The organism is Streptomyces spinoverrucosus (assembly GCF_006539505.1).
In the GTDB taxonomy this organism is placed as follows: Bacteria; Actinomycetota; Actinomycetes; order Streptomycetales; family Streptomycetaceae; genus Streptomyces; species Streptomyces spinoverrucosus.
In genome coordinates, this window is sequence record NZ_BJND01000012.1 from 114,108 (window position 1) to 171,134 (window position 57,027).

Annotated in this window: 49 protein-coding genes, 1 tRNA gene and 1 pseudogene (2 of these 51 running past the window's edge); 30 read left to right on the plus strand and 21 right to left on the minus strand. The window is 70.8% G+C overall.

Features of this window, described 5'->3' with window-relative positions:
* Nucleotides 1-728 carry the 3' portion of a pyridoxal phosphate-dependent decarboxylase family protein gene (locus SSP24_RS08800; RefSeq protein WP_141308605.1) on the plus strand. Its footprint begins 631 nt before the window's first position, so only the last 728 of its 1,359 coding nucleotides appear in the window; its start codon lies off the left edge, out of view; the stop codon is at nucleotides 726-728.
* A complete protein-coding gene (locus tag SSP24_RS08805; RefSeq protein WP_141308606.1) occupies nucleotides 725-2,308 on the plus strand; it encodes a lysine N(6)-hydroxylase/L-ornithine N(5)-oxygenase family protein in 1,584 nt (527 codons plus the stop codon). The genes SSP24_RS08800 and SSP24_RS08805 overlap by 4 nt, the downstream gene beginning before the upstream one ends.
* Before the next feature lie 13 nt (nucleotides 2,309-2,321).
* Here the strand turns inward: SSP24_RS08805 and SSP24_RS08810 are convergent, their stop codons facing one another.
* Nucleotides 2,322-4,130, minus strand: a complete 1,809-nt coding sequence (locus SSP24_RS08810) for a bifunctional metallophosphatase/5'-nucleotidase (protein WP_141308608.1) — start codon at nucleotides 4,128-4,130, stop codon at nucleotides 2,322-2,324.
* Nucleotides 4,131-4,274: 144 nt separating this feature from the next.
* On the opposite strand from SSP24_RS08810, the gene SSP24_RS08815 reads away from it, so the two are divergent.
* Both SSP24_RS08815 and pyk read left to right on the plus strand, forming a co-directional pair.
* Nucleotides 4,275-5,003, plus strand: a complete 729-nt coding sequence (locus SSP24_RS08815) for an SIMPL domain-containing protein (RefSeq protein ID WP_141308610.1) — start codon at nucleotides 4,275-4,277, stop codon at nucleotides 5,001-5,003.
* 194 nt (nucleotides 5,004-5,197) lie between these two features.
* A complete protein-coding gene (gene pyk, locus SSP24_RS08820) occupies nucleotides 5,198-6,625 on the plus strand; it encodes a pyruvate kinase (RefSeq protein WP_141308612.1) in 1,428 nt (475 codons plus the stop codon).
* Nucleotides 6,626-6,642: 17 nt separating this feature from the next.
* Here the strand turns inward: pyk and SSP24_RS43950 are convergent.
* Together SSP24_RS43950 and SSP24_RS08830 are read right to left on the minus strand one after the other, a co-directional pair.
* Nucleotides 6,643-7,348, minus strand: a pseudogene (locus SSP24_RS43950) (transcriptional regulator).
* Nucleotides 7,349-7,454: 106 nt separating this feature from the next.
* Nucleotides 7,455-7,529, minus strand: a tRNA-Leu gene (locus tag SSP24_RS08830).
* Between the two features lie 100 nt (nucleotides 7,530-7,629).
* Here SSP24_RS08830 and SSP24_RS08835 point away from each other — a divergent pair.
* Nucleotides 7,630-8,298 (plus strand): ANTAR domain-containing response regulator, encoded by a 669-nt coding sequence (locus SSP24_RS08835; RefSeq protein WP_141308614.1) that lies wholly within the window; start codon nucleotides 7,630-7,632, stop codon nucleotides 8,296-8,298.
* Nucleotides 8,299-8,381: 83 nt separating this feature from the next.
* Here SSP24_RS08835 and SSP24_RS08840 read toward each other — a convergent pair whose 3' ends face one another.
* From SSP24_RS08840 to SSP24_RS08880, 8 genes are all read right to left on the minus strand, one after another.
* Entirely contained in the window at nucleotides 8,382-9,098 is a 717-nt protein-coding gene (locus tag SSP24_RS08840) for an ABC transporter ATP-binding protein (RefSeq protein ID WP_141308616.1), read from the minus strand.
* Nucleotides 9,095-9,967 (minus strand): ABC transporter ATP-binding protein, encoded by an 873-nt coding sequence (locus SSP24_RS08845; protein WP_141308618.1) that lies wholly within the window; start codon nucleotides 9,965-9,967, stop codon nucleotides 9,095-9,097. The genes SSP24_RS08840 and SSP24_RS08845 overlap by 4 nt, the downstream gene beginning before the upstream one ends.
* Nucleotides 9,968-9,970: 3 nt before the next feature.
* Nucleotides 9,971-11,797 carry a branched-chain amino acid ABC transporter permease gene (locus SSP24_RS08850; RefSeq protein ID WP_141308620.1) on the minus strand — a complete coding sequence of 609 codons (1,827 nt, stop codon included), beginning with the start codon at nucleotides 11,795-11,797 and terminating at the stop codon, nucleotides 9,971-9,973.
* 7 nt (nucleotides 11,798-11,804) lie between these two features.
* The gene (locus tag SSP24_RS08855; RefSeq protein ID WP_141308622.1) at nucleotides 11,805-12,737 is read right to left on the minus strand and encodes a branched-chain amino acid ABC transporter permease; all 933 of its coding nucleotides are present in this window, start codon (nucleotides 12,735-12,737) and stop codon (nucleotides 11,805-11,807) included.
* 112 nt (nucleotides 12,738-12,849) lie between these two features.
* On the minus strand, nucleotides 12,850-14,079 hold the full coding sequence (locus SSP24_RS08860) for a branched-chain amino acid ABC transporter substrate-binding protein (protein WP_141308624.1): 1,230 nt from the start codon (nucleotides 14,077-14,079) through the stop codon (nucleotides 12,850-12,852).
* A gap of 893 nt (nucleotides 14,080-14,972) precedes the next feature.
* On the minus strand, nucleotides 14,973-15,380 hold the full coding sequence (locus SSP24_RS08870; RefSeq protein WP_141308626.1) for a hypothetical protein: 408 nt from the start codon (nucleotides 15,378-15,380) through the stop codon (nucleotides 14,973-14,975).
* A 57-nt stretch (nucleotides 15,381-15,437) separates the two neighbouring features.
* On the minus strand, nucleotides 15,438-15,926 hold the full coding sequence (locus SSP24_RS08875; RefSeq protein ID WP_141308955.1) for a hotdog fold thioesterase: 489 nt from the start codon (nucleotides 15,924-15,926) through the stop codon (nucleotides 15,438-15,440).
* Nucleotides 15,927-15,996: 70 nt separating this feature from the next.
* Complete coding sequence (locus tag SSP24_RS08880) at nucleotides 15,997-18,276, minus strand: FdhF/YdeP family oxidoreductase (RefSeq protein ID WP_141308628.1); 2,280 nt, start codon at nucleotides 18,274-18,276, stop codon at nucleotides 15,997-15,999.
* 706 nt (nucleotides 18,277-18,982) lie between these two features.
* Here SSP24_RS08880 and polA point away from each other — a divergent pair.
* On the plus strand, nucleotides 18,983-21,709 hold the full coding sequence (gene polA, locus SSP24_RS08885) for a DNA polymerase I (RefSeq protein ID WP_141308630.1): 2,727 nt from the start codon (nucleotides 18,983-18,985) through the stop codon (nucleotides 21,707-21,709).
* Nucleotides 21,710-22,740: 1,031 nt separating this feature from the next.
* Here the strand turns inward: polA and SSP24_RS08890 are convergent.
* The gene (locus SSP24_RS08890; RefSeq protein WP_141308632.1) at nucleotides 22,741-23,598 is read right to left on the minus strand and encodes a DUF4184 family protein; all 858 of its coding nucleotides are present in this window, start codon (nucleotides 23,596-23,598) and stop codon (nucleotides 22,741-22,743) included.
* A 298-nt stretch (nucleotides 23,599-23,896) separates the two neighbouring features.
* On the opposite strand from SSP24_RS08890, the gene SSP24_RS08895 reads away from it, so the two are divergent.
* The 3 genes from SSP24_RS08895 (at nucleotide 23,897) to pgfA (ending at nucleotide 26,942) form a co-directional block, all read left to right on the plus strand.
* Nucleotides 23,897-25,633 (plus strand): lytic transglycosylase domain-containing protein, encoded by a 1,737-nt coding sequence (locus tag SSP24_RS08895; RefSeq protein ID WP_141308634.1) that lies wholly within the window; start codon nucleotides 23,897-23,899, stop codon nucleotides 25,631-25,633.
* Between the two features lie 160 nt (nucleotides 25,634-25,793).
* The gene (locus SSP24_RS08900; protein WP_141308636.1) at nucleotides 25,794-25,928 is read left to right on the plus strand and encodes an SPW_0924 family protein; all 135 of its coding nucleotides are present in this window, start codon (nucleotides 25,794-25,796) and stop codon (nucleotides 25,926-25,928) included.
* A 21-nt stretch (nucleotides 25,929-25,949) separates the two neighbouring features.
* The gene (gene pgfA, locus SSP24_RS08905) at nucleotides 25,950-26,942 is read left to right on the plus strand and encodes a cell envelope lipid trafficking protein PgfA (protein WP_141308638.1); all 993 of its coding nucleotides are present in this window, start codon (nucleotides 25,950-25,952) and stop codon (nucleotides 26,940-26,942) included.
* Here the strand turns inward: pgfA and hrpB are convergent.
* Nucleotides 26,932-29,421 carry an ATP-dependent helicase HrpB gene (gene hrpB, locus SSP24_RS08910; RefSeq protein WP_141308640.1) on the minus strand — a complete coding sequence of 830 codons (2,490 nt, stop codon included), beginning with the start codon at nucleotides 29,419-29,421 and terminating at the stop codon, nucleotides 26,932-26,934. The genes pgfA and hrpB overlap by 11 nt on opposite strands.
* 4 nt (nucleotides 29,422-29,425) lie before the next feature.
* Nucleotides 29,426-30,286 carry a class I SAM-dependent methyltransferase gene (locus tag SSP24_RS08915; protein ID WP_174864630.1) on the minus strand — a complete coding sequence of 287 codons (861 nt, stop codon included), beginning with the start codon at nucleotides 30,284-30,286 and terminating at the stop codon, nucleotides 29,426-29,428.
* A 318-nt stretch (nucleotides 30,287-30,604) separates the two neighbouring features.
* On the opposite strand from SSP24_RS08915, the gene rpsA reads away from it, so the two are divergent.
* The 4 genes from rpsA (at nucleotide 30,605) to SSP24_RS08940 (ending at nucleotide 34,556) form a co-directional block, all read left to right on the plus strand.
* The gene (rpsA, locus tag SSP24_RS08925; RefSeq protein ID WP_141308642.1) at nucleotides 30,605-32,095 is read left to right on the plus strand and encodes a 30S ribosomal protein S1; all 1,491 of its coding nucleotides are present in this window, start codon (nucleotides 30,605-30,607) and stop codon (nucleotides 32,093-32,095) included.
* A gap of 265 nt (nucleotides 32,096-32,360) precedes the next feature.
* Nucleotides 32,361-33,299, plus strand: coding sequence for a PAC2 family protein (locus SSP24_RS08930; RefSeq protein ID WP_141308644.1), 939 nt, complete (start codon nucleotides 32,361-32,363; stop codon nucleotides 33,297-33,299).
* Nucleotides 33,300-33,406: 107 nt separating this feature from the next.
* Nucleotides 33,407-34,039 (plus strand): dephospho-CoA kinase, encoded by a 633-nt coding sequence (gene coaE / locus SSP24_RS08935; RefSeq protein WP_141308646.1) that lies wholly within the window; start codon nucleotides 33,407-33,409, stop codon nucleotides 34,037-34,039.
* Between the two features lie 136 nt (nucleotides 34,040-34,175).
* Nucleotides 34,176-34,556 carry a tetratricopeptide repeat protein gene (locus tag SSP24_RS08940; RefSeq protein WP_141308648.1) on the plus strand — a complete coding sequence of 127 codons (381 nt, stop codon included), beginning with the start codon at nucleotides 34,176-34,178 and terminating at the stop codon, nucleotides 34,554-34,556.
* A gap of 228 nt (nucleotides 34,557-34,784) precedes the next feature.
* On the opposite strand, the gene SSP24_RS08945 is transcribed toward SSP24_RS08940, so the two are convergent.
* Nucleotides 34,785-35,114, minus strand: coding sequence for a DUF6343 family protein (locus SSP24_RS08945; protein ID WP_373306654.1), 330 nt, complete (start codon nucleotides 35,112-35,114; stop codon nucleotides 34,785-34,787).
* Nucleotides 35,115-35,297: 183 nt separating this feature from the next.
* Here SSP24_RS08945 and SSP24_RS08950 point away from each other — a divergent pair, with 183 nt between their 5' ends.
* The gene (locus tag SSP24_RS08950; RefSeq protein WP_167529544.1) at nucleotides 35,298-36,005 is read left to right on the plus strand and encodes a class I SAM-dependent methyltransferase; all 708 of its coding nucleotides are present in this window, start codon (nucleotides 35,298-35,300) and stop codon (nucleotides 36,003-36,005) included.
* Nucleotides 36,006-36,138: 133 nt separating this feature from the next.
* Nucleotides 36,139-36,618, plus strand: coding sequence for a DoxX family protein (locus SSP24_RS08955; protein WP_141308654.1), 480 nt, complete (start codon nucleotides 36,139-36,141; stop codon nucleotides 36,616-36,618).
* Nucleotides 36,619-37,453: 835 nt separating this feature from the next.
* On the opposite strand, the gene SSP24_RS08960 is transcribed toward SSP24_RS08955, so the two are convergent.
* Nucleotides 37,454-38,317 (minus strand): RNA-binding S4 domain-containing protein, encoded by an 864-nt coding sequence (locus SSP24_RS08960; RefSeq protein ID WP_229864856.1) that lies wholly within the window; start codon nucleotides 38,315-38,317, stop codon nucleotides 37,454-37,456.
* 105 nt (nucleotides 38,318-38,422) lie between these two features.
* On the opposite strand from SSP24_RS08960, the gene SSP24_RS08965 reads away from it, so the two are divergent.
* Both SSP24_RS08965 and pip read left to right on the plus strand, forming a co-directional pair.
* Nucleotides 38,423-39,286 (plus strand): uracil-DNA glycosylase, encoded by an 864-nt coding sequence (locus SSP24_RS08965; RefSeq protein WP_229864857.1) that lies wholly within the window; start codon nucleotides 38,423-38,425, stop codon nucleotides 39,284-39,286.
* A 37-nt stretch (nucleotides 39,287-39,323) separates the two neighbouring features.
* On the plus strand, nucleotides 39,324-40,298 hold the full coding sequence (gene pip / locus SSP24_RS08975) for a prolyl aminopeptidase (protein ID WP_141308656.1): 975 nt from the start codon (nucleotides 39,324-39,326) through the stop codon (nucleotides 40,296-40,298).
* On the opposite strand, the gene SSP24_RS08980 is transcribed toward pip, so the two are convergent.
* The gene (locus tag SSP24_RS08980; RefSeq protein ID WP_141308658.1) at nucleotides 40,295-40,948 is read right to left on the minus strand and encodes a GntR family transcriptional regulator; all 654 of its coding nucleotides are present in this window, start codon (nucleotides 40,946-40,948) and stop codon (nucleotides 40,295-40,297) included. The genes pip and SSP24_RS08980 overlap by 4 nt on opposite strands.
* A 159-nt stretch (nucleotides 40,949-41,107) precedes the next feature.
* Here SSP24_RS08980 and SSP24_RS08985 point away from each other — a divergent pair, with 159 nt between their 5' ends.
* Together SSP24_RS08985 and SSP24_RS08990 are read left to right on the plus strand one after the other, a co-directional pair.
* Complete coding sequence (locus tag SSP24_RS08985; RefSeq protein WP_141308660.1) at nucleotides 41,108-42,559, plus strand: NCS1 family nucleobase:cation symporter-1; 1,452 nt, start codon at nucleotides 41,108-41,110, stop codon at nucleotides 42,557-42,559.
* 5 nt (nucleotides 42,560-42,564) lie between these two features.
* On the plus strand, nucleotides 42,565-43,296 hold the full coding sequence (locus SSP24_RS08990) for an aspartate/glutamate racemase family protein (protein ID WP_141308662.1): 732 nt from the start codon (nucleotides 42,565-42,567) through the stop codon (nucleotides 43,294-43,296).
* Here the strand turns inward: SSP24_RS08990 and SSP24_RS08995 are convergent.
* From SSP24_RS08995 to SSP24_RS09005, 3 genes are all read right to left on the minus strand, one after another.
* A complete protein-coding gene (locus tag SSP24_RS08995) occupies nucleotides 43,233-43,766 on the minus strand; it encodes a GNAT family N-acetyltransferase (protein WP_141308664.1) in 534 nt (177 codons plus the stop codon). The two genes, SSP24_RS08990 and SSP24_RS08995, sit on opposite strands and share 64 nt — an antisense overlap.
* Nucleotides 43,763-44,176, minus strand: a complete 414-nt coding sequence (locus SSP24_RS09000; RefSeq protein WP_141308666.1) for a RidA family protein — start codon at nucleotides 44,174-44,176, stop codon at nucleotides 43,763-43,765. Before SSP24_RS09000 ends, SSP24_RS08995 begins: the two co-directional genes overlap by 4 nt.
* A 147-nt stretch (nucleotides 44,177-44,323) precedes the next feature.
* Complete coding sequence (locus tag SSP24_RS09005; RefSeq protein ID WP_141308668.1) at nucleotides 44,324-44,959, minus strand: hypothetical protein; 636 nt, start codon at nucleotides 44,957-44,959, stop codon at nucleotides 44,324-44,326.
* A 38-nt stretch (nucleotides 44,960-44,997) separates the two neighbouring features.
* On the opposite strand from SSP24_RS09005, the gene SSP24_RS09010 reads away from it, so the two are divergent.
* The 9 genes from SSP24_RS09010 (at nucleotide 44,998) to SSP24_RS09040 (ending at nucleotide 54,107) form a co-directional block, all read left to right on the plus strand.
* Entirely contained in the window at nucleotides 44,998-46,572 is a 1,575-nt protein-coding gene (locus SSP24_RS09010; RefSeq protein WP_229864858.1) for a toll/interleukin-1 receptor domain-containing protein, read from the plus strand.
* Complete coding sequence (locus SSP24_RS43960; protein ID WP_229864859.1) at nucleotides 46,463-46,921, plus strand: hypothetical protein; 459 nt, start codon at nucleotides 46,463-46,465, stop codon at nucleotides 46,919-46,921. Before SSP24_RS09010 ends, SSP24_RS43960 begins: the two co-directional genes overlap by 110 nt.
* A gap of 114 nt (nucleotides 46,922-47,035) precedes the next feature.
* Entirely contained in the window at nucleotides 47,036-47,815 is a 780-nt protein-coding gene (locus tag SSP24_RS09015; protein WP_141308670.1) for a nucleotidyltransferase domain-containing protein, read from the plus strand.
* 233 nt (nucleotides 47,816-48,048) lie between these two features.
* Complete coding sequence (locus tag SSP24_RS09020) at nucleotides 48,049-48,513, plus strand: hypothetical protein (RefSeq protein ID WP_141308672.1); 465 nt, start codon at nucleotides 48,049-48,051, stop codon at nucleotides 48,511-48,513.
* A gap of 58 nt (nucleotides 48,514-48,571) precedes the next feature.
* A complete protein-coding gene (locus tag SSP24_RS43965; protein WP_229864860.1) occupies nucleotides 48,572-49,561 on the plus strand; it encodes a hypothetical protein in 990 nt (329 codons plus the stop codon).
* Nucleotides 49,562-49,578: 17 nt separating this feature from the next.
* Nucleotides 49,579-50,142 carry a hypothetical protein gene (locus tag SSP24_RS43970; protein ID WP_229864861.1) on the plus strand — a complete coding sequence of 188 codons (564 nt, stop codon included), beginning with the start codon at nucleotides 49,579-49,581 and terminating at the stop codon, nucleotides 50,140-50,142.
* A gap of 39 nt (nucleotides 50,143-50,181) precedes the next feature.
* Nucleotides 50,182-50,862 (plus strand): ABC transporter ATP-binding protein, encoded by a 681-nt coding sequence (locus tag SSP24_RS09030; RefSeq protein WP_141308674.1) that lies wholly within the window; start codon nucleotides 50,182-50,184, stop codon nucleotides 50,860-50,862.
* A complete protein-coding gene (locus SSP24_RS09035; protein ID WP_141308676.1) occupies nucleotides 50,859-52,055 on the plus strand; it encodes an FtsX-like permease family protein in 1,197 nt (398 codons plus the stop codon). Before SSP24_RS09030 ends, SSP24_RS09035 begins: the two co-directional genes overlap by 4 nt.
* Nucleotides 52,056-52,244: 189 nt before the next feature.
* Nucleotides 52,245-54,107 carry an FUSC family protein gene (locus SSP24_RS09040; RefSeq protein WP_141308678.1) on the plus strand — a complete coding sequence of 621 codons (1,863 nt, stop codon included), beginning with the start codon at nucleotides 52,245-52,247 and terminating at the stop codon, nucleotides 54,105-54,107.
* 40 nt (nucleotides 54,108-54,147) lie between these two features.
* On the opposite strand, the gene SSP24_RS09045 is transcribed toward SSP24_RS09040, so the two are convergent.
* Nucleotides 54,148-55,089, minus strand: a complete 942-nt coding sequence (locus SSP24_RS09045) for an endonuclease/exonuclease/phosphatase family protein (protein ID WP_141308680.1) — start codon at nucleotides 55,087-55,089, stop codon at nucleotides 54,148-54,150.
* 136 nt (nucleotides 55,090-55,225) lie between these two features.
* On the opposite strand from SSP24_RS09045, the gene SSP24_RS09050 reads away from it, so the two are divergent.
* Nucleotides 55,226-56,590 (plus strand): amidohydrolase, encoded by a 1,365-nt coding sequence (locus SSP24_RS09050; protein ID WP_141308682.1) that lies wholly within the window; start codon nucleotides 55,226-55,228, stop codon nucleotides 56,588-56,590.
* A gap of 142 nt (nucleotides 56,591-56,732) precedes the next feature.
* On the plus strand, nucleotides 56,733-57,027 hold the start of the coding sequence (locus SSP24_RS09055) for a DUF899 domain-containing protein (protein WP_141308684.1). It continues 395 nt past the right edge of the window; only the first 295 of its 690 coding nucleotides appear in the window; it begins with the start codon at nucleotides 56,733-56,735; its stop codon lies beyond the right edge, outside the window.

The window sequence follows — 57,027 nt, forward strand, 5'->3', positions numbered from 1 at the left end:
ACCTGCCCGGCCCCCTGCTCGTCGCCGCCACCGCGGGCACCACCGACGCCGGGCTGATCGACCCGTTGCCCGAGATCGCCGCCCTGTGCCGCGCGCACGGGGCCCGGCTGCACATCGACGCCGCCTACGGCGGCGGGCTGCTGTTCAGCGAACGGCACCGCCACCGGCTCACCGGGCTCGACGCCGCCGACACCGTCACCCTCGACCTGCACAAACTCGGCTGGCAGCCGATCGCCGCCGGACTGCTCACCGTCCGGAACGCCCGCGACCTCGCCGCCCTGCACCAGCGCGCCGACTACCTCAACGCCGACGACGACACCGACGCCGGCTTCCCCGACCTGCTGGGCCGCTCACTGCGAACGACCCGCCGCCCGGACATCCTCAAGATCGCCGTCACGCTGAGAACCCTCGGCCGGAGCGGCCTCGGCGCGCTCGTCGACCAGGTGTGCGAGCGCGCCGATGAACTGGCCCGGCTGATCGCCGCGCACCCGGGCTTCGAGCTGTACGACCGGCCCACCATCAGCACGGTCCTGTTCCGCCCCGCCGACGCCACGGACGAGGCCGTGGCCGCCGTACGCCGAAGACTCCTCGGCGACGGCCGCGCGATCCTCGGCCGCGCCCGGCTGAACGGCCGGCTCTGGCTCAAGGCCACCCTCCTCAACCCCCACACCAGGCCAGACCACCTGGCCGCCCTCCTGAAACTGGTGGAAGGACACACCCCCCGATGACCCCCCCGACGAACCCACCGACCACGCCCCCGGCCACCCTCGACGCGAGCCCGCCAGTCACGCCACCGGCCACCCCCGACGCGAACGCGCCGGCCACGCCACCGGTCACTCCCCACGCGAACGCGCCGACCACGCCACCGGCCACCCCCCACGCGAACCCGGCTGCCGCCCCGCACCCGGCCCCCCAAGAACCCCAGGCCACCCGCGACCTGGTCGGCATCGGCATCGGCCCGTTCAACCTCTCCCTCGCCGCACTCGCCCACCCGCTCGCCGAACTCGACGCCGTCTTCTACGAACAGCGCCCCACCTTCGACTGGCACCCCGGCCTGCTCATCGACGGCACCACCGTCCAGGTGCCCTTCCTCGCCGACCTGGTGACCCTCGCCGACCCCGCCAGCCCCTGGTCCTTCCTCAACTACCTCAAAACCCGCGAGCGGCTCTTCCCCTTCTACTTCGCCGAGCGCTTCCACATCCAGCGCACCGAGTACGACGCCTACTGCCGCTGGGTGGCCGAGAACCTCCCCGGACTGCGCTTTTGCCACCGCGTCGACGCCGTCCGCTGGAACGCCGAACACGATGTCTTCGAGGTCGACTTCACCCAGCTCGACACCGGTGCGGAGGCCGAGTCCCTCGGCCGTACGTACACGAAGAACCTCGTCCTCGGCATCGGCACCGAGCCCTACGTCCCCGACCCGCTCAGGCCCCTAGTCGACGCACCCGGCGTGCCCGTGATCCACGCCGCCGACTACCTCGACCACCGCGCCACCCTGCTCGCCGCCGAGCACATCACCGTCGTCGGCTCAGGGCAGTCCGGCGCCGAAGTCTTCCTCGACCTGCTGCGGCACCGCCCGGCCGGCCGGGAGCGGCTGCACTGGATCGGCCGCAGCGACGCCTTCGCACCCATGGAGTACTCCAAGCTCGGCCTGGAGCACTTCACCCCCGACTACACGCGCTACTTCCACGCCCTGTCCGAACCGGTCCGCGAACAGCTCGTCACCGCCCAGTGGCAACTCCACAAAGGCATCGACGCCGGCACCATGGCCGCCATCCACGACGAGCTCTACCGTCGCAACCTGGGCGGCGGCTGGCCCGACGCCGTCCTCACCCCCGGCGTCACCGTCCGCACCGCCGGCCGGATCGCCACCACAAAGATCGAGCTCCATCTGGAACACCTCCAGCAGGGCACCCGCTCCCGGCTCACCACCGACGCCGTCGTCCTCGCCACCGGCTACCGCGAACGCCCCCTCACCCGCCTCCTCGCAGGCCTCGAACCCTATCTGCGCCGCGACAGCCGCGACCGCCCGCGCGTCGACGAGGAACACCGCCTGGTCCTCGACCCCTCGGTCACCGGAGCGGTCTTCGTGCAGAACACCGCACTCCACACCCACGGCGTCGGCACCCCCGACCTCGGCCTCGCCGCCTGGCGCAGCGCCACCATCCTCAACGCCCTGACCGGCAAGGAACCGTACCCGCTGCCGCACCGCACCGCGTTCACCACCTTCGGCCTGGAACAGCAGCGGAGCCAGGTCCCTCCCGCTCGGCACCCGGGGGAGCTCACCCCCTTGCGGGACGGGACCTGACACCGGCGAAGGGCTAGAACACCGGCGTGCCGTCCCGCGTGAGCTTCCAGTCCACCGACGCGAAGTCCTTCGGGTCCAGCACACCCTTCGCGGTCACCCACTCCGCGATCCGGGTGCGGATCTCCGTCGACTCCGACCACAGCTCCCGCGCCGACGCCACATGCGGGAACGCGCCACCGCCGTTGGCGCGGTAGTTGTTCACCGCCAGCACGAACTGCTGGGCGTCGTCCAACGCCGCACCGTCGAAGGCCAGGTTCCTGATCCGCGAACCGGCCGGCTGCGCGATGTCGATCTCGTACGTCAGCCCCGACACGTAGTCGTAGTTGTAGTCCGGACGGCCGCCCGCGTTGGTCAGCGTGTTCACATCGACCGGCGCGCCGGCCGCCGTCTGCACGAAGTACTCCGCCGAATACTCCAGGTACGCCCGCAGCTGCGCGCCCGTCATCAGCTTGGCGACCAGCGTGTTGTCGTACACATACAGGCTCGACAGGTCCCGGATCGTCACATCGCCGGCCGGGATCTCACTCGTCCGCGAGAACGGCGACGCCTGTGCGATCACCGGCAGCGACGCGAACTCGGTACCCGCCAGGGCCGCCCTGACCACGTCCTCCTGCACCTTCGTGATCAGGTCGATGATCGGGGCGTCCTGGTAGCGGGCCTCGACCGTCGTCAGGGTCTGCGTCGCCGTGCCGACGACCTGGTTGACGTACTCCACCACCTTCGCGTGCTCGTCCGACAGCAGCCTGGTGATCCGCGGGTCGTCCTCGACCGTGTTCGAGTTCCGCAGCGACGCCTTGACCGACTCGACCTGCCACCTGCCCTTGGCGAAGACCAGCTCGAAGTCGAACAACGTCAGCCGTTCGGCGTAGCACAGCGGTTCGGACAGCACGACCGTCCTGCCGGTCTGCTCGTTCGTGACCAGCAGCTCCTCGATCTCCACGTGCGCGTGACCGACCAGGATCGCGTCGATGCCGGGCACCTGCCGGGCCACGTTGGCGGCGGCGTTCTCCACATACGGCAGCTGGTCACCGTACGACGACGTGCCCGAGGAGCCGCTGTGCGCGGAGACCACCACCACGTCCGCGCCCATCGACCGCAGCTTCGGCACCCACTTCGCCGCCTGCTCCTCCAGACCCGGGAAGACCAGCTTGCCCTGCACATACGCCTTGTCCCAGATCGCGATCCCCGGGTTCGTCAGCCCGAGCACGGCGACCTTCACCGGCGGGGCGCCCGGCACCCGGAACGTCTTCATGAAGTACGGCGGGAAGGCGGGCCGCAGCGTCTTGGCGTCGACGGCGTTGGCGCCGAGCAGCGGGAACCGGCACTGCTCCTCGAACCGGCGCAGCGTCTCGATGCCGTAGTTGAACTCGTGGTTGCCGAGCGCCACCGCGTCGTATCCGATGGCGTTCATCGCCTGCGCCATCGGATGCACCGGGCCGCCCTTGGCGGTGATCGGGTCGACCTTCGCGTAGTAGTACGTCAGCGGGGTGCCCTGGATGGTGTCGCCCGCGTCCAGCAGCAGCGTGTTGCGGCGGCCCTTCTCCTCGCGCACCTGATTCACCAGCGTCGAGATCCGGGCCAGGCCCTGGGCGTTGCCCTTGGCGTCGGAGTACTCCGCGTCCTTGAAGTAGTCCCAGTTGAAGATGTGGCCGTGCAGGTCGGTGGTGCCCATGACGGTGAACGAGTACCGCTTGGGACGCTTCTTGTGCGCCTGTGCCTGCGCCTGCGCTGCCTCCGCCGGTGCCGCCGCCGCGCCGGCGATCGCCACCCCCGCCCCGGTCACGGCGGACTTCTTCAGGAACTTCCGGCGGTTCAACGGCATGTGGAGCTCTCCCAGTCAAGATCGAACAAGTGACGACGCGCGTAGATTCTGACCCGGACATGACCGTCCCCAACAGGCCCAATACGTTGCGATCTGATGACCGGCCAGGCCCGCACCCCGCCGAGCGGTGACAGAGTGGGACGTATGACCTCACCCACCGCACCCACCGGGGACCCCCAGCCGCCCGCCGTCCCCTACGGCACCCCCGACGCCCCTCGCATCGCCGTCCGGGGCGAGGCCCACCTGGAAGTCGACCCCGAGATCGCCCGCATCGGCATCACCGTCACCGCCCGCGGCCGCGACCGGCGTTCCGCCCTCGACGACCTCACCCGCCGCAACGCCACCGCCCTCGACCTGGTCAAGTCCTACGGCGACGCCGTCGAACGGCTGGAGACCGGCGCCTTCTCCATCACCCCGGAACTCACCAAACACGGCCGCGGCGAACGCATCCGCACCTACCACGGCATCGTCCACATCACCGCCGAACTCACCGACTTCACCGCCCTCGGCGAACTCACCTCCCGCCTCGCCGACCTCGACCTCACCCGCGTCGACGGCCCCTGGTGGGCACTGCGCCCCGACTCACCCGCCCACCGCACGGCCCGCCAGCAGGCCGTCCGCGAAGCAGTGCAACGCGCCCGCGAATACGCCGAGGCGCTCGGTACGACCCTCTCGGCCCTGGTGGAACTCGCCGACATCGGCGCCGAAAGCCCCCAGCCGTACCCGCAGGCACCCGGTGGGCGGATGCGCTCCGTGGCCTACTCGGCCGCCGCCGAGGACACCGCCGCGGCACCCCTCGATCTCGAACCCCAGCGGCAACACGTCCACGCCCAGGTCAACGCCCGTTTCACGATGGTGCCGCCGCGGCTTTGACGGGTGTGGGGGTGGCGGTAATTCGAAAATCGACCCGCGTAAATGCACGACCGTGAATGTGCGCGGGTGCGCGAATGCTCATCAGAGCACCCCTCCGCACAATTCAACAGTTGTCAACACCCCTTCACCCAAAGGTTGTTGAGTAGTCACGCCCGACCAAATATCTACCCGCCGGTAAGGCCTAGGCTCGCATTATGCGCCGAGCAAAGATCGTCTGTACTCTGGGCCCCGCCACCGACTCGTACGACCAGATCAAGGCCCTGGTCGACGCCGGAATGGACGTCGCCCGCTTCAACCTCAGCCACGGCGGATACGCCGAGCACGAGGAGCGCTACCAGCGCGTACGCAAGGCCTCCGACGAGACGGGCCGCAGCGTCGGGCTCCTCGCCGACCTTCAGGGCCCGAAGATCCGCCTCGGCCGCTTCACCGAAGGACCTGTACTCCTTGAACGCGGCGACACCTTCACCATCACCGTCGAAGAGGGCGCCAAAGGCGACCGGCAGTCGTGCGGGACGACGTACAAAGGCCTCGCCGGCGACGTCACCCCCGGAGAGCGCATCCTCGTCGACGACGGCAAGGTGTGCCTGGAGGTCACCGAGGTCGACGGACCCCGTGTCCACACCACGGTCGTCGAAGGCGGCATGGTCTCCGACAACAAGGGGCTGAACCTCCCCGGCGTCGCGGTCTCCGTCCCCGCGCTCTCCGAGAAGGACGAGGCCGACCTGCGCTGGGCCCTGCGCACCGGCTTCGACGTCATCGCCCTCTCCTTCGTCCGCGGCGGCCGGGACATCGAGGACGTCCACCGCATCATGGACGAGGAGGGACGCCGCCTCCCGGTGATCGCCAAGGTGGAGAAGCCGCAGGCCGTGGACGCCATCGAGGACATCGTGGCGGCCTTCGACGGCATCATGGTGGCGCGCGGCGACCTGGGCGTGGAAATGCCGCTCGAACAGGTTCCGATCGTCCAGAAGCGAGCGATCAAGCTGGCCAAGCGGAACGCCAAGCCAGTGATCGTCGCGACGCAGATGCTCGACTCCATGATCGAGAACTCCCGGCCCACGCGCGCCGAGGCCAGCGACGTCGCCAACGCCGTCATCGACGGCACGGACGCGGTGATGCTGTCCGGCGAGACGAGCGTCGGCAAGTACGCCGTCGAGACCGTCCGGACGATGGCGAAGATCGTCGAGGCGGCGGAGGAGGACCTCCTCGCCAAGGGCCTGTCACCCCTGACCGAACGCAACAAGCCCCGCACGCAGGGCGGCGCGGTGGCCCGCGCGGCGGCGGAGATGGGCGACTTCCTCGGCGCCAAGTTCCTGGTGGCCTTCACCCAGTCCGGCGACACGGCCCGCCGCCTCTCCCGCTACCGCTCCCCGATCCCCCTCCTCGCCTTCACCCCCGAACCCGCGACACGCTCCCAGCTGAGCCTGACGTGGGGTATCGAAACCTTCCTGGGCCCCCACGTGAACTCGACGGACGCCATGGTGGCCCAGGTCGACGAACTCCTGACCCAGTACGGCCGCTGCGCCCCCGGCGACACGGTGGTCATCACAGCGGGCTCCCCTCCCGGCATGCCGGGGACGACGAACCTGGTGCGGGTGCATCACATCGGGGAGAAGGCGTAGGCGGGGGTTTATGGTTGTCAGTGCTTGGGGCCTACGTGGGTGTCCATGAGGGCTACGGAGGCTTTGCGGGCGACGGAGATGTTGTACGGGGTTCCTGTATAGCTGGCGGATGTCGACGGACACGTTGGTGAAGAAGTAGCGCGGGTACTCATAGCGCTTGCGCTCACCCCCGACCATGCGGCTCGTCCAGTTGGTGACGCGGCAGCCGTCTGAGTGGATGAGGCCGCGGATGAGTTCCCAGGGGTGCGCTTCGACGATCTCCTGTTGCCAGGCAGCGAGGACGATGGGACGCCCGTGCTTCTCGCCAGGGCCGTGTTGGGGAAAGAGAGTGGGCCAGTACCGGTGGTAGCTGGTCACCGCCACGCAGCCCTTCTTGCGAACGGTGTACACGCCAACACCGGGTCGTACCTTCGGAATGACCTCGCGGCACTCCTCGACAAGTCCGGGCCACGCGTTCGCGCACACGATACGGAGGTAGTAACCGCCTCTCGGGTGGGCGCTGATGCAGCCATCGCCGAGATAGAGGCCGAGAAGGTAGGCATACGCGCGTTCATCGGCGGGTGGTCCCGGATCCGGTGGCGCCATGCGAGGCAGTGGCTCTAAGCGGTCCTGCCAAGAGCGGATCGCCGCGCGTGAGATGCCCGTCTCACGACTTACCGAGTTGAGACTGCGACCCTGTGCCACGAGCGCGAGTGCCCGCTTGCGTGTTCCCATGTCGTACATGCCGCCACTCTGTGCGACCGCACGTAACCGCGTGCAGCAAAGAGCGGATGTTCACGGGAACGTGGACATCCGCTCCCGCAGGGTGACCTTGGAATCTGAGGAAAAGTGCCCCGGGTCGGACTCGAACCGACACTGTACGGGTTTTGAATCCGTTGCCTGCTGCCAATTGGGCTACCGGGGCCGATGAATCAAAGGTTGGCGGCTACCCGCCGCGTACCTACCTTACCGCAGCTAGGTAGGCTCTTGTCAGCAGTACCCCTGCCCCTGAACGAGGAGCCCGAGTGACCGCCCCCGAGTCGCCCCAGCCCGTTGACGTGCCCGACGACGACAAGTCGCACGTGCCTCCGCTGACGACCCGTGTCGTCATCGCCGAGGACGAGGCCCTGATCCGGCTCGACCTCAAAGAGATGCTCGAGGAAGAGGGCTACACGGTCGTCGGCGAGGCCGGTGACGGTGAGCAGGCCGTGGAGCTGGCCCGGGAGCACCGGCCCGATCTGGTGATCCTCGATGTGAAGATGCCGAAGCTCGACGGCATCTCCGCCGCCGAGAAGATCACCGAGGAGTCCATTGCCCCGGTGCTGATGCTCACCGCTTTCTCGCAGCGCGACCTCGTCGAGCGTGCCCGGGACGCCGGTGCGATGGCGTACCTGGTGAAGCCGTTCAGCAAGAGTGACGTCGTACCGGCGATCGAGATGGCGGTGTCCCGGTACACGCAGCTGAAGGAGCTGGAGAAGGAGGTCGCCGACCTCTCGCAGCGGCTGGAGACGCGCAAGCTCGTCGACCGGGCGAAGTCGATCCTGCAGACGGAGTACGGGCTGACGGAGCCGGCCGCGTTCCGGTGGATCCAGAAGACGTCCATGGACCGGCGTCTGTCCATGCAGCAGGTCGCCGAGGCGGTCATCCAGGACGCCGCCGAGAAGAAGGCGGCCAAGGCCTCCGACAAGGGTTGAGCCCCCAGTAGCGCTACGTACGAGGCCCGCGTCCCCTGGTTGAGCAGGGGGCGCGGGCCTCGTCGTACGTACCGAAGGGTCTGCTAGTCCTCGCCCAGGTACGCCTTCCGTACCGACTCGTCGTGGAGCAGGTCCTGGCCCGTGCCGGACAGGACGATGTTGCCGACCTCCATGACGTGGCCGTGGTCGGCCAGGGACAGGGCCGCCTGGGCGTTCTGCTCGACGAGCAGAATCGTTGTGCCCTGGGACTTCAGCTCGGCGATCGTCGCCATGATCTTCTGCATCATGATCGGCGAGAGGCCCATCGACGGCTCGTCCAGCATGAGCAGCTTGGGCTGGGACATCAGGGCGCGGCCCATCGCCAGCATCTGCTGCTCACCGCCCGAGAGGGTGCCCGCGGCCTGCTTGCGTCGTTCCCCGAGGATGGGGAAGAGGTCGTAGGCGCGCTGGATGTCCTTCTCGATGCCGGGCTTGTCGTTCCTGAGGAAGGCGCCGAGGCGCAGGTTGTCCTCGATCGTCATGCGCGGGAAGATGTGCCGCCCCTCGGGGGAGTGGGCGAGTCCGAGGGAGACGATCTGGTGGGCGGGGGTCTTCTTCAGCGACTTGCCGTTGAACTTGATCTGGCCGCCCACCGGCTTCAGCAGGCCGGAGAGGGTGCGCAGGGTGGTGGTCTTGCCGGCGCCGTTGGTGCCGATGAGGGTGACGACCTCGCCGGCGTCGACCTTGAACGAGATGCCCTTGACGGCCTCGATCTTGCCGTACGCGACCCGGAGGTCCTCGACTTCGAGCAGTGCGGTCATCGGTCGTTCTCCTTGCCGGACGTGGTGTCGGCGTGTGCCTCGGCGGCCTCGACCTCCGCGACCTCGGCGGTGCCGGGTGCGCCTTCGAACGGCTCGCCGAGGTAGGCGGCGATGACGCGTTCGTCGCCCTGGACGGTGGCGCTGTCGCCCTCGACGAGCTTCTCGCCCTGGACGAGGACGGCGACGCGGTCGCAGAGGTTGAAGATGAACCGCATGTCGTGCTCGATGACGAGGACGGCGATGCCCTTGTCGCGGATGGCGAAGACCAGTTCCTCGGTGGCTCGCGTCTCCTGCGGGTTCATGCCCGCGGTGGGCTCGTCGAGGAGCAGCAGGCCCGGTTCGCTGGCCAGGGCGCGCGCGATTTCGAGCTTGCGCTGTTCGCCGTAGGGCAGGTTGCGGGCGAGGTGTTCGGCCTTGGGTGCGAGGCCGACGAACTCAAGGAGTTCCATGGCGCGTTCGCGGGAGGCGGCCTCCGCCTTGTGGAAGCCGGGGCCGCGCAGCAGTGCGGACCAGAGGCCTTCCTTTGTGCGGGTGTGGCGGCCGACCAGCACGTTTTCCAGGACCGTCATGTTGGCGAACAGGCGGATGTTCTGGAAGGTGCGGGCGATGCCCGCCGCCGTGACCTTGAAGGACTTCGGCGGCAGGACGGTGCCCTTGTAACGGACTTCGCCCTCGGTGGGGATGTAGAGGCCGGTCAGGCAGTTGAAGAAGGTGGTCTTGCCGGCGCCGTTGGGGCCGATGAGGCCGACGATTTCGCCGCTGTTGACCTGGAGGTCGACATTGCGTACGGCGGTGAGGCCGCCGAAGCGCATGGTGACGCCGCGGGCGTCGAGGACGGCCTCACCGGTGGTGATGGTGTCGGTTGTCATGGGTCAGGCCCCTGCCTTGCTGAGGACTGTGGGTGCTTCCGTCTCTTCGTGGAATTCGAGCTGGCGGCGCCGGTTGGGGATGAGGCCCTCGGGGCGGAAGCGCATCAGCAGGACCAGTGCGAGACCGAAGGCGAAGAGCTGGTAGTCGCCGAGGAACTGGAGCTTGGCGGGGATGAGGTAGAGCAGTGCGGCGCCGACGAGGGGTCCGCTGATGGTGCCCATGCCGCCGAGGACGACCGCGGCCAGCAGGAACGCCGAGTTGGGCGGGACCACGTGGGCGAACTGGTACTGCTCGGGCGTCACCGTGTACGTCACGTGCGCCTGGACCGTACCGGCGAGGCCGGCGAGTGCGGCGCCGAGGGCGAAGGCGATGAGCTTGACGCGGAAGCCGTTGATGCCCATGGCGAGGGCGGCGGTCTCGTCCTCGCGGATGGCGATCCAGGCGCGGCCGATGCGGGAGTCGCTGCTGCGCCGGAAGACGACCACGACGATCAGCGTGATGAGGAGCATCAGCAGGAAGTAGTTGGCGAACCGCGCGATGGTGAAGCCGGCGATGGTGTGTTCCTCGCCGAAGTCGAAGCCCAGGATGTTGAGGTTGGGGATCGACGAGATGCCGTTGGAGCCGTTGGTGATGTCCGGGCCGGAGGTGCCGTCCATGTTGAGAACGGTGATCCGGAAGATCTCACCGAAGCCGAGCGTCACGATGGCGAGGTAGTCGCCGCGCAGTCGCAGGGTGGGGGCGCCGATGATGACGCCGAAGACCATGGCGACGGCGGCGCCGAGCAGCGCCGAGGCCCAGAACGGCAGTTGGATGTCGAACGGTGAGGAGGGGGAGCCGGAGACCATGGCCGCGGTGTAGGCGCCGACGCCGAGGAAGGCGACGTATCCGAGGTCGAGGAGGCCGGCGAGGCCGACGACGATGTTCAGGCCGAGGGCGACGGTGGCGAAGATCAGGATGTAGACGCCGATCGTCGCGTACTGGTCGTCGGACTGGGTGAAGGGGAAGGCGGCGGCCGCGACGAACGCGCCGATCATCGTCACGTTGCGGTGCTTGGCGGTGAGCGCCGAGACCCGGCCCACGAGACCGGCCTTGGCGGCGGCGGCGAAGCCGAAGCCGGCGGTGATGAGGAAGCCGACGAAGAGTTCGTCGTACTCGGTGCCGATGCCGTAGGTGAAGACGATCAGGCCGAGGGCGAGCGCGGCGACGATGACGAGGATCTCGGCGTACGCGGGCAGCTTGCGGGCTGGGGCCGCGGTGCCGGAGGCGAGGGAGGCCTTGAGGACGGCGAAGACGTGCCGCCGCTGGTGCAGGATCCGGTCCTTGGTGGTGTCCTCGGGGTCGACGGGCTCGTTTGCCGGCCAGTCGAACGGCAGGGCGAACGCGCCGTGTACGGCGGCGAGGGTGGCTATCGCCGCGACCCAGCCGCCCGGTTCGAGGTTGACCAGGCCGCCGAGCTGGACGCTGATCGCGATGATCGTGAACCAGGCGGTGGCGAAGGCGCCGAGCGCGGACAGCTTCAGGGCACTGTCGGCACCGGCGGGGGTCAGCCAGCGCAGGCCCTTGATGCCATACGAGGCGAGGCCGAACAGCGCGGTGAGGGCGCCGCCGATGAGGACGAGGACCTGCAGTCCGCCCGGGTAGCCGTAGACGGTGAGGTCGCCGGGGAACTCGGCGGTCCAGGTCCAGGCGAGGAACGTCGAGACGATCGTGAGGGCGCCGCCGCCGGTGGCGAGGGCGCGGCCGAGCTGCGGGGGTATCCCGATGAGACCGGCGTGCTTGCCGGTGTCGACCTTGCGGGGGGTCTGTGGTGCGGTGGTCTGTGTGGTCATCGGTGGATCACGCCCTGTCCGCGACGCGCTCGCCGAGCAGACCCTGGGGCCTGAACAGGAGGACGAGGATGAGGAGTACGAACGCCCAGACGTTGGCCCAGGACTGGCTGCCGAACTGGTCCATGCCGGGGATGTCGGAGATGTAGGCGGTCGAGAGGGCTTCGGCGACGCCGAGGACCAGGCCGCCGAGCATGGCGCCGTAGATGTTGCCAATGCCGCCGAGGACGGCGGCGGTGAAGGCCTTGAGGCCGAGGATGAAGCCCATACGGAACTGGACCTCGCCGTACTTGAGGCCGTACGCGACGGCTCCGACGGCGGCGAAGGCGGCGCCGAGGGCGAACGCGACCACGATGATGCGGTCGGTGTTGATGCCCATGAGCTTGGCGGTGTCCGGGTCCTGCGCGGTGGCCTGCATACCGCGGCCGGTGCGGGTCTTCATCACGAAGTAGGCGAGGATCGCCATGCTGATGGGGGCCGCGACCAGCAGGAAGATGTCACCGGTCTGGATGGTGACGCTGCCGATCTCGAAGGGGCCGCCGTCGATCTGCGGGAACGTGATGGCGGAGCGGGCGTCGGGGTACCAGGCCCACACCGCCTGCTGCAGCGCGAGGGAGAGACCGATGGCGGTGATGAGGGGCGCGAGGCGTGGGGCCGTGCGCAGGGGGCGGTAGGCGAACCGTTCCGCTCCCACGGCGACAAGGATGGCGACGATGATGCCTCCGATCAGCATCAGCGGGAGCGCCACCCACAGGGACGTGCCGTCGGGCAGCACGTACAGATAGACGGTGAGGGCGCCGAAGCCACCCACCATGAAGATCTCGCCGTGGGCGAAGTTGATGAGCTGGACGATGCCATAGACCATCGTGTAGCCAATGGCGACCAGCCCGTACATGGATCCCAGTAGCAGGCCGTTGACCAGCTGCTGCGGCAGTTCGTTCACCGCATGTCCTCCGAGACGTTCGGATGATTCGACGACAGGGGCCGGATGCGAGTCCGCGCGGGGCGCCAGTGGTGCAGCGCCCCGCGCGGCTCATGGAGTGGTGCGGGTGGGGTCAGCCCTCGTAGGTGCCGGACTTGGCGGGCTTCCAGGCACCGTTCTCGACGGAGTAGACGGTGAGCTGCTTGTTGGTCGCGTCACCGAACTCGTCGAAGGAGACCTTGCCGGTCACACCGTCGAAGGAGACACCCTGCATGGCCTCGGTGACCTTGGCGCGGGCGTCCTCGGGCAGTTCGCCGTTGTTGTCGTCGACGACCTTCTTGACGGCCTCGATGATCGCCCAGGCCGAGTCGTAGGAGTAGCCGCCGTAGGCCTCGTAGGCCTCCTTGTAGCCCTCGGCCTTGTAGTTGGCGACGAACTCCTTGGCGGAGGGGAGTTCCTCCACCGGGGCGCCGACGGAGGTGGCGAGGTCGCCGGTGGCGGTGGCGCCGGCCAGCTTGATGAAGTCGGCGCTGTAGATGCCGTCACCGCCGACCAGCGGGATGTTGGCACCGGCGGCCTTGATCTGCTTGCTGAGCGGGCCGGCCTGCGGGTACTCGCCGCCGTAGTAGACGACGTCGGCGCCGGAGCTCTTGACCTTGGTGGCGACCGCGGAGAAGTCCTTGGTCTCGGGGTCGATGTGCTCGGTGCCGACGACCTGACCGCCGAGCTTCTTGAACTCCGCGGAGAAGGTGGCGGCGAGGCCCGCGCCGTAGGTCTTCTTGTCGTCGATGACGAAGACCTTCTTCTTCTTGGCGTCGTTGTAGACGTACTGCGCGGCGAACGGGCCCTGGATGGCGTCCGTGGTCGCGGTGCGGAAGTACGACTTGTACGGCCGCTCCTTCTTGGTCTGCCAGTCCGGGCCCTGGGTCAGGGCCGGGTTGGTGTTGGCCGGCGAGACCTCGACGAGGTTCGCGTCGTCGAAGACCTTCTGCATCGACTCGGCGATGTTGGAGTTCAGCGGGCCGACGACGCCGAGGACGTCCTTGTTGGCGACGAGCTTGGTGGCGTTCTGCTGGCCGGAGGACGGCTGCGCCTGGTCGTCAAGGGCTTCGATCTTGAAGGTGACGCCCTCGACGAACTTCTCCTTGTTGGCCGTCTTGACGGCCAGGTCCACCGAGTTCTTGATGCCCAGGCCCAGTGCGGACAGGTCGCCGGTCAGCGGGGCGTCGACGCCGATGACGACGGTGGTGCCACCACCACTGGAGTCCGAGCCACCGTCCCCGTCGCGCGAACCGCAGGCGGTGAGAGTGAGCGCTCCCGCCGCCAGCGCGGCGGTTATGGCGATGAGCGAACGTTGACGCACGATCAGTCCTTTCCCTGGCGCGGCTCTTCCCGGTGGAAGACGCCGAGTCGAGCGCTGGGGCCGAAGAGCGCCCATTGACGTCGAATCCGACGGCGCGGTGACTGGCCGTGACTCTAAGCGTGTGCAGGGAACGTGGAGGAGAGTCTGACGAAGGCTGTGACGCTCTTGTTATGACACGACGTAATGCAGAGCGGTACTGAGCGGGTGGAAGCGCGGAATTCCGGCCGATTCGCGCAGTCCGCATTATGAGACTCGCAGGCCTCCCAGCCCCTTATCAGGAGTGTTATCGGGTTTTGGTGATGGCAAGAACTCGTTGCTGCAGGCTACTTGGAGGGCGTCCGAGAGGTCCTGGGCATAGCGCTCACCCAGGATGAAACTGTGTGCTTCTATTGCGCGCGTATTACGCAGCGTTACATCCAGGAAAGGGAGTCCGGCGTTCCGCGGCACTTTTCCGCAATCGGTGACCTTCATGGTGATCTCGATCTTGTGGGGGATTCCGGTCCGGGTGCGGAAAGGCGGGTGGGGATTCGCCGTCAAGGACAGACCTTCGTACGGCTGACTGATCCGGGTCACCGTGACCTGTGGACCGGAGTGCGCGGTCACCGCCACCGTGAAGCGGAAGCCGGTGGGCGTGGCCTCGGCGCCGAGGGGGCCGAGGTAGGTGACGCGGACCGTCTGGGAAGGCGGTGGCGGAGCCGGTGGGGGAGGTGCTTCGGGGCGGGTGACGTAGAGGTAGGCGCCGACGGCGGCGAGGGCGGTGGCCGAGGTGGTTGCGAGGACGGCTCGGCGGTGGCGGGTGCGGAACCGTGCGGCGCGTTCGCGCGGGGGTCGGGCGGCGGGCGGGGGTGCCCAAGCGTGCGTGCCCTCGCCCGGCTCGATGGGACCGACGCCGCTCAACTCCACGGCCCTCCGGTGGGCCCGCCGTCGCGGTACCGCTCCGTGCAGCGCTCGCGGGCCTGGCGGTCGATCAACTGCTCAGCCGCCGCCCGGCCTTGACGCTTCTGCTCGGCGCGGGCGGCGTCGACGACGGCCCGGAGGATCTCGTACTGGCCGTTGGACAGGCCCATCGACTGGTAGTCGCCGTAGGTGTCGCCGTCGAGGACCTGCCGGGACCAGTACGTGATGATCCGGGCGCACAGTTCGGCGGGCGGGGTGGTGCGCGGGGAGGGCGACGCTGAGGCCGGGCTGGGCCCCTTTCCCGAGGCTTCTCCGGCGGCTGAGCCGGCGCATCCGGTGAGGAGGGCGCCGGTCAGCAGTACCAGCCCGAGGGCTGCCGATCGGGTGGGTCCTCCCGTTGCCATGTGCCGACGCTACGGCGTGGGGTGTTTTCTCGGCAATGGCAAGGGAGTTGGGCCGGATCAGCCCGCCGTGCGTATCTGGTCCGCGTCCCCCGGGTTCACGTCCCGCAGCAGGCAGGTCAGACGGGCGGTGCACACGCGGCGGCCGTGCTCGTCGCTGATCACGATCTCGTACGTCGCCGTGGAGCGTCCCCGGTGCACGGGCGTGGCCACGCCGGTCACCAGGCCGGAGCGGACGCCCCGGTGATGGGTGCAGTTCAGGTCGACGCCCACGGCGATCTTGGAGCTGCCGCCGTGCAGCATGGAGCCGACCGAGCCGAGGGTCTCGGCGAGCACGGCGGACGCGCCGCCGTGCAGCAGGCCGTACGGCTGGGTGTTGCCCTCGACCGGCATCGTGCCGACGACGCGGTCCGCCGAGGCCTCCACGATCTGCACGCCCATGCGGGTGCCCAGGTGCCCGGCGGAGAACAGGGCGGGCAGGTCGACGCCGAGCGCCGCGTACTCGTCGATGACCTCTTGCGGGAACTTCACCTGCTGCTGCTCGCCCATGGGGACCGGCTCCGTTTCGTCGTCTTCGTCGTCGGACGCATCTTTCGGACGCATCGTGCTGAGCAAACGCTCAGTCGGTCGCCGATTGTTCCAGACGGACGACGACGGACTTGCTGGCCGGGGTGTTGCTGACGTCGGCGGTGGCGTCCAGCGGGACCAGGACGTTGGTCTCGGGGTAGTAGGCGGCGGCGCAGCCCCGCGCGGTCGGGTAGTGCACGACCCGGAAGCCGGGCGCCCGCCGCTCCACGCCGTCCGTCCACTCGCTGACCAGATCGACGTACGACCCGTCGGCGACCTTGAGCTCGCGGGCGTCCTCGGGGTTCACCAGGACGATCCGGCGGCCGTTCCTGATGCCCCGGTAGCGGTCGTCGAGGCCGTAGATCGTGGTGTTGTACTGGTCGTGCGAGCGCAGCGTCTGCAGCAGCAGCCGGCCCTCGGGCAGCCGCGGGTACTCGACGGGCGCGGCGGTGAAGTTGGCCTTGCCGGTGGCCGTCGGGAAGCGGCGCTCGTCGCGCGGGGCATGCGGGAGGGCGAAGCCGCCAGGGTGGGCCACGCGCGCGTTGAAGTCCTCGAAACCGGGGATCACGCGCGCGATGCGGTCGCGGATCGTGGCGTAGTCCTTCTCGAACTCCTCCCACGGCACCCGGCTGTCCTCGCCCAGCACGCGGCGTGCCAGACGGCAGACGATCGCCGGCTCGGACAGCAGGTGCGCGCTCGCGGGCTCCAGGCGGCCGCGGGAGGCGTGCACCATGCCCATGGAGTCCTCGACGGTCACGAACTGCTCGCCGCTGCCCTGCAGATCGCGCTCGGTGCGGCCCAAGGTGGGCAGGATCAGCGCCCGCGCGCCCGTGATGACGTGGCTGCGGTTGAGCTTCGTCGACACATGCACCGTGAGGCGGGCCCGCCGCATCGCCGCCTCGGTGACCTCGGTGTCGGGAGAGGCGGAGACGAAGTTGCCGCCCATGGCGAAGAAGACCTTCGCCTCGCCGTCGCGCAGGGCGCGGATGGCGCGTACGACGTCGTAGCCGTGCTCGCGCGGGGGAGCGAAACCGAACTCGCGCTCCAGGGCGTCCAGGAAGGCGGGCGCCGGGCGCTCGAAAATGCCCATGGTGCGGTCGCCCTGCACGTTCGAGTGACCTCGCACCGGGCACACACCCGCGCCGGGGCGACCGATGTTGCCGCGCAGCAGGAGGAAGTTGACCACCTCGCGGATCGTGGGGACCGCGTGCTTGTGCTGGGTGAGGCCCATGGCCCAGCAGACGATGGTGCGCTGCGAAGCGAGGATCATGCCCATGGCTTCTTCGATCTGGCGTCGTTCGAGGCCGGTCGCGGTGAGCGTCTCGTCCCAGTCGGCGGCGCGGGCGGCCGCGGCGAACTCCTCGTAGCCGTGCGTGTGGTCGCGGACGAACTCCTCGTCGACGGCGCCCTCGGTCTCGACGATCAGCTTGTTGAGGAGGCGGAACAGGGACTGGTCGCCGCCGATGCGGATCTGCAGGAACAGGTCCGTGAGCGAGGACCCGGTGGTCAGGCCCTTGGGCGTCTGCGGGTTCTTGAACCGCTCCAGGCCGGCCTCGGGCAGCGGATTGACGCTGATGATCCGCGCGCCGTTCGCCTTGGCCTTCTCCAGGGCGGAGAGCATGCGGGGGTGGTTGGTGCCGGGGTTCTGGCCGGCGACGATGATCAGGTCGGCCTTGTAGAGGTCCTCCAGCAGGACGCTGCCCTTGCCGATGCCGATGGTCTCCGAGAGGGCGGAGCCGGACGACTCGTGGCACATGTTCGAGCAGTCGGGCAGGTTGTTCGTGCCGAGCTCGCGCGCGAAGAGCTGGTAGAGGAACGCGGCTTCGTTGCTCGTCCGTCCCGAGGTGTAGAAGACGGCCTCGTCGGGGGAGTCGAGGGCGGTGATCTCCTCGGCGATGATGTCGAAGGCGCGCTCCCAGGTGACCGGCTCGTAGTGGTCTGCCCCTTCGGGGAGATACATGGGGTGCGTGAGCCGGCCCTGCTGGCCGAGCCAGTAGCCGCTGCGGCGGGCGAGGTCCGCCACCGGGTGCGCGGCGAAGAACTCCGGGGTGACCCGGCGCAGGGTGGCCTCCTCGGCGACCGCCTTCGCGCCGTTCTCACAGAACTCCGCCGTGTGCCGGTGGTCCGGCTCCGGCCACGCGCAGCCGGGGCAGTCGAAGCCGTCCTTCTGGTTGACGCTGAGGAGGGTGAGCGCGGTGCGCTTGATGCCCATCTGCTGCTGGGCGATGCGCAGGGTGTGCCCGATGGCGGGCAGCCCGGCCGCCGCGTGTTGCGGCTCGGCGACTTGCGGCGCGTCCTGAACCGGGTCGGCCTTGGGCGGCTTCGTTGCCATCGCGCGCTCTCCTTCGCCTGCACGTGTGAGCTATGTCTCCGATCCTCGCACGCGGCAGTGACAACGGGGGTGGCCGGGCTGGACGGAGGGGGCCAGCAATGCTTGCTCGACCGTTGGGCGCGGGAACGGTCGCGGTGCGGGGTGGGGTGCGGCGGTTGTGTGTGACGGAGGTCGGGGTGGGGTGCGGCGGTTGTGTGTGAGGGAGGTCGGGGTGGGGTGCGGCGGTTGGTGACGGAGGTCGGGGTGGGGTGCGGCGGTTGGTGACGGAGGCGGGGGTGGGTCCGGCAGTTGTGTCTGGGAGGCCGAGTGGGGTTGAGCGGATGTGCCCGACGGGGCCCGGGGTGGGGTTGAGCGGAAGTGCCCGACGGGGCCCGGGGTGGGGTTGAGCGGAAGTGCCCGACGGGGCCCGGGGTGGAGCTGAGCGGAAGTGCCCGACGGAGCCCGGGCCCGACGGAGCCCGGGGTGGAGCCCGGCAGTTACGCCTGACGGAGTCCGGGACGAGCCCAGCGGTTACGCTTCACGGAGCCCGGGGCTGGAGCCAGGCGGTTGTATGCGGCGGAGCCTGAGGGGGCCAGGCGGTTGTGCCCGACGGAGCCCGAGGGGAGCCGGGCTGCGCCCGACGGCCGACGCTCCCGACCCCCGTCGCTCCGGGTGCGCACCGGGCGGCCGGGGCCGACTGTCAGTGGGGCGTGGCAGGATCGGGGGCGTGGCAGAGACAGCATCGAAGCAGACCGACAGCAACCCCGGCGGCAGCCGCCCGCGCCTGATGCTCATGGACGGGCACTCACTGGCCTACCGCGCGTTCTTCGCGCTGCCCGCGGAGAACTTCACGACCGTGACGGGCCAGCCGACGAACGCGATCTACGGCTTCGCGTCGATGCTGGCCAACACTTTGCGCGACGAGGAGCCCACGCACTTCGCGGTGGCCTTCGACGTCTCCCGCAAGACTTGGCGCTCGCAGGAGTTCGCGGAGTACAAGGCGAACCGCTCCAAGGCCCCGGACGAGTTCAAGGGCCAGGTCGAGCTGATCGGCGAGCTGCTCGACGCGATGCACGCCCCGCGCTTCGCGATCGAGGGGTACGAGGCGGACGACGTCATCGCCACGCTCACCACGCAGGCCGAGGCCGAGGGCTTCGAGGTGCTGATCGTCACCGGTGACCGCGACTCCTTCCAGCTCGTCTCCGAGCACACGACGGTGCTCTACCCGACGAAGGGCGTCTCGGAGCTGACCCGGTTCACCCCGGAGAAGGTCTTCGAGAAGTACGGGTTGACGCCCGCGCAGTACCCCGACTTCGCGGCGCTTCGCGGCGACCCGTCGGACAACCTGCCGGGCATTCCCGGCGTCGGCGAGAAGACGGCCGCCAAGTGGATCAACCAGTTCGGTTCGTTCGCGGAGCTGGTCGAGCGAGTCGACGAGGTCAAGGGCAAGGCCGGGCAGAACCTGCGCGACCACCTGGAGGCGGTGAAGCTGAACCGCCGGCTCACCGAGCTGGAGCGGCAGGTCGAGCTGCCCAGGACGGTCGCAGACCTCGCGCGCGCGCCGTACGACCGCAAGGCCGTCGCGATGGTGCTCGACACCCTGGAGATCAGGAACCCCTCGCTGCGCGAGCGGCTCTTCGGCGTCGACCCGGGCGCCGAGGAGGCCGAGACGACCCCGGTCGTGACGGACGGCGTGGAGCTGGACGGCTCGGTGCTGGGCACGGGCGAGCTGGCCCCGTGGCTCGCCGAGCACGGCTCGGGCCCGCTGGGTGTCGCCACCGTCGACACCTGGGCACTGGGCACGGGCTCGGTCGCCGAGGTCGCGCTCGCCGCGCCCGAGGGAGCGGCCGCCTGGTTCGACCCGGCCGAGCTGGACGAGGCTGACGAGAAGGCGTTCGCGGCCTGGCTGGCCGACGCCGGCCGGGCCAAGGTCTTCCACAACGCCAAGGGCGCGATGCGGGTCTTCGCCGAGCACGGCTGGACCATCGAGGGCGTCACCATGGACACCGCGCTCGCCGCCTACCTGGTCAAGCCGGGCCGCCGCTCCTTCGATCTGGACGCGCTGTCCCTGGAGTATCTGCACCGCGAGCTGGCCCCCGCCGCCGCTGCCGACGGCCAGCTGGCCTTTGGCGCGGACGACGGTGCCGAGGCCGAGGCGCTGATGATCCAGGCCCGCGCGATCCTCGACCTGGGTCAGGCCTTCGAGGGCCGGCTGGAGGAGGTCGGCGCGGCGGACCTGCTGCGGGACATGGAGCTGCCGACGTCGGCCCTGCTGGCCCGGATGGAGCGCAACGGCATCGCGGCCGACCGCGCCCACCTGGAGGCCATGGAGCAGATGTTCGCCGGTGCGGTGCAGCAGGCCGTGAAGGAGGCGCACGGTGCGGCCGGGCACGAGTTCAACCTGGGCTCGCCCAAGCAGCTCCAGGAGGTCCTCTTCGGCGAGCTGGCCCTGCCCAAGACGAAGAAGACGAAGACCGGCTACACCACGGACGCCGATGCCCTGGCCTGGCTGGCGACCCAGACCGACAACGAACTGCCGGTGATCATGCTCCGTCACCGTGAGCAGGCGAAGCTGCGCGTCACGGTCGAGGGCCTGATCAAGACGATCGCGACGGACGGCCGGATCCACACCACGTTCAACCAGACGGTCGCCGCGACCGGCCGCCTGTCGTCGACGGACCCGAACCTGCAGAACATCCCCGTCCGCACGGACGAGGGCCGGGCGATCCGCCGCGGCTTCGTCGTCGGTGAGGGTTACGAGTCGCTGATGACGGCCGACTACAGCCAGATCGAGCTGCGCGTGATGGCCCACCTGTCCGAGGACGCCGGCCTGCTCGAGGCGTTCACGTCCGGCGAGGACCTGCACACCACGGCGGCCTCGCAGGTGTTCGCGGTCGAGCCGACGGCGGTGGACGCGGAGATGCGCCGCAAGATCAAGGCGATGTCGTACGGCCTGGCGTACGGGCTGTCGGCCTTCGGCCTCTCCCAGCAGCTGAACATCGAGGCCGCCGAGGCCCGCGCTCTGATGGACGCGTACTTCGAGCGGTTCGGCGGGGTCCGGGACTATCTGCGCCGGGCGGTCGACGAGGCGCGGGCGACGGGCTACACGGCGACGCTGTTCGGGCGTCGGCGCTATCTCCCCGACCTCAACAGCGACAACCGCCAGCGTCGCGAGGCGGCCGAGCGGATGGCCCTCAACGCGCCGATCCAGGGCACGGCGGCCGATATCGTCAAGATCGCCATGCTGAAGGTGGACCGGGCGCTGCGCGAGGCCGACCTGAAGTCCCGCCTGCTCCTCCAGGTCCACGACGAAGTCGTCCTGGAGATCGCTCCCGGCGAGCGCGAGGCGGTGGAGGAACTGGTCCGCCGCGAAATGGCGGACGCGGTCCAGCTCAGGGCACCTCTGGATGTCTCGGTGGGCGTCGGCCCCGACTGGGAGTCGGCCGCGCACTAGCCTCCGGCGGACGCCCGCTGTCCACTCCGGGCCCCACAGGGAGCCCTCGGCAGGGATGCCGGGGGCTCCTGCTGCTTGCCACTGCGGTCCTCGGAAGCGCTGCCTCCAGTTCCTCCGCTGTTTCTCCGCCGCAACGGCGGCCGACCCTCAGGGCGCGGCCCGGCGGTGGCTGCGACCCTCGATGGCCAGCCTGGCGGTGTTGATTCTCTGCATCGGCGGCCGCCCCCTCAGGACGCCAGCCCGGCGGTGCCTGCGACCCCGATGGCCAGCCTGGCGATGTTCACTCTCCGCAACGGCGGCCACCCCACCCAGGCCGCAGCGGTGGTGCCCAGGGCCCGACGGCCCATCCCGGCGATCCCCGCGCTTCGCAATCCCGCAGCTCAGCCGGTCCTCGGGCCCTGGCGGCCCGCCCGGGCGATCCCAGCCTCCGCGAACCCCGCAGCTCATCTGGTCCCCAGGCCCCACGGCCACCCCGGCGCCCCCCGACCCTCCGCACCCCCGCAGCCCATCAGGTCCCCAGGCCCCACGGCCACCCCGGCGCCCCCACCCTCCGGACCCCCGCACCTCACCGCTCCCCGGGCCCAACGGCCCACCCCGGCGCCCTACCCTCCGCGCCCCCGCACTCACCCCCTCCCCAAACCCACCCACCCCCGCCGCACCCCCGGAGGGCCCTTCACCCACGTGGCCCCCGCGAAAAAGCCCCCCGCCGCCCGCGCCCGTCAAGATGCCGCCATGGGTATACGCATGCTCAGCCGCCGAACGGCCCCGGCTCAGGCCCCGCCCCCGGTCCACGCTGTCGGCGCAAGCACCGCCCGCATTCCCACCAGCCCGGCGACGAGTCTGTGCCACGTCGCGGTGGACCTCCGTCGCCGCGTCGCCGCCCACTGGGAAAGCCGGAAACCCGCCCCCGTACGCCCCCGTGACACCGCCGCATGGCGCCTGTGGGCCGACCTGGCCCGCGAGTACCTGACTCTCTGCCTCACGCCTGCTGCCCCGCCCGTCCCGTTCGACGGGCACCGTCGCCGAAGCGATCAAGCCCCCTGACGGCTCCGGTCGCGCTCCCTGCCCGCCCCTTCGGAACCACTGGGCACGAGAGCCGGTCGCCGCACCCGCACGACCACGGCGTACACGAGCACCGCCACAACCAGCCCCGCCCCGGCACCGAAGCACAGCGTCGGGATCAGCTCCCAGGGTTTCGCCGAGGACCCCCAGTACGCCCACCACCGCGCCGCCCGATGCGCCGCCGCAAGCGCCGCACAGCCGCCGATCAGGACCAGGGCCAGCCACCGGTCCCGTACCGACAGCACGGGCACGCCCACCGGCTCGGCCGCAGGCACCCGTCGTAGCCCGACAACCACGAACACGGCGATGACGACCGCGGCCACCGCGGAACCCCCGTACTGCAGGTACCAGTACAGCGGCGAGCCCGCGATCTCCCGGCCCAGCACCGGAAACAGCCGCATCCCCCACCGGTCGAGATGCGTGAACGCGTCCCAGACGACGTGCGTGAGCGCGCCGAGCACGGCGGACACGTACCACCACGCCACCAGGGATGGCCGTACGCGCGCGCGTGCCGCCCCGCAGCGCAGCAGCGAGGCCACCCGGTGCTGGCGCCCGCGCGGCAGCAGCGCCACCAGGGGTTCGCGCACCAGCAGCCACAGCCCCACCAGCGCCCAGGCGATGAGCACGTCGATGGTGAACACACCCGCGAAGGAGTGCGTCACGTCACCGAATTCCATCGCGCCGGACAGCACACTCGCCACGTAATAGGTCATGTCGGGCGCGAACGAACCCGCGACGAGCACGGACGGAACCAACGGGCCGCGGCCCGTTCCGTCGGGACGGATGACGGGCAGCACGGCTGCCGCGTGACTGAGGGTGAACGGCAACAGTGCTCCCCATGACGGACGTTGACGTCCAGTATGAGCGACGGTGTGCGGCGAGTTCGCGAACCCCGGGGTGCGGCCAACGCCACAACGTCGTATGGCCAAGCGGTGAAAACCGGACGGGGGCGGGTGCCCGTGCGAACGAAGTTGTCGTAGGGTCGCCTGGGTTGACGGACTGGGGAGTGCGTGCAACAGCCAGCAGGGCAGTATCAGCAGAGCAGTAGCAACAAACAGCATCAACAGAGCAGTACCAACAGGGCGTATGCGGGCGACTCGGACGCCCACGGGAGGGGTTCTCTTCATGGCGGCGCATTTCGGCAGGAGGCTGCGCAAGGGCGCGACGAACACCGCCGTGGCCGCGGCTGTGGCGGCGGCACTGGTCGCCTCCCAGGCCCCAGGGGCCGAGACCGACGACGCCGGCAGACAGACCACCACCGGCACCCAGCCCTCGTCCGACACGCCCGCCGGGGACAGCGCGACCGGTAACTCGCCGTACTACACCGACCTGCCGCCGCTGGACAGCCCCAGCCCCGTCCCCACCGTCGGCCCCACCGCCGACCCGACCGTCACGGGCGACACCGCCGCGGGCATACCCGCGACCGTCCTCGACGCCTACCAGAAGGCGGCGGCCGAACTGCGCGAGGCAAAGCCGGGCTGCAATCTGCCCTGGGAACTCCTCGCCGCCATCGGCAAGGTCGAGTCGGGCCAGGCGGGCGGCGGCAACGTCAGCGCCAACGGCGACACGATCACCCCGATCCTCGGCCCCGCGCTGAACGGCAACGGCTTCGCACACATCAGCGACACCGACAACGGCGCGTACGACGGGGACAGCACGTACGACCGGGCCGTGGGCCCCATGCAGTTCATCCCGTCCACCTGGGCCTGGGCGGGCCGCGACGGCAACGGCGACGGCGTGGAGAACCCGAACAACATCTACGACGCCGCCCTCGCCGCCGGCCACTACCTGTGCCGCTTCGGCTGGGACCTGTCCGTCGACGACGACCTGCACAGCGCGATCCTCAGCTACAACAACTCGACGGACTACCTCAACACCGTCCTGTCCTGGCTCGAGTACTACCGCAAGGGCACGCACGAGATCCCCGACGGCAGCGGCGCGCTGCCCGGCAACCGCAGCGACAACCCCGCCGGGTCGAGCCCGTCGACGCAGAAGCCGACGCAGCAGCCGTCGCAGAGGCCGGAGACCGGCTCGCCCACCCCGAAGCCGACCCCGCCGTCGGGCGGCGGCTCCACCACCCCGAAGCCCACGCCGCCCAGCACCCCGCCGACCCCCACCGACACGGTGGACCACCTGGAGGACGGGGGCACCGCGCAGCTCACCGCGATGGCCGGCGACGCGTTCACCGAGCGGGTCAGCACCCGCGCCGAGGGCAGGGACGGCAAGGGCGTCGCCAAGGTGCGGGTCCGCTTCACGATCGTGAGCCCCACCGACGCCACCTTCACCGGCGGCGAGAAGGTCGCCACGGTCGTCACCGGCACCGCGGGCGTGGCCGTCGCGCCGGCGCTCCAGGCGGGCGAGAAGACCGGCTCGTTCACCGTGCGGGCCACCGTCGTGGGCCGTTCGATCCCCGGCGTCGACTACACCGCGACCGTCACCGCCCGCGCCGCCGACGCCCTGGCCCGCACCAGCGACACCGAGCTGACGTGTACGGCGGGCGGCGAGTTCGCCGAACAGGTCGAGGTGAAGGCGACGTACCAGGGCGCCGTGGCGGACCGGGTGGCGGTCACCGCCACCCTGATCAAGTCGGTGCTCGACCCGACCGAGAACGACAAGGGCCCGTACTTCAAGGACGCCAACGGCAACCCGGTTCGCACCCTGACGGGCCTGGAGACGGACGCGAACGGCCTGCTGAAGCTGCCCAAGCTGTACGCGGACGACACCGCCGGCACGTACATGCTCCGCCTCACCACCGAGGGCGGCGCGACGCTCAACGTCCCGCTGAAGGTGACGGAGGCCGAGCCGACACCGTCGCCCAGCGCGTCCGAGAGCGCGAGCCCGTCGGCCAGCCCCAGCGCGTAAGTCCCCGTACGGCCCTTCGGCCTCCTGATACGACAGCGGCGGCGCCCCTACGGCAAGGGGGCGCCGCCGCTGTCGTGTGCAACGTGTTCTCATCTCGCCCGCCCGTTGCTACGGTGCCGGACCTGACGATGTATCAGTTCCAGCTGGCCCGGAGGCAGGCATGCGCGCCCTGATCGCCGCCGTGACCGGTCTCGCCGTCGCCCTCGCCCTGGTCCTTACGATCACGGCCATGGGCGCACCGACCGGCGAGACGTCCCCGAAACCGCTGTTGACGACGGTGCCGGCACACCCGTAACCCCGGCGGAGGGAGACCGAGATGCGCCGCAGGACCAGCCTCATACTGCTCGCCCTCGCCGTGTTCTTCGCGGCGCTGTCCCCACTGCTGCGCTGGTACGCCTTCCCGCGCCTCGCCAAGATCCCGCCGAGCCAGTACCAGGACATGGTCCTGGAGGCGAAGGACGCCACCCTGCTCGACTACGGCACCATGCAGGCCCGCAAGGTCCCCAAGGTGACCATCGTGCAGACCCTCAAGGGCAACGTGGAGGCCTCCGAACGGATCGAGCGGACGGCGGGACGGGACGTCGTCGTCTGGGACGGCCTGTCCTACGTCCAGGGCCCCGACGGCAAGATGGTCTCCAAGATCCCCGAGCGGTACATCTTCGACGCCCACACCCAGGAACCCGTCCACGCCACCGGCGAGATGGTCGACGGCGACCCTGTTCGCCGGGAGGGCATCGAGTTCAAATGGCCGTTCCTGACCGAAAAACGAAACTACGAATACTTCGACGCACAGGCGCGCATCACCGCGCCCATCCACTACAAGGGCACACAGACCTTCCATGGCGTCGAGGTCTACTACTTCGAACAGACCATCCCCTGGACGAAGGTGCCGTTCCCCAAGGCCCTCCCCGTCGAGGGCATCACCCCCGAGTCCATCGCCGAGACCGGCACGACGCGCTGGTACACCACGGTCCGCAAGTTCTGGGTGGAACCGCTCACCGGTGCCCCCGTCTACGGCGAGGAGATCCACAAGGAGGAACTCCGCGGCGGCACCCTGCTCGGCGGGCGCGACAAGGTCACGGCGTTCGCCGGCCATGTGAAGATGCGCGAGGACTACATCGACCACACGGTCGACCTGGTCAAGTCCAACCGCACCCTGGTCCTGCTGATGACCTCGTACCTGCCCTGGGGCTTTCTGACCCTGGGCGTACTCCTCCTCGCCCTCGCCCTGTACCTGGAGGCCCGTGGCCGCCGCCCCGGCGACCCCGCCCCCGAGCAGGCCACGCAACCGGCACCGGTCAGCGCCTGAGCCGCGCGTTGGTGTGCCGGGTGGGCTCGGCGGTGGCGGGGTCCTCGGGCCACGGATGCTTGGGATAGCGGCCGCGCAACTCCGCCCGTACGCCCTTGTAGCCGTCCCGCCAGAAGGACGCGAGGTCGGCGGTGACGGCGGCGGGACGGCCCGCGGGGGAGAGCAGATGCACGAGCACGGGAACCCCCGCGAGGGTCGGCGACTCCTGCAACCCGAACATCTCCTGCAACTTCACGGCGAGGACCGGCCGTCCGGGATCCGTGTAGTCGATCCGGATTCTGGACCCACTCGGTACGGTGATCCGCTCCGGGGCGAGCTCATCAAGCCGCGCCGCTTCCCCGGAGGCCCAGGGAAGCAACCGGGCCAGCGCCTCCCCTGCATCGATCCGCGCCAGATCACTCCGCCGCCGCGCCCGGCTCAGCTCGGGCTCCAGCCACTCCTCCACGCGCGCGTGCAACGCCTCATCGGACACGTCCGGCCACGGCTCCCCGAGACGCAGCCGCAGAAAGGCGAGCCGCTGCCGCAGCACGGCGGCGTCGGGCGTCCACCGCAGCAGGGCGAACCCTTCCCGTCGTAGTCCGTCGAGAAGGGCGGCGCGTACGAGGGCGGGGCCGGCGTCTTTCAGGGGCCGGACCGCGAGTTCGATCGCCCCCAGCCGCTCCACCCGGCGGGCCACGACGTCGCCGTCGGCCCAGTGGACCTCCTGGCTCTCGGAGTACAGCGACGCAGCCGCCGACCGGGCCGTGTCCTCGTCGACCACAGCGGCCAGCCGCACACGCGCGTGCCCCTTGCCGACGGGGCGATCGGCAACCGCGACGGCGATCCACTGGGCGCCACGCAGCCCGGTGCCCTCACCGACCTCTGCCCGGGTTCCGGAGGCCATGAGGTAGGAACCGCCGTCGGCCTTGGCAACGCGCTCGGGGAAGGCGAGCGCGGCAACGAGACCGACCAAGCGGTCCTCGCTGAATTCATGGGTGGGCGGTTGGGAGAACTCCCCGACGGCCGCCCGCAGCCGCCGCACTTCCGCTCGCCACCGCGTGGCGTAGGCGTCACCCCCACGTCGAGCAGCCCGCAAAGCAGCTCCCAGGTCGTCCCCGTACTCCCGCGGCGGCTCATCGGACAGCAGGGCCACCACCTCGGCGCCCGCACCGGAGGTGTCCAGCAGCGCCCGCCCCAGCCGAGGGTGCAACCCCAGCCGAGCCAGCCGCACACCCCGCTGCGTCGCCCGGCCGACGGAGTCCACCGCGCCCACTCCGGCGAGAGCGGCCCGCGCCGCAGCCATCGCCCCGCCCGGCGGCGGATCCAGCAAGGCCAGCCCGGACGCTTCCGGATCCCCCCAGCAGGCCACCTGGAGCGCGAACGCCGTCAGATCGGCCACCTGGATCTCCGGCGCCGGGAATCGCGGCAGACGGGCGTCCTCGGCCTCCGCCCAGCAGCGGTACACCACGCCGGGCGCCTCACGCCCGGCCCGCCCCGCCCGCTGCCGCCCGGCCGCCTGCGAGGCCCGTACCGTCGTCAGCGCGCTCAGCCCGCGCGCGTGATCCACCCGCGGCTCCCGCGCCAGCCCCGAGTCGACGACGACCCGCACCCCCGGAACCGTCAGTGACGACTCGGCCACGGATGTCGCCAGCACCACCCGGCGCCGCGCCCCCGGCGACAGCACCGCGTCCTGCACGTCCGCCGGTGCCCGCCCGTGCACCTGCAGCACATCGACGTCGCCCACATCCCCCAGCTGCCCGGCGACCCTCGCGATCTCCCCAACCCCCGGCAGGAAACACAGCACGTCCCCCGCCCGCTCGGCCAGCGCCCGCCGCACCACCGACGCCACATGGGCGAGCAGCGCCGGATCGACCCGCATGCCGTGCGGCGGCCGTACCGGACGCGCCGGCGGCGCCCACACCACCTCGACCGGGTACGCGGCACCCTCCGCCGCGACCACGGGAGCCCCGCCGAGCAGCCGCGCCCAGCCCTCCGCGTCGGTCGTCGCCGACGCGGCCACCAGCCGCAGCTCCGGCCGCAGCGCCTCCCGCACGTCCCACAGGAACGCCGCCACGGTGTCCGCGTCCAGATGCCGCTCATGGCACTCGTCGAGCACCACCACGTCGACGCCGCTCAGCTCCTGGTCCCGCTGGAGCCGCTGCAACAGAACACCGGTCGTGACCACCTCCACGCGCGCGTGCCGCCCGACGACCCGTTCCCCGCGCACGGTGTAGCCGACGCTCTCGCCGACCTGCTCACCCAGCAGCCACGCCATCCGCCGCGCCGCCGCCCGCGCGGCGATCCGCCGAGGCTCGGCCACGACCACCCGGCGGGCCGGCCCCTCGCCGAGCAGCCCCGCCAGCACGAGCGGCACCAGCGTCGTCTTGCCCGTGCCCGGGGGAGCGACGAGGACGGCCGTGCCGTGCCCGTCCAGGGCCTCGCGCAGGGCGGGCAGTGCCGTACGTACGGGCAGCGCGTCCAGGGCGTCGTAACGGATCACGCACTCAGTCCCGTACGCACACGAAGATCGCCGTTCCCGGGATCAGACCGCCGCGCAGCGGCGACCAGCCACCCCACTCGGAGGAGTTCCAGGCCGGCCACTCCGGCTCCACTAGGTCCACGAGCCGGAAGCCGGACGCCACGATGTCCCGGACGCGGTCCCCGAGCGTCCTGTGGTGCTCGACGTACACCGCGCGGCCGTCCTCGTCCTGCTCCACGTACGGCGTGCGGTCGAAGTAGGACCCGGAGACGGACAGCCCCTCCGGGCCCGGCTCGTCCGGGAACGCCCAGCGGATGGGGTGGGTGACGGAGAAGACGAAGCGGCCCCCGGGGCGCAGTACCCGCCGCACCTCCCGCAGCACCAGCCGCGGATCGGCCACGAAGGGCAGCGCCCCGTACGCCGAGCACGCCAGGTCGAAGGAGGCGTCCGCGAAGGGCAGGGCGGCCGCGTCGGCGCACACCAGAGGGAACGATCCGCCGATGCGCAGCGCGTGCTGGAGCTGGCGGTGGGAGAGGTCCAGGGCGACCGGGCGGGCACCCTGCGCGGCCAGCCAGCGGGCGCACTGGGCCGCGCCGGCGCCGATCTCCAGGACGTCCTTGCCCTTCAGGTCCTCCGGCGGGCCGAGCAGCTCCGCCTCCACCTCGTCCAGGCCCTCGGGACCCCACACGAAACGGTCGTCGCCGAGGAACGTGCCGTGCTCGATCTGGTACTCGTCCGCGTTGCGGTCCCACCAGCCCCGGTTGGCCCGGGCGCTCTCCGTGACATCCGAGGCACGCCGGGTGGCTTCGGGCTCGGACGCTTCAGGCTCTTGGATGATCGGCTCCCTCGTCGTACTCTTCCGTCCAACCCGTCCCGGCGGTGTCACTGGAGGGGCGCGCCAGGGCCTGCGTGGCCTCAAGAGACAGGTTTTGTGCCGGGTATGGGGCGATCCGCCCCGGGTGTGCGGCTTCGCGCATTGACCCTGTCCGGCTGCCCCCGTATGCTACAAGTTGCGCTGCGGGCCTGCGCACCTCAGACGTAGCAGGCTGCGCTCGCATCTGTTGTATGTCCCCTCGGTTGTCGAGGCGCCATCACCAGTACTGGTGGGGCGCTTCCTTGGCTGTCCGGCTTCTGCAGAGCGAAACGGGCTCCCGGCGTAAGCAGTACCTACGACTTCAATGTCCGTACCGGAGCCCTTTCCCACATGACGAGCAGCACCGAGACCACCGCCACCACCCCGCAGGTAGCGGTCAACGACATCGGTAACGAGGAAGCCTTCCTCGCAGCGATCGACGAGACGATCAAGTACTTCAACGACGGCGACATCGTCGACGGCGTCATCGTGAAGGTCGACCGGGACGAGGTCCTGCTCGACATCGGTTACAAGACCGAAGGTGTCATCCCGAGCCGCGAGCTCTCGATCAAGCACGACGTCGACCCGAACGAGGTCGTCGCCGTCGGCGACGAGATCGAGGCCCTGGTCCTCCAGAAGGAGGACAAGGAAGGCCGCCTGATCCTCTCGAAGAAGCGCGCCCAGTACGAGCGTGCCTGGGGCACCATCGAGAAGATCAAGGAAGAGGACGGCATCGTCACCGGTACCGTCATCGAGGTCGTCAAGGGTGGTCTCATCCTCGACATCGGCCTCCGTGGCTTCCTCCCGGCCTCCCTGGTCGAGATGCGCCGCGTTCGCGATCTCCAGCCGTACGTCGGCAAGGAGCTCGAGGCCAAGATCATCGAGCTGGACAAGAACCGCAACAACGTGGTCCTGTCCCGCCGTGCCTGGCTGGAGCAGACCCAGTCCGAGGTCCGCCAGACGTTCCTCACCACCCTCCAGAAGGGTCAGGTCCGTTCCGGCGTCGTCTCCTCGATCGTCAACTTCGGTGCCTTCGTGGACCTGGGTGGCGTCGACGGTCTGGTCCACGTCTCCGAGCTGTCCTGGAAGCACATCGACCACCCGTCCGAGGTCGTCGAGGTCGGCCAGGAAGTCACCGTCGAGGTCCTCGACGTCGACATGGACCGCGAGCGTGTCTCCCTGTCGCTGAAGGCGACCCAGGAAGACCCGTGGCAGCAGTTCGCCCGCACCCACCAGATCGGCCAGGTCGTGCCCGGCAAGGTCACGAAGCTGGTTCCGTTCGGTGCGTTCGTCCGCGTGGACGAGGGCATCGAGGGTCTGGTCCACATCTCCGAGCTGGCCGAGCGCCACGTGGAGATCCCGGAGCAGGTCGTCCAGGTCAACGACGAGATCTTCGTCAAGGTCATCGACATCGACCTCGAGCGCCGTCGCATCAGCCTCTCGCTGAAGCAGGCCAACGAGTCCTTCGGTGCCGACCCGGCCTCGGTCGAGTTCGACCCGACCCTGTACGGCATGGCCGCGTCGTACGACGACCAGGGCAACTACATCTACCCCGAGGGCTTCGACCCGGAGACCAACGACTGGCTGCCGGGCTACGAGAAGCAGCGCGAGGAGTGGGAGCGCCAGTACGCCGAGGCGCAGTCCCGCTTCGAGCAGCACCAGCAGCAGGTCATCAAGTCCCGCGAGGCCGACGCCGCTGCCGCGGCGGAGGGTGGCGAGGCTGCGGCTCCGGCCGCGACCGGTGGCTCGTACTCCTCCGAGGGCGGCGACCAGTCCGGCGCGCTGGCTTCGGACGAGGCGCTGGCCGCGCTGCGCGAGAAGCTCGCCGGTGGTCAGAGCTGAACGCTGCCGCTGAGGCTTAGCCGTTGACTGAGGGGCCGTACCTTTCGAGGTGCGGCCCCTCAGTGCTGCCCTGGTGCTGGGTTGTGCTTCGGCCGCGGGCCGGTGGGGGCTTGTCACGCCCACGCGGCGGAGCCGCATATCGATACAGCCCCGCGCCCCTTGGGGGCGTTGTCCATTCCGTTCTCAAGATCATGGGCCCCTCCTCCGGGAATGCCCACGCCCGTAAGGGCGTTGTCACGTACGGACACAAGGAGGAGCGGTCACAGTGCTTGATCCGCAGGGTTTGTACACGTGGGAGCCGAAGGGCCTGGCCGTCGTCGACATGGCGCTGGCCCAGGAGTCGGCGGGCCTTGTCATGCTCTATCACTTCGACGGATACATCGACGCGGGCGAGACCGGCGACCAGATCGTCGACCGGCTCCTCGACTCGCTGCCCCACCAGGTCGTCGCCCGCTTCGACCACGACCGGCTCGTGGACTACCGCGCCCGCCGTCCGCTGCTGACCTTCAGGCGTGACCGCTGGACCGACTACGAGGAGCCCACGCTGACCGTGCGGCTCGTCCAGGACGCAACCGGAGCGCCCTTCCTGCTGCTGTCCGGCCCGGAGCCGGACGTGGAGTGGGAGCGCTTCGCCGCGGCCGTGGGGCAGATCGTGGAGCGGCTCGGCGTCCGCCTCGCCGTGAACTTCCACGGCATCCCCATGGGCGTCCCGCACACCCGCCCGGTGGGCCTCACCCCGCACGGCAACCGCACCGACCTCGTGCCGGGCTACCGCAGCCCCTTCGACGAGGCCCAGGTGCCCGGCAGCGCCGAGTCGCTCGTCGAGTACCGCCTCATGGAGGCCGGGCACGACGTCCTGGGCGTCGCCGCCCACGTCCCGCACTACATCGCCCGCTCCCCGTACCCGGACGCGGCGCTGACCGTCCTGGAGGCCATCACCGCCGCCACGGGACTGGTCCTGCCCGGGATCGCGCACTCCCTGCGCACGGAGGCGTACCGCACCCAGACGGAGATCGAGCGGCAGATCCAGGAGGGCGACGAGGAACTCACCGCCCTCGTCCAGGGCCTGGAGCACCAGTACGACGCGGTCGCCGGCGCCGAGACCCGCGGCAACATGCTCGCCGAGCCGGTGGAGATTCCGTCGGCGGACGAGATCGGGCGGGAGTTCGAGCGGTTTCTGGCGGAGCGTGAAGGGGACAACTGAGGGGTGGGCGGCCAGGGCGGCCGGTGGCCGTACGTCCCGTGGGATGCGTTTTCACTGGTAAGTCCCGGTGGGGTGCGCTGTCACCGGCAGGGCCTAAGCTTCCGCTCATGCTGAAGGTGGGCCTGACCGGCGGTATCGGCGCCGGCAAGAGCGAGGTGTCGCGGCTGCTCGTGGAGTGCGGGGCCGTGCTGATCGACGCGGACCGCATCGCGCGGGAGGTCGTCGCGCCCGGCACTCCCGGTCTCGCCGCGGTCGTCGAGGCCTTCGGTGAGGGGGTGCTCGCCCCGGACGGCGGCCTGGACCGGCCCAGACTCGGCTCGATCGTCTTCGCCGACCCGGAGAAGCTGGCCGTCCTGAACTCGATCGTGCACCCATTGGTGGGGGCCCGCTCCCGCGACCTGGAGGCCGCGGCCGCCGAGGACGCCGTCGTCGTCCACGACGTCCCGCTCCTCGCCGAGAACGGCCTGGCGCCGCTCTACGACCTCGTGATCGTCGTCGACGCCAGCCCGGAGACCCAGCTGGACCGGCTCGTACGGCTGCGGGGCATGACCGAGGGGGACGCACGCGCGCGTATGGCGGCCCAGGCGACGCGCGAGAAGCGCCTGCAGATCGCGGACATCGTGATCGACAACGACGTACCGCTGCCGGAGCTGCAGCGGCGCGTGAAGGACGTGTGGGCGGAGCTGGTGCGCCGGGCGCACGTGTCCCAGGGGCCGTCTCAGGAGTCGCCGGGGGAGTAGCGGAGTAGCGGCGACGGAGCTGTCCTGGCTGGAGCGGCCACGAGCTGCTCGGGAAGCTGTATCGGCCACGAGCCGCTCGGGAATACGGGCCTGGCGAGCGGGCGTTGAATCCGGCCAGTAAGGGAAGGACTCTGCCGTGCCCGAGACCAGCGGTTCGACCGGACGTTCGCCGGAGACGCATGTCATCGACTACCGCGCCGCCGAGCAGTTGCTCGCCGCGCGCGATCCGCGGGGCGCGGTGAAGCTGCTCGACCCAGTCATCGCCGCGCACCCCGAGAACACCGCGGCCCGGCTGCTGCGCGCGCGTGCGTTCTTCGCCGCCGCGCAACTGCGGCCCGCGGAGCTGGAGTTCACGATCGTGCTGGAGCGTGAGCCGGACAACGCGTTCGCGCATTTCGCGCTCGCGCGCACCTATGAGCGGCAGGGGCGGCCGGAGCAGGCCAAGCGGCACTTCCGGCTGGCGGCCGCGCTGGATCCGAACCCGGAGTATCTGAAGGCGGCACGTTTCGACGGGTGAGTCGGAGGACGGGGAACCCGGGGGCGGGATCCGGGGCGGGTGCCGGGAGACGGCTACGGAGCGCTGTCGTCCGGGGGCCGGGCTTACGTCGTCCGGGGCCGGGCTTACGCGTGCGCGGTCGTCCGGGGGCGGGCCGGGGGACGGGCTATGGTGCGCGGTCATCCGGGGCGGGCCGGGGGACGGGCTACGGGTGCGCGGGCCTCCGTGGGTCGGGAGCCGTGGGACGGGCTACGGTGCGCGGTCGTCCGGGGGCCGGTACGGTGTGCGGTCGTCCCGAGGTCGGTACGGTGGGCGGTCGTCCACGGGCCGGTAGGGCGGGATGTCCCGGCCCGGCTGGAAGTGCGGGCCTTGGCGGATGTGCCGGACGACGACGATCAGATCGATGGTGATCACCAGCCAGAGCACGCCGCAGGCGATCGCCCAGCCGGGGCGGCCGGCCAGTGTGAAGGCGATGGTTCCGAAGATCGCCCAGGCCAGCCCCCACACACTCAGCCAGAAGCGCATCCGCAGCGCACTGCGCGCGGTCATCGGCTCACTGCCCGTACGCATCGGGATCATCACTCCTTGCTTGAAAAGTACTCTTCGGCGCGGGTGTTCTCCAGCGATGGGGCTCGGGCCGCCTGGTGGCGTCCCGGCACGACAGCGGCCCTGCTGAGAGGGCGGCGCAGAAATCAGCTCACTCGAACGGGTGAACTGGGGGCGGGTGGGAACGGCCGTGCGGGGGCGGGCCGTTGGGCGGGCATGGGGCTGAAAATGCGAGCAGGACATCAGGGGACGGGGCCGGGAGCGATCACGCCGGACGGCTGCGCGGTCGAGCTGTACTCACGGTTGCCGGTGGGGGACGAGCCGGACATCATCGCGGGCGCGGTGCCCGCCGGGGCGCACATTCTGGAGCTGGGCAGCGGGGTGGGTCGTATGACGCACCCGCTGCTGGAGCGGGGCTACATGGTCACGGCGGTGGACGAGTCGCCGGAGATGCTGGAGCGCGTCCGCGGGGCGCGCACGATATGCAGCCCGATCGAGAAGCTCGACCTCGGGGAGAGGTTCGACGCGGTGCTGCTGGCGTCGTTCCTTGTGCACACCGCGGACGAGGAGGTGCGGCGGGGCCTGCTGCGGACGTGCGTACGGCATCTCGCGGACGGCGGCTGTGTGCTGATCCAGCGGGAGGGCGAGGACTACCACACGAACGTGCCGCGCGAGCGGGTCGATCCCAGCGGCTTCACCCTGCGGATCGTGTCGTCGGAGCCGGTCGGGGACGGCACGAACTCGGTACACGCGGAGTACGAGTTCCCGGACGCGACCTGGACACAGACGTTCCGGGCCAGGCTGTTGACGAAGGAGGAGTTCGAGGCGGCGCTGGGGGAGGCGGGGCTGAGAGTGGACGAGTATCTGACGGAGGATCGGATATGGGTGCGGGCAGTAGTGGCTGGGTCGGGGTCGACGGCCTGAGCACGGGGCGGGGCGGCGCTGGTTGCCGACCGGTGGGTGGTCGAGAATTCCCCTCGGACGGCGATGAGTTCCGGGCCGGGGGCGGGTCTACCTCTGTGACAGCATCACGGACCGCTTCACACAGGAGACCCCCATGTCCGAGACCACCGCTTCCGTAGCCTCTGTCGCGTCCAACGCGTCTGTCGCGCCCGCTTCCTCTTCCGCCGTCGTGGCCGAGTCCGCGACCGCCCGGGGCCGCCGGGCCCGAATCGCCCTGCGGGCCCTCCAGGTGGTCCTCGCGCTCTTCTACGCAATCGCGAGCGCGCTGCCCAAGTTGATCGCACACTCCTCGGCCACCGAGATCTTCGCCGACATGGGCTGGGGCAACGCGGGGATCTACACCATCGGCATCCTCGAACTGGCAGGCGCGGTCGCCCTGCTGGTGCCGCCCCTCCAGTCCGTCGCGGCGATGTCGCTGGGCGCGCTGATGGTGGGTGCGTTCATCGTGCAGCTGACGGTCTTCGACGGGCAGAACGCGGCGACACCGGTGATCCTGCTGGTGCCGCTGGCTCTGATTGCCTGGGCACGGCGGGGACAGAACGCGGAGCTGTTGAGGGTGCTGCGGCGGCGGTGACGGGCGGGCATCGACCGCGGCTGACCGTACGGCGGCGGTGGCAGAGCGTGGAGCTGCTGAGGGTGCGGCGGCGGGGGTGACGAGCGGGCATCGACCGCGGCTGACCCTACGGCGGCGGGGGCAGAACGTGGAGCTGCTGAGCGTGCTGCGACGGCGGTCGTGACCGGCGGGGCACCGACCGCGGCTGACCGTACGGCGGCGGGGGTAGAACGCGGAGCTGCTGAGGGTGCTGCGCCGCGGTCGTGACCGGCGGGGCACCGACCGCGGCTGATCGTACGGCGGCGGTGGCGACCGGTGGGGCGACGTGCCCGTCGGCCGTCATCGTCGTGGGGGGCGAGGGGCCGCACCGGCGGGCGTCTCCTGGTCGGCGAGGCACTCCCGGGGTTGTCCTCGAAGTGGCTCGGCGAGGTGCATTGGGCCCCGTCGTGGTGGGTCGGCGAGGCGCATTGGGCCGCCGTCGGGGTGGGTTGGCGAGGTGCGTCGGCCGTCCTCGAAGTGGGCCAGCGAGGTCCATGGGCTGCTGTCGGGGTGGCTCGGCGAGGTGCATTGGCTGCCGTCGAGGTGGGTCGGCGAGGTCCATGGGCTGCTGTCGGGGTGGGTCGGCGAGGTGCGTCGGCCGCCCTCGAAGTGGAGCGACGAGACCCATCGGCCGCCCTCGAAGTGGGCCAGCGAGATCCATTGGCCACTGTCGAGGTGGGTCGGCCAGGTGCATTGACCGCCCCGGAAGCGGACCGAAGAGACCCAGCGGCCGCCCTTGAGGTAGGCCTACGAGAGGAGCGGCTGCCCTCGCAGCACCCTCGGCCACGCTCGGCGGTGCTCCGCCGATGTCCGCAGGTCAGCGTCCTCCGGGACGGCCACCTCGGCCGCCCGATCGGCCAGAGCCGCCACCCGATCGGCCAGAGCCGCCACTCGGTCGGCCAGAGTTGCCACCCGGGCCCACCGGGCCCACCGGGCCCCCCGAGCCCACCGGGCCCCCGAGCCCTCCCGGACCTCCCAGTCCGCCGGGAACTCCGGGGCCTCCGGGCCCACCCGGACCGCTCAAGCCGCCCAGTCCGCCCAGGCCGCGCAGGCGTTCCAGTTCGCGGCGGTCTCGCTTGGTCGGGCGGCCTGCGCCGCGGTCGCGGATGCCTGCGGGGGCGACGGCCTCGCGGGGCGGGGGCGGCGGGCTGTTGTCGATGTAGCACTGGACGGCCACCGGGGCGCCGACCCGCTTACGGATCAGCCGCTTGACGACGACGATACGCTCCCGGCCCTCATGCCGGAGCCGTACCTCGTCGCCGACGCGCACCGCGTGGGCGGGCTTGACCCGCTCGCCGTTCAGTCGCACATGGCCGCCCCGGCAGGCCGCGGCGCCCTGGGAACGGGTCTTGACCAGGCGTACGGACCAGATCCAGCTGTCGATGCGGACGCTCCCGCCGTTCGCCGGACCGGCCGCCTCAGCGGCGGCGATCGCGGCGGCGACCTTCGGGTCGACGGTGCCTGGGTGCACGGTCGGCAGGGCGTCGGTCTGCGAGGCGGTAGCGGACACGGCGTCGGCGCCCGGATCGTCGGGCTGCGGGCCGCCGGGTGCCTCTCGGCCCTCGCTCTCCCGGGCCAGGGGCGTCTCAGGGGCACGCCCGTCGGCCGGGACCGCGGCCGGGTCCGGGGCGTTCCGGCTGGTCCCGCCGCTGCCTGCCTTGTCCATGCGATCGGAAGCCATGCCATCGACCTTAGTCCCCTGGGCAGGGTGCGTTGACGGCTTTTCCACCGGCCCCTGCCCGGAGCCGACACCACCGCAGGGGTACGCCGGACCTACGGTGGACGCATGGACAGCAGCGCCCCCGCCGGTCTCCCCGGCCTCGATCAGCGGATCGCGGGCTGCCGGGCGTGCCCTCGGCTGGTCGCCTGGCGTGAGGAGGTGGCCCGGACCAAGCGCGCCGCCTTCGCCGACTGGACGTACTGGGGGCGGCCGGTGCCGGGCTTCGGTCCGCCGGACGCCCGACTGCTGATCGTCGGCCTCGCCCCGGCGGCGCACGGCGGGAATCGCACCGGACGGATGTTCACCGGCGACCGGTCCGGGGACGTACTGTACGAGGCGCTGTACGACGTGGGGCTCGCGTCCCAGCCCACGTCCGTGTCGGCCGGTGACGGCCTGGAGCTGTACGGCGTCCGCGTCACCGCGCCCGTGCACTGCGCGCCACCCGCCAACAAGCCCACCCCCGAGGAACGCGACACCTGCCGCCCCTGGCTCGTCCAGGAACTGCGCCTGCTGCGGCCGACACTGCGGGCGGTGGTCGTGCTCGGCGCCTTCGGCTGGCAGGCGGCGCTGCCGGCGTTCGCGGCGGCGGGCTGGACGGTGCCGAGCCCGAGGCCCGCCTTCGCGCACGGCGCACAGGTGAGGCTCGCCGCGCCCACCGCACCCACCGCACCCGCCGACCCGGCCGGGCCCGCAGCCCCCGCCGAGCCCCCAGCCCTCGCCGCACCCGACGGGCCCGCAGCCCTCGCCGCGCCCGCCGACCCCCACGTGCCCCCAGCCCTCGCCGCCCCCGACCGGCTCACCGCCCTCGACCTCTTCGGCTGCTTCCACGTCAGTCAGCGCAACACCTTCACCGGCCGCCTCACCCCGGAGATGCTGCGGGACGTCCTGCGCAGGGCGGCGCGTACGGCGGGGCTGGCCGTGCGAAATTGACGGGACGGGGCCGTCGTAGCGACGCTACGGTGCCCCGATGGGCCTCTACGCGGAGATCGAACCGTACGACCACGGCATGCTCGACGTCGGTGACGGCAACCGTATCTACTGGGAGACCTGCGGGAACCCGCACGGCAAGCCCGCGGTGATGTTGCACGGAGGGCCCGGCACCGGGTGCTCCCCGAACTTCCGGCGCTACTTCGACCCGGCGGCGTACCGGATCGTGCTGCTGGACCAGCGCGGGTGCGGGCGTTCGACGCCGAGCGCGAGTGCGTACGACACCGACATGAGCGTCAATACGACGGCCCATGTCATCGCCGATCTGGAGCTGCTGCGGCGGCATCTCGGGATCGAGCGGTGGCTGGTGTGGGGGGTGTCGTGGGGGTCGGTGCTGGGGCTGCGGTATGCGCAGACGCACCCTGGTGCCGTGTCCGAGCTGGTGCTGACCGGTGTCGCGACGGGGTCGAACCCCGAAGTCGCGCTGATGACCAGGGGTCTTGGCAAGATCTTCCCCGAGGCCTTCGAACGGTTCGTCGGCGAACTGCCGGATGGCGATCGCGACGGCAACCTCGCCGCCGCCTACAACCGGCTGCTGGAGTCCCCGGACGCGGCGGTGCGGGAGCGGGCGGCGCGGGCCTGGACGGACTGGGAGACGGCGGTGATTCCCGCACCGCCGCGTTCCGTGCCGCGCTACGAGGACCCGGTGTTCCGCATGGGCTTCGCCCGGACGGTCACGCACTACTGGGGCAACGACCACTTCCTGGGCGAGGGCAACGACGAGGGCGTGGTGCTCCGCGACGCGCATCTGCTGAAGGATATCCCCGGCACCCTCGTCCAGGGCGCTCTCGACTTCGGCAACCTTCTCGGCATCGTCTGGCGGCTGCACCACGCCTGGCCCGGCAGCGAGTTGGTGCTGGTCGACGAGGTCGGGCACAACGCGGGTGCGCCGGGAATGACGGAGGTACTGGTGGCGGCGACGGACCGGTACGCGGCGCGCACGCGCAGGTCCTAGCCGGGTTCCTCTCCGAACAGGTGCCGTACCGTCGAGCGGTAGTTGGCCCGTACGTGGCTCAGCGCGTGGGTGCGCGCCCGGTCCGGGTCGCCGGAGGCGATCGCCTCGTACAACTCGCGGTGCTCGGTGAGGAGTTGGGGCCACTCCTCGTTCTGCCGGGTGAGCCAGCGCAGGCGGCCGTCGACCGGTTCCATGACCGAGATGAGCAGGCTGTTGCCCGCCATTGCCAGGATGCGGTCGTGGAACCGGGTGTTGATGTCGGTGATCGTCTCGGCGTCCCCGGCCTCGGTGGCGTCGGCGGCGCTCCGTAGCAGCGCGCGCAGCTCCGTCAGCGCCTCGGGAGTCGCGCGGGACGCGGCGAGGCCCGCCGCGTACACCTCCAACGCCTCGCGCAGTTCGAACAGTTCCCTGACATCGGCCGGGGTCAACCGGCGTACGACGGCGCGGCGCGGGGTCTCGAACAGGACGAAGCCCTCGGCGACCAGCGCCCGGATGGCCTCCCGGACCGGGACGCGGGAGACCTCGAAGCGCTCGGCCAGCTCGCGCTCGACCAGCCGGTCGCCGGGGCGCAGGCGGCCCGCGATGATGTCCCGCCGCAGCCCGGCCAGGACGCGTTCGCGCACCGCTCCGAGGGGTTCGATCTTCGTCATGGGGCCATCTTCGCCGACTCCGGGTGTCTTTTACGGAGCGTTAACAGCAGCGATATCCGTCGGAACGGTTGACGGCGGGACCATGTCCGCAGTTTGGTATACCAAACCTTCCATCCCCACCGTCCCTCCGCCCTCCGTCCCCTCGTCCGTGGAGGCCCCGTGTCCCTCGCCGACCGTGCCGAAGCCACCGGCACACCACCGTTCGTCCCCGACCCCCGCCTCACCAACGAAGACCTCGCCCCGGCCGGCAAGCGCAACTGGAAGGTCTTCGACCTCTTCGCCCTGTGGATGTCCGACGTCCACAACCTCGGCAACTACACGTTCGCGGCGGGCCTGCTCGTGCTCGGCATGAACGTATGGCAGGTCTTCACGTCCCTGCTCGTCGGCTTCGTGCTCATCTACATCGGCATGAACTGGATGGGCAGCATCGGACAGCGCCACGGCGTCCCCTTCCCCGTCGTCAGCCGCATCAGCTTCGGTGTCTGGGGCGCCAACATCCCGGCGCTGATCAGGGCCGTCATCGCCATCATGTGGTACGGCATCCAGACCTACCTGGCCTCCGTCGCGGTGAACGTGATGCTGCTCGCCGCCTGGCCGGGCCTGGAGTCCTGGACGCACAGCTCGTTCCTGGGCCTGGACACGCTCGGCTGGGTGTCCTTCCTGTCGTTGTGGCTCGTCCAGGCGCTGATCATCAGTCAGGGCATGGAGTCAGTGCGGAAGTTCCAGGACTTCTGCGGTCCGGCCATTTGGCTGGTCATGATCGCGCTGGCCGTGTGGGTCCTCGCCAAGGCCGGCTGGACCATCTCCCTCACCTCCACCCCGCACCCGGTCTCCGTGGGCGAGCAGTGGCGGCAGTGGTTCGGCGCCATCGGGCTGATCCTCGCCACGTACGGCACGCTGATGCTCAACTTCTGCGACTTCTCGCGCTTCGCTCCGGACTATCGCACCGTCAAGCGCGGCAACTTCTGGGGCCTGCCGATCAACTCCACCGCCTTCGTGGTCGTGTCGGTCATCGTCACCGCCGGCTCGCTGGAGGTCTTCGGCGAGGCCATCACCGACCCGGCGGAGCTGGTGGCCAAGGTGGGCAACACCTGGGTCCTGGTGCTGGCAGCGCTGACGTTCGCCATCGCCACGATGGGCGTCAACATCGTCGCCAACTTCGTCTCACCGGCGTACGACCTCGCCAACATCTGGCCGCAGAAGATCACCTTCAAGGTCGGCGGCATGATCAGCACGGTGGCGGCGCTGGTGGTGACGCCGTGGAACCTCTTCTCGAACCCGACGGTGGTCAACTACTTCCTGGGTGGCCTCGGTGCCTTCCTGGGCCCGCTGTTCGGCGTGATCATGGTCGACTACTACTGGGTCAAGCGCGGCCGGGTCGACGTCGACCAACTCTTCAACGCCGAGCCGGGATCGCCGTACTACTACCGCAGGGGCGTCAACCCCAAGGCGCTGTGGGCCTTCCTTCCGGCGGCCGCGGTCGCGGCGGTGCTGGCGCTGGTGAAGACGTTCAGTGACGTGGCGCCGTACTCCTGGTTCATCGGTACGGCGCTGGCGGCCGGGCTGTACGTGCTGCTCTGCCGACGCGAGCGTGCCGAGGTGGAGGGCTGAGCGGAGTGCGCATCGTCGTCACCAACTGCAACACCACGCAGGAGATGACCGAGGAGATCGTACGAGGTGCCCGGGCCGCCGCAGGCCCGGGCACCACCGTGACCGGGCTGACCCCTGCGTGGGGGCCCGAGTCGGCGGAGGGCTGGCTGGACAGCTATCTGTCGGCGGCGGCCGTGCTGGACGCGTTGCGGACGTACGAGGGACCGCCGTACGACGCGGTCGTCATGGCCGGTTTCGGGGAGCACGGGCGGGAGGGCGTGCGGGAACTGGTGGACGTGCCGGTCGTCGACATCACCGAGGCGGCCGCGCATATGGCGTGCCTGATCGGGCGGCGGTACGGCGTTGTCACGACGCTCGAACGGTCGTGCGGGCAGATCGAGGACAGCCTGGAGCTGGCGGGGGTGGGGCGCAACTGTGTCGCCGTCGTCGGCACGGGGCTGGGCGTGCTCGACCTGGGGGACGGTGAACGTACGGAGACCGCGTTCCTGGCCGCCGCCGAGCGGGCGCGGGCAGCGGGGGCGGAGGTGCTGGTGCTGGGCTGTGCGGGGATGACGGGTCTGCAGCGGGCGGTGGGGGAGAAGCTGGGGGTGCCGGTGGTCGACGGGGTGGGAGCAGCGGTGAAGCTGGCGGAGTCGCTGGTGGCGTTGGGGCTTACGACGAGCCGGGTGGGGAGCTATGCGCGGCCGTTGGCCAAGCGGCGGGTGTGGGGAAGGCCGTTGACGCCGCCTGGTGAGTGAGCCGTTGGTCCGGGCGGCGTCGCGGGCCGCCACACGTACCGGACGTCCGGCTCCCGCTCCTCGTTGCCGCTGCCGTCGGTGTACTCGACGGCGACGAAGCCGTGGCGTTTGTAGAAGCGGTGGGCGGGGGTGTTGACCCGGAAGGTCCACAGGGTCAGGCCGTGGGGTCGGCGCTGCTTGGCGAGGTCCACGAACCGGTCCCCGATGCCCCGGCCGCGCCAGTCCGGATCGAGGTAGAGCTGGGAGAGCTGTTCACCGTCGAGCACCATAACGCCGATCAGGCCCTCCGGGGCCTCGGCCACCCATGTGTCCCCGAGCGGCACCACCACCTCCCGGAAATACGTCCGTACCTCGTCGTCGGAGCGCGGCCGAACGACGGTCGGCAGCGCGGCGGCGAAGGACCGCAGCCAGACGTGGGCCGCGGCGTCGGCGTCGGTCGCCGCGGCACGGCGTAGCGCGACACGGCTCATTCCGCTGGGTCCTCGGGTACGACGGCCGTCGCCGTGATCTCCACCAACTGCCCCGTGTATCCGAGACAGGCCACCCCGAGAAGCGTCGACGAATGAGGACCGGCACTCAGCCCGGACGCCTCGACGACCTCCCATACGGCGGACAGTACGGCGGGCTCGCTGCTCACGACGTACACATCGGTCGACAGCACGTGCGCCAAGTCGCTGCCCACGGCACGCAGCTGCTCCTCCAGATTGGCGATCACCTGCCGGGCCTGCCGTACGGGATCTCCCTCACCGACGAGCTTCCCGCCGGCGTCCAGGGGCACGGATCCGGCGAGGAAGGCGAGCTTGGTGCCGGCTTCGACGACGGAGGCGTGGGAGTAGGTGGGGGGAGGGAAGAGCGTGGGGACGGTGACGCGCTTGGGCATGAGACCTGCCTGGTTGCCTGGTTGTCGTTCACCGATCATGCGGGCCCCGGTGCGCCGATCGCACCCGAATATCGCCGGTGGTGCGGTTCCACCGTGGAGTTCACGCCGCGCAGGCGAGGCGCCTGCGGCCTTCAGTCCCGTGGGCTGTCAGAACCGCTCTGAGCTGCGGGGGGGGGTGCTCAATCCGCCCTCTCCACCTTCCCCGGTCGGCCCCGGCAGGCGTGGCGGGCGCGGGGCCGGAAGGTCGATCAGGTCGCCCACTCCGGCCACGACCTGCAACGTTCGCGCGAGCGACGCCAGGGTCCGGCGGACCGCGGCGATCTCGGCGCGGAGGTCTGCCGAGTGTTCCCACTGGCGTTCATGGGCCACCGGGTCCCGGCTGGGCGGACGTTGGGACTCGTACGCGGCGAGGCGAGGGTGCCAGGACGTCAGCAGGGGGCGCAGCACCCGGTTGAGGACGGTCACCGCGAGGACGCCGAAGCTGACGTGGCCCGGTGCGAGGGGAGGGGCCACGTCCGGGCCGTAGCGGCGGAGGATTTCGCGGGTGGTGTTGAAGAAGGTGTACAGCGAGGACAGCGCCTCGCGCAGCAGGCCCTCGTCCGCGTCGAGTTCCTCGACCGACACGCGCGTGATCAGCTCCAGGTACAGCTCCCAGGCCGCGCTGCGCTCCGCGTCGGCAGGCTCCCACGTACCGGAGATCTCACCGACGAACGGAATCGTCAGCTTGGCCGTGATCTGTGACGGACCCGCCGGTCGACGTCGCCTGCGCTGCCTGTGTGCCATGATCGCCCTCCCCGGTACCCACAGTAGGGTAAGTCGTCGTGTGGGACGTCTTCCTCAGCTACAGCCGCGCTGATGCGGAGCGAGTCCGTCCGCTCGCGCGGGCGCTGCGCGACGGCGGCCTTGAGGTGTTCACGGACGAGACCGGGGTCGAGTCCTTCGCCGGTATCAGCGACACCATCCGCCGCGAACTGTCGTGTTCCAAGGCACTGCTGGCGTTCTACTCCACCGGCTACCCCGAGCGCGAGGCCTGCCAGTGGGAGCTGACCACCGCCTACCTGGCGGGACTTGGGGAGGGCAACCCGCGGCGACGCGTCATGGTGGTCAACCCGGAGCTGACGACGCACCACATCCACCCCGTCGAACTGCGCGACGCACGGCATGCCTCGGCGGACGACCTCACCGCCCTCGTGAGGGACGTACGCGCGCATGTGGGGCGCCTCGACGGCCCCATGACCCTCAAGGAACACCGCGTACGACGCTGGCTGCTCGGCACCCCGCAGTCGCGCCCCGAATTCCTGGGACGGCTCTCCGAGCTCTGGCAGGTGCACTCCGCCCTGCACGCCCACGCCGCGCCGCTCGTCACCGGCCGCGCGTCGGCGCATGCCGTGCAGATCCGGGGCATGGCGGGCATCGGCAAGACACTGCTGGCCCAGGAGTACGCCCTGCGCTTCGAGGCCGCGTACCCCGGTGGCGTGTGCTGGGTGAACGGGGAGTCGTACGACGCATCGGTACACGCCCTGGGCACCGACGACCTCCACGGCTACTTCGACGCCATCGGCGAACCGTTCCTCTGGATCGTGGACGCGGCCCCCGCCCACCGGCTCGCCGCCCGCGAGATCGCGGCGATGGCGGCGCCCCATCCCCTCGGCCACACCCTCTTCACCCTGCGCAGCCGCGCCTACGACGCCCTGGGCACGCCGATCGACCTGGGACCGCTCGACGCGCCGCACGCGCGCGTGCTCGTCGGCGGCGACGAGGCGCTCGCCGGCGCGGTCGACGGTCACCCCCTCGCACTCGGCCTGCTGGGCCGGGCGGTCCGCGCCGGCCACCACCCCGGCACGCTCTACGACCGCCTGCACACCCGGGGCAGATCGCTGCTCGACACACTCGCCGACGAGGACGTGACGGGCTCCGTGGTACGGGACGTGGACACCGCGGACGCCGCCGACGTCCTCCGGTGCGCGACCGCCCTCCACCCCCTGCCGCTCACCACCGACGACGCGGCACACGTCCTGGCCGCCGCCGACCGCGTGCCCCGGATCGTCGCCCGTCGCCGAGCGGCGAACGGCGTCCGCGAGCTACGCGCCCGCAGCCTCCTCACCCCCCGCCGCGGACGACGGCTGGTCACTGCATGCTGTGACCCAGCACGCCTGGCACCACCACGACCCGGCCCCCGCCCGCACCGAGGCCCTGCGGCACGCGGCCCTGCGTACGCTGTGCGCCCGCCGCGACCCGGCGACCCCGGTTACGCTGGCCTTGCCCGGCAGCCGGAGGGAGGCACCCATGACAGCGCCCAGCGAGTCGGAGCGGATGGCCGCCTTCGACATCCAGGTCGAGCTGGTCACGCGCATCGGGGTGCAGGAGCTGGCACCGGGCACGGGCAGCCTGCGTGAGGCGCTGGCGTCGCTGAAATCCCTGATCGACTTCACGCGGGCGACCTTGCACACGTACAGCATCGGCTTGGAGCGTGGCGCCGAGTCCGGCGCTCCGACGGTCCAGAACCTGGCGTACACCCTGATCAACGACACCATCCGCCCCTTCACCACCACCTGGCACCCCCGCCTGGCCGCCTACGAAGCCCGCTGCCCCGCGGACGCGGCCCCGCCCGACCACGAGGCGGCGTGGCCGGAGGCGGAGGCCATGCGCGCCGAACTGGCAGCTCTGCGGGAGCCGTTGCTGCGGATCGTGGAGGGGTTGGGCGGTATCTCCGGGGCGGACTTCGGGGTGGCGGCGACGGGGTGAGGCCTTCGCGTGCCGAGGCTTGGCGTGCCGAGGTTCGGGGACGGGGTGAGGCTTCGCCGCTGCCCCGGGCGTAATTGTATGAAGCCCCGCCACACGACTCCGTACGCTGCACACATGCCCACCCCCGACGACACCACCTTCCTCAACACCACCGCCGACCGCCTGGCCACCCTCCCCACCGTCCAGGCCGTGGCCCTCGGCGGCTCCCGCGCCCAGGGCACCCACAGCCCCGACAGCGACTGGGACCTGGCCGTCTACTACCGCGGCCCCTTCGACCCGGCCGACCTCCGCGCCCTCGGCTGGGAGGGCGAGGTGTCGGAGGTCGGCGGCTGGGGCGGGGGCGTGTTCAACGGGGGCGCGTGGCTGACGATCGACGGGCGGCGCGTCGACGTCCACTACCGTGATCTCGACGTGGTCGAGCGGGAGTTGACGGAGGCGGAGGAGGGGCGGTTCCGGGTGGAGCCGCTGCTGTTCCATCTCGCGGGGATTCCCAGCTACTTGGTCGTCGCGGAGCTGGCGATCAACGAGGTGCTCCGCGGTGAGCTGCCGCGGCCGGCGTCGTACCCCGAGGAGCTACGTCGCACAGCGAGCCAACGCTGGTACGGCACCGCCCGCGCCACCCTCACCTACGCCAAGGCCAACCACGCCCCGTCGGGCCGCCTCACAGAGGTCGCCGGCGCCATCGCCACGGCGGCCGTACAGACCGGGCACGCTGTGCTGGCGGGACGGGGGGAGTGGGTGACCAATGAGAAGCGGTTGTTGGAGCGGGCGGGACTGCGGAGCGTCGACGGTGTGATCGGCGGTCTGGGAAACCGCCGCGATCAGTTGAGTCAGGCGGTCACCGAAGCTGAGGAGCTGTTCGCGCACGCAGTGGAGACGGCAACGGCGACTTGAACGTGTCACGCCGCCGTGTGAATAAGGTCGACTCCAGGTGGCTGGATCTTGCCCACCCTGGGCTGCGGGCGCGTCTCTCGATCACGCTGGTGCTGCCCGCATCTCTCCCATTCCTGGGCATTCATGCGCCGCATTTCGGTCGTTCTTGGCGCTTCCCGCGGCATGTACTGTCCGGCTTCCGCCAGAGGGCGACGTAAGACGTGCGGATGCGCCATGAGCAGGGGGAGAGACACATGAGGAAGGCTCTGCTGACCACGGGGCTTGTCGGGGTTCTGGCCGCGGGTACGGCCGTGCCGGGGGCGGCCATTTCCGACAGCGGATCGGCGCCGCTGCCGGGCACGGGTGCGAGGGTCGTGGCGAACGCCTGGCACTGCAATGTCTACGCCGACAAATGCTCCTTCAAGACGTCCACCAAGACCACGAAGGGCGGCGCGAAGTACAAGGTCAGCAAGATCACCAATGTGGCGACCGTGAAGGCCAACGGATGGCAGGCCACCCTCTCCCTGAGCCCGAGCGGCACGCAGGTCAGCGAGAACACCCGCCAGGTCAGCTGGACCAACAACAACACCTGGATCGCCGACATCAGCGGCATCGCCGATCCGGGGGGCTCGATGAACACGAGCATCACCACCTGCTCCGACGGCGGTGCCTTCAAGGCCGGTGTCAAGGCCTTCGCTTCTGCCTGCGCCAACGACTGATCGATGATCCGCCGTGCAGAACAGCCTTCTCCACCGGCACCCACGTTGTCGTAACCATGTGGTCGCCGCCGTCGCGGTGGCGATCGCCGCGGCGCTGGGCGTCTCCCTGTACGGAGGCGGGGCGGTCGGGCTCGGCCCGCCCGGCGGCGGTCTCGCCGAGCAGCTCGACGCCCTGCGCGGTGCCAATGATCTGGTACGTGCCTCCCGCGCCGATGTCGGACGGGAACCGGCGCTGTATCCGACCGCATACGGGCGGCTGGAGGCCGCGCTGCCCATGGGCCGCCGGACCGGTAAGCCGGTGCCAGCGATCCGCCCCGTCGCCCTGGCGAATCTCGTCCGCACCGACATCCTGGACACCCCTGCCTGGCGCGCCCACTACGTCTGTCTGTCGCTCTCCGGTTCCAAGGGCCCGAAGCCGGCCGACGCGGCAACCGTCCTGGAACGGGCCGGCGTTCGGGAGCAGGCCGAGAGCGAGGCGCTCGCCTATCTGCGCGCGCCGGATCGTGGAGACGATGTTCTGACCTCGCTCGCCACCCGTGCAGCCTTTCTGAGCACATTGACGTGCCTGGGCCGTGCGGGCGAGGTGCCCCGGGCCAACCTGGACCGTCTCGCGGCGGACACCGCTCGTGCCGATCAGCCCGTACCGGTGCTCTACGCGGGCGAGGCCTTGCGTGCGGCAGGCGTACGAGCCCGGGCCACACGGGCTCTCCGGGGCGCCGACGTGCTGCTGGAGGGTGACTGCGGCCGCCTCGACCCCATCCAGCGAGCCGCTCTGGCCCTGCTGCGTCAGCGGCTGCCGCAGCCGACACGCGACTGCCTCCGAGCCGCACTACACGACTCCGACGCTCAGACGCGATGGCTGGCCAGGCGCGCGCTCACCGTCGGTGCATCCGATTCCTCCCCGGCCCTCCCCGCGCTGGTGAGCCGCATCCGGTCCGACGGCCTCGTCGCCAAGTCCCCGGCCCAGCTGGGCACGCTCACCGCCACCTACAACGCCGCGCGCGCCCTGACCGCGGGTGCCAGCAGGAGCAGGCGCCGGGATGGTTGAAGAGGCGGCTGCGGCAGATGGGGTCGGACCGTCGCCTCGACCCGTCCGACCGGGTGCTGCTCGCCATGACCTGCCACCGGCTGGCCCTGGCCTGCGGGCCGCCGGCCGAGAAGGGGGTCGAGGAAGCGGGCGCAATAAAGGTGCCGGCACGCCTGACGGCCGAGAACCAGCGTGGCTGGTACGGAGCCATGGCAGCGAGGGCCGAGTTCGGGCTGGGCTGTCGGCATACGTCCGTCGAACTGCCCGCCGACGAGCAGCCCACGCTCTCCTCCCGCTCGCTGCGCACGGTGGTCGTACTCGCCGACGCCGGTTGTACAGCTCAGGCGGCGCGGCTCACGGAGGGGACCGATCTGGTGGCACGGGCTCGGCAAGCCCTGGCCGACGGAGATCTGGTGACCGCGTCCGACGCGATTCAGGCGGCCCTCGTCTCCGACCAGAGCATTCCGCAGACCTTCTGGAACGAGCTGCCCGGCCTGCTGAAGCGGTATCGCGACGCGAAGTTCCCCGACCTGTACGCCCCCTCGCCCGGCGGTGCCGCTTCCGCGGACGCGACCAGAGCCGCGTACTACCTCCTCGCCTGAACCCGCCCACCCCTCCATGCCGGAAGGTCACCCCATCGTATGAACACCGCCTCTCCACCCGCCGACGTGGCCGAAGGCCTGGCCTTCCACTACGCCTCCGGGGGTGGGCTGACCCGTGCGGACCTCACCCTCGACACAGCAACGATGACGGCCGTCGAGGGCCCCTCGGGCTCGGGCAAGAGCACCCTGCTGGCCCTCCTCGGTCTGCTCCTCTCGCCCACCGACGGCTCCCTGCGCATCGCCGGTACGGACACAGGTTCCCTGTCCTCGGCGGATCGGGACCTGTTGCGTCGGCGTTCGATCGGCATCGTCCTGCAGGACCTCGGACTGCTGACGTTCCTCAACGCCTGGGAAAACGTCGCCGCCGCCTTCGGTCCCCGGCTCGCCCGGCACCGCGCGGCGGCCCGCGATCTGCTCGGCGAGCTCGGCATGGAGCAGCTCGCCGACTCTCCGGTGAGCGAGCTCTCCGGTGGCCAGCGGCAGCGTGTCGCCGTCGCCCGTGCGGCCGTGAAGGAACCGGTGCTCATCCTGGCCGACGAGCCGACCTCGGGGCTCGACCCCGCCACGGCGAACTCAGTGATGGTTTCCCTGCGTTCATGTGCCCGGCGTGGCGCGGCCGTGCTGCTCGTCACACACGACCGCGCGGTCGCGGAGCGTTGCGATGAGCGCCATGTGCTCGACGCCGGAGTTCTGTCGGCAGCCAGCAAGGAGTTGGGATGAGTCGCTGGAGTCTCTACACCTGGAAACGCGACGGACGTTCGTTGCGCAGGGCGGTGCCCGCGCTTGCCGTGCTCGCGGCGATGCTGACCATGTCCGCCGGGGTGGCGGCCGGGGCTGCCGGTGCTGTTGAGCGGGACGTGTTGGGGTCGGGTGGGCTCACTCAGGTTGAGCTTTCCTCGTTCGAGGGGGACGCGTCGGTGCGCTCGCTCACCGCCTCGGCTCTGCGGGATGCCGGGAGTGTGCCGGGGGTTCGGCAGGTCGTCGGTGACTACTCCTCCGTGTTGTATGCCGAGGAGGCCGGGACGTACGACCTGACCAGCCACACCCTCACCCCGGGCGACGATCTTCCCGTCAGTGCGGGTGCCATCCCCGCGGTGCTGGGACCGAAGGAGGTCGTTCTGCCCGCCAACGCGCAAGGGACCGACTTCACGCCGCTCCTCGGGCGGACCGTCGCCTTCGGCTACACCAAGGCATCCGGGGCCGCGTCCGGGACCACCGGCGTCGTTCAGCTGAAGATCGTCGCCCTGTACGACCCGAGGTGGCAGGCCGACGGGCCCGGCGTCGCATACCTCTCCGAGGACACCGCCGCGTTTCTGGCCGCGGCACGTGCCGGTCAAGGGACGGAGGTCTTCCGGGAGAAGGAGGGTGCGCAGTCCGCCGTCGTGGTCGTGGAGCATCAACGGCAGGTGGCCGCCGTCACCAAGGCGCTGCAGGACGACGGGTTCTCGGCGTCCGCGGTGTCCGATCGGGTGCGCAATCTGCCGGGGCTGTTCGGTGTGGCGGATCTCGCGATGCGCGTCGGGGTCCTCGTCCTGGCACTGGGCGCACTGGGGCTCGGTGCCGTCCGCGCCTCGGACAGCGCGCGGGCGCGGCTCGGTCAGTTCGCCGTCCTACGGATCCTCGGCACCGGCCGGCCCGAGCTGCGCCGGATTCTGCTCGGCGAAGCCATGCTGTCCGGAGGGGTGGCGGGGCTGATCGGGACCGTCGCCGGGACCGGGCTCTCCGTCACACTGGTCGGGCCGCTCAGCGATGTGCTCGGCCTGCCCATCACGGTCGCGGACGCCCTGCCGGGGCCCGCCTGGGCCGCCGCGGCGCTGCTTCTGCCCGCGGCTGCTCTGGCTGTCGGAACTCTCCTCGGCAGCCGTGAGGTTCTTCGCCAGGACCCGTACCTCACCGCGCGAGCGCACGGCTGACGCCCCCAGAAAGAGGCCTCCACAGCGATTGCGTTCATAAAGAACGTGGCCCGTCCAAGCATCGTCACATCGAGGTAATACGAGCGTTCCACGCCCTCCAAGAACGCGATCTACGGTAGGCAGCACAACCCGCAGCCCGGCCACCGTCGCCCGTAGGCACCCACCCCCGCCTCGCCCGACAGGAGCCCCGTGTATCGCCGCGTCGTCCGCGCCCTTCCGCCCTGGCTTGCCCACGCCCTCCGCGCTCAGCGTGGCCCCGTGCCGTGGAGTGCGGTGGTGCGAGGGGCGCTGGCCGCGGGGCCGTTGCTTCTTGTCGCCGTGGTTGTGGGGCATCCCTCCGTCGGTGTCGTCGCCGCCATCGCCGCCATGCTTGCCGGGATCAACGACCGGCCCGGCAGTCGGCGGGCGTCCGTCCGGCGGATCGGGGTGCCCGCGCTCGCGGGTGCGGTGGGGATGGTCGTCGGGACGTACGTTGGAGAGAACACGGGTGCCGTCGCGCTGACGCTGCTGCTCACCGGGCTCGGGCTCGTCGCCGGGAGCATCAGTGCCGTCGGGCCCGTCGCCTCCGCGGCCGGTACGCAGGTGCTCGTCGCGTGCGCGGTCGGCGCCGGGATGCCGTTGCCCGAGCCGGGGTGGCTGCGGGCGCTCGCCTTTCTCGCGGGGGCCGGGTGGCTGCTCGCGCTGCGGTTGCTCCTGCCCACGCCCGGCGCCCTCGCCGGGGACTACCGGTTCGACGGGGAACGGGAAGCCGTCGCCGACGTGTACGACGCCATCGGCGCCCTGCTCGACGCCGTCGGTACGCAGCACGCCACCAACCGGCGTGCCGCCCTCACCGCCGCCCTCGATCACGCCCAGGACGCCCTCACCGGGCCCCGGCTGCGGCGGTATGCCTCCTCCGGCGTCGAGCGGCGGCTGCATGCCCAGTACGCCGCAGCCCTGCCCCTCGCCGAAGCCGCCACCGCCCTCGCCTGGGCGGGGGAGAGCCACTGCGGGCGGGCCTCCGCGGGGGCCCGGCGGCTGGCCGCCGCCGTCCGCGGGAACATGCACACCGGGCCGCTCCCCGCGCCGGCCCGGTCGATGCCCGCCCTGCGCGCCCTCGACGACGCCCTGCTGCACGCCGCCGAGGTCTTCGACCAGGAGGGCAAGGGCAGCGATCTGCACACCCGGCAGCGTACGGCCGGGGACCTGCTGCGGGCCGTGGTCGGGGTCGGCGGCCGGGAGTACGGGCTGCGCGTTGCCCTGTGCTTCGGCGCCGGCGTCGCCATCGCCCAGGCCCTGCGCCACGCCCAGTGGTACGGGCCGCACGAGCAACATTGGTACTGGCTTCCCGCCACCGTCGTCTTCCTCGTCAAGCCCGACCTGGGACCGCTCGTCTCCCGCGTCCTGTGCCGTGCCGCCGGGACCGTGCTCGGTGCCCTCGCCTTCGCCGGGTTCGCGGCCCTGCTGCCCCGGCCCGAGGGGCTCGTCGCGCTCGTCGCCGTCAGCGGTGCCCTCATCCCCGTCGCCACGCGGCACTTCGCCGCTCAGACCGCCGTCGTGACCGTCCTCGTCCTCGCCCTGGTGATGGTCGGCGGCGAACCGCAGGCCTCCGTGAGCCGGATCGGGGAGACCTTGCTGGCCTGCGCGATCGTGCTCGTCGTCGGGCATCTGCCGATGCCGGGGCAGCGCGGCGGGGGCGTGCGGGCGCGGCTCGCCGCGGCCGGGAGTGCGGCCCAGGCCTATCTCGCCCATGTGCTGAGCGAGTCCGACGACCGCGCCGCCCGCTGGGCCCTCCGCCGCGAGGCCTACCGCACGCTCGCCGAGGCCCGCGGCGCCATCGCCCGAGCCGCCGCCGAACTGCCCGCGCTCGCCCGGCACACCGAGGGCGCCGACGAGGTCGCCGGCACCCTGGAACGGCTCGTCGACACGACCACCGCCTGCGCCGTCCACCTCGACGACACCGGCCGGCTCACACCGCGCCACACCGAGCGGCTCGCCGAACTCCTGGACGAACTGGAGTCCGGCCGTCGCCGCCTCGGCCTGCGCGAGCCGGAGCTGCCCGTTGCCGTCTGACCCTTGACGTAACCCCGACGCCCCCTGCGACGAGGCCCCGTCAGCTCCCCACCCGAACCCACACAGGCGCATGATCCGACCCCGCCGCGCCCCGCCGCTCCGCCGGATCCAGCCCCACCGACGGCAGCTGAGGCGCACCGGCCCCCGGCAGCCCCGTCCCCGCCGCCGTCACCCGACGGACCATCCGGTGGCTGCACAGTATGTGGTCGATCAGCTCACGCCGCCCGGAGTGCACCCGCGAGAACCTCTGTTCGGCGGGTATCAGCGGCGCCACATTCCACAGCCGGGCCGCGTCGCCCTTGTCGTCCGCCTTGAAGCCGGCCGTGCCGATCTCCGAACCCGGCGGGCCGAGCAGGATCTGGGTGGTCGCGGCCTGGGCCTCGTCGTTCAGATCGCCCAGCACCACCACGTCCCGCGCCCGCCCGTCGCCCGCCAGCAGCTTGTCCACCAGCGTGCGCAGCGTCGTCGCCTCGGCGGCCCGCCGGTAGAGGGCGTAGGCGCCGTAGCGGGCACGTTCGCCCTCGTCGCGGGGGTGGAAACGGCCCTCCGGGTACGACAGGAGCTTCGACTTGAGATGGGCGACCGCCACCGACAGCTCACCGGCCCGCACCGCCAGCAGCCCGCGGCCCGCCTCGGCCACCGCCGGACCCGAGTCGTCCGCCTGCACCGGACGCAGCGGCGCCGGGAACGCCGTCGTGTCGGACAGCACCACCAGCGGCGTACGGCTGAGGAAGCCGACCCGGATGCCCCGGCCGTCGGCGTGCGCGGACAGGGCGATGTGCCAGGTGCCGGCCAGCATCCCGGCCAGGTCGGCCAGCGCGTCCGGGTCCCCGACCTCCTGCACTCCGAGCAGGGCCGGGTCGAGTTCCGCGATCACCTCGGCGAGGGCGGCGAGCTTGGTCTCGTAGGCGGCCTTGTCCTTGGGGCCGAACGGCCCGCCGGGCCGGTACAGGTTCTCCAGGTTCCAGGTGCCGAGCAGCATGCCGGGCTCCTTTCAGAGGCCGGACGGCGGTGTGTGGTGAGGCCAGCGTGCCCGTGCGCGCGGTTCCTGGACAGACCCGCGACAGGATGCGCCGTTCACTTCACGCGACCCGGCGACCGCGTCGTACGTTGGCGTGATGACGCCTTCTCCCGCAGAAGCTCCCGCCGACCTCATCATCACCGGCTGCACCGTCCTCGTGCACGACGATCACGAGCGGATCGGGTTCGAGGAGAACGCCGCGGTCGTCGTACGAAGTGGAGTCGTCGAGTCCGTCACCACCGCCGATGCCGTACGGCACCTGCCCGCCGTCGAACGCATCGACGCCGTCGGCCAGGTCGCTCTCCCGGGGTTCGTCAACTGCCACACCCACGCCCCCATGGTGGCGCTGCGCGGCCTCGCCGAGGATCTGCCCACCGAGGCGTGGTTCAACGACGTCGTCTGGCCCGTCGAGTCCAACCTCACCGAGAAGGACGTGGAGTTGGGCGCGCGGCTCGCCTGCGCCGAGATGATCCGGGGCGGCGTCACCTGCTTCGCCGACCACTACTTCACGATGGACGCGGTCGCCGCCGTCGTCGAGGAGTGCGGGATGCGGGCCCATCTGGGCGAGGCCTACTTCTCCTCGCAGGGGGCTCGAGGGCGGGAGCGCAGTCTCGACTTCGCGCTACGACATCGGGGGCGCGCCGGCGGCCGTATCACCACCGCCCTCGCCCCGCACGCCCCCTACACGGTCGACGACGCCGACCTCGCCGCCACCGCCGACCTCGCCCGCGCCCACGGCCTGCCCGTGCACCTCCACGCCGCCGAGAACCGCGACCAGACCGACACCAGCCTCGCCCGCCACGGCGTCACCCCCATCGAGATCCTGGACCGCACGGGACTACTGGACACCGACCTCCTCATCGCGCACGGCACCGGCATCATCGACCGTGACCTGCCCCTGCTGGAGGGCGCGGGCGGCCGGGTCGCCGTCGCCACCGCACCCCGCGGCTATCTGAAGTTCGGCTGGCCCACCACCACACCCGTCCGCGCCCTGCGCGCCATCGGCGTCCCCGTCGGACTCGCCACCGACGGCGCCGCCTCCAACAACTCCCTCGACGTGTGGGAGTCGATGGCGCTCACCGCCCTGATCCAGAAGTCGACCGAGGGCGATCCGCGCTGGCTGACCGCACGTCAGGCCCTGCACCACGCCACACTGCAGAGCGCCCGCGCGGTCGGCCTCGGCGACGCCATCGGCTCACTCGCGCCGGGCCGGCGCGCCGACATCGTCCTCGTCGACCTCACCGGCCCGCACACCCAGCCCGTGCACGACCTCGCCGCGACGTTGGTGCACAGCGCCCGCTCGTCGGACGTCCGCACGACCATCGTGGACGGGCGCGTCCTGATGCGCGACCGCGAGCTGCTGACGCTGGATGTGGGGGCGGTCGTACGGGAGTTGGGCGAGCGGCTGCCCGCGCTGCTGGACCGGAGCCATGGTCGCCGTATCCAGGAGTACGACACGTGAGGCGACGCCCTCACTGACCGGCCCCTGGGAACCTCTCCAAAAAACCCAGGGAACCCCTCCAAAAAATCTTCGTGGAACCGCGATGAGATCCGCCCCGTCCATCGGTCACCACCCGCAACGGAACCGTTGCACAGGAGGGGCCATGTCGCTTCCGGAGATCGCCTCGCGTGAGGAGTGGCGCACGGCGCGTCAGGAACTGCTTCTCAAGGAGAAGGCCGCCACACGCGCGCGGGACGCGCTCAATGCCGAGCGGCGTCGGCTGCCGATGGTGGAGGTCGACACGGAGTACGTGTTCGAGGGCGGCGACGGAAAAGCCACCCTGCTCGACCTCTTCGAGGGGCGGCACCAGCTCATCGTCTACCACTTCATGTTCGCGCCCGAGTGGGACACCGGCTGCCGCAGTTGCTCGGCGTTCCTCGACCAGGTCGGGCATCTTG

Excerpts from the sequence above, each read along its gene's own strand:
- rpsA (WP_141308642.1), top strand. The coding sequence starts at position 30,605 with ATGACGAGCAGCACCGAGACCACCGCCACCACCCCGCAGGTAGCGGTC.
- SSP24_RS08815 (WP_141308610.1), top strand. The coding sequence starts at position 4,275 with ATGACCTCACCCACCGCACCCACCGGGGACCCCCAGCCGCCCGCCGTC.
- SSP24_RS08960 (WP_229864856.1), bottom strand. The coding sequence starts at position 38,317 with ATGGCTTCCGATCGCATGGACAAGGCAGGCAGCGGCGGGACCAGCCGG.
- SSP24_RS09050 (WP_141308682.1), top strand. The coding sequence starts at position 55,226 with ATGACGCCTTCTCCCGCAGAAGCTCCCGCCGACCTCATCATCACCGGC.
- SSP24_RS08980 (WP_141308658.1), bottom strand. The coding sequence starts at position 40,948 with ATGACGAAGATCGAACCCCTCGGAGCGGTGCGCGAACGCGTCCTGGCC.
- SSP24_RS09005 (WP_141308668.1), bottom strand. The coding sequence starts at position 44,959 with ATGGCACACAGGCAGCGCAGGCGACGTCGACCGGCGGGTCCGTCACAG.
- SSP24_RS08995 (WP_141308664.1), bottom strand. The coding sequence starts at position 43,766 with ATGAGCCGTGTCGCGCTACGCCGTGCCGCGGCGACCGACGCCGACGCC.
- SSP24_RS43970 (WP_229864861.1), top strand. The coding sequence starts at position 49,579 with ATGGGGTCGGACCGTCGCCTCGACCCGTCCGACCGGGTGCTGCTCGCC.
- SSP24_RS08955 (WP_141308654.1), top strand. The coding sequence starts at position 36,139 with ATGTCCGAGACCACCGCTTCCGTAGCCTCTGTCGCGTCCAACGCGTCT.
- SSP24_RS09035 (WP_141308676.1), top strand. The coding sequence starts at position 50,859 with ATGAGTCGCTGGAGTCTCTACACCTGGAAACGCGACGGACGTTCGTTG.
- SSP24_RS09015 (WP_141308670.1), top strand. The coding sequence starts at position 47,036 with ATGCCCACCCCCGACGACACCACCTTCCTCAACACCACCGCCGACCGC.
- SSP24_RS08805 (WP_141308606.1), top strand. The coding sequence starts at position 725 with ATGACCCCCCCGACGAACCCACCGACCACGCCCCCGGCCACCCTCGAC.
- SSP24_RS08870 (WP_141308626.1), bottom strand. The coding sequence starts at position 15,380 with ATGGCAACGGGAGGACCCACCCGATCGGCAGCCCTCGGGCTGGTACTG.
- pgfA (WP_141308638.1), top strand. The coding sequence starts at position 25,950 with ATGCGCCGCAGGACCAGCCTCATACTGCTCGCCCTCGCCGTGTTCTTC.
- SSP24_RS43960 (WP_229864859.1), top strand. The coding sequence starts at position 46,463 with ATGACAGCGCCCAGCGAGTCGGAGCGGATGGCCGCCTTCGACATCCAG.
- SSP24_RS08900 (WP_141308636.1), top strand. The coding sequence starts at position 25,794 with ATGCGCGCCCTGATCGCCGCCGTGACCGGTCTCGCCGTCGCCCTCGCC.
- SSP24_RS08810 (WP_141308608.1), bottom strand. The coding sequence starts at position 4,130 with ATGCCGTTGAACCGCCGGAAGTTCCTGAAGAAGTCCGCCGTGACCGGG.
- pip (WP_141308656.1), top strand. The coding sequence starts at position 39,324 with ATGGGCCTCTACGCGGAGATCGAACCGTACGACCACGGCATGCTCGAC.
- SSP24_RS08880 (WP_141308628.1), bottom strand. The coding sequence starts at position 18,276 with ATGGCAACGAAGCCGCCCAAGGCCGACCCGGTTCAGGACGCGCCGCAA.
- SSP24_RS08845 (WP_141308618.1), bottom strand. The coding sequence starts at position 9,967 with ATGACAACCGACACCATCACCACCGGTGAGGCCGTCCTCGACGCCCGC.
- SSP24_RS08895 (WP_141308634.1), top strand. The coding sequence starts at position 23,897 with ATGGCGGCGCATTTCGGCAGGAGGCTGCGCAAGGGCGCGACGAACACC.
- SSP24_RS09045 (WP_141308680.1), bottom strand. The coding sequence starts at position 55,089 with ATGCTGCTCGGCACCTGGAACCTGGAGAACCTGTACCGGCCCGGCGGG.
- SSP24_RS08945 (WP_373306654.1), bottom strand. The coding sequence starts at position 35,114 with ATGATCCCGATGCGTACGGGCAGTGAGCCGATGACCGCGCGCAGTGCG.
- SSP24_RS08850 (WP_141308620.1), bottom strand. The coding sequence starts at position 11,797 with ATGACCACACAGACCACCGCACCACAGACCCCCCGCAAGGTCGACACC.
- coaE (WP_141308646.1), top strand. The coding sequence starts at position 33,407 with ATGCTGAAGGTGGGCCTGACCGGCGGTATCGGCGCCGGCAAGAGCGAG.
- pyk (WP_141308612.1), top strand. The coding sequence starts at position 5,198 with ATGCGCCGAGCAAAGATCGTCTGTACTCTGGGCCCCGCCACCGACTCG.
- SSP24_RS08875 (WP_141308955.1), bottom strand. The coding sequence starts at position 15,926 with ATGGGCGAGCAGCAGCAGGTGAAGTTCCCGCAAGAGGTCATCGACGAG.
- SSP24_RS09030 (WP_141308674.1), top strand. The coding sequence starts at position 50,182 with ATGAACACCGCCTCTCCACCCGCCGACGTGGCCGAAGGCCTGGCCTTC.
- SSP24_RS09000 (WP_141308666.1), bottom strand. The coding sequence starts at position 44,176 with ATGCCCAAGCGCGTCACCGTCCCCACGCTCTTCCCTCCCCCCACCTAC.
- SSP24_RS08965 (WP_229864857.1), top strand. The coding sequence starts at position 38,423 with ATGGACAGCAGCGCCCCCGCCGGTCTCCCCGGCCTCGATCAGCGGATC.
- SSP24_RS08840 (WP_141308616.1), bottom strand. The coding sequence starts at position 9,098 with ATGACCGCACTGCTCGAAGTCGAGGACCTCCGGGTCGCGTACGGCAAG.
- SSP24_RS08950 (WP_167529544.1), top strand. The coding sequence starts at position 35,298 with ATGGGGCTGAAAATGCGAGCAGGACATCAGGGGACGGGGCCGGGAGCG.
- SSP24_RS09020 (WP_141308672.1), top strand. The coding sequence starts at position 48,049 with ATGAGGAAGGCTCTGCTGACCACGGGGCTTGTCGGGGTTCTGGCCGCG.